Source organism: Streptomyces sp. NPDC051561, from assembly GCF_044454195.1.
GTDB lineage: Bacteria > Actinomycetota > Actinomycetes > Streptomycetales > Streptomycetaceae > Streptomyces.
In genome coordinates, this window is record NZ_JBITDM010000004.1 from 114,032 (window position 1) to 170,367 (window position 56,336).

Annotated in this window: 53 protein-coding genes (1 of these 53 cut by a window edge); 24 read left to right on the plus strand and 29 right to left on the minus strand. The window is 67.9% G+C overall.

Annotated elements, in window-relative coordinates:
- The 4 genes from ACIA73_RS11405 to ACIA73_RS11420 all read left to right on the plus strand — a co-directional run.
- Positions 1-67, plus strand: the end of a protein-coding gene (locus ACIA73_RS11405; RefSeq protein WP_399438170.1) for an alpha-ketoacid dehydrogenase subunit beta. It extends 914 nt beyond the left edge of the window; the window shows 67 of its 981 coding nt (coding positions 915-981); the start codon falls outside the window, past its left edge; its stop codon occupies positions 65-67.
- Between the two features lie 11 nt (positions 68-78).
- Positions 79-1,584, plus strand: a complete 1,506-nt coding sequence (locus ACIA73_RS11410; protein WP_399438171.1) for a dihydrolipoamide acetyltransferase family protein — start codon at positions 79-81, stop codon at positions 1,582-1,584.
- Positions 1,585-1,701: 117 nt separating this feature from the next.
- Positions 1,702-2,343, plus strand: a complete 642-nt coding sequence (locus ACIA73_RS11415; RefSeq protein ID WP_399438172.1) for a GntR family transcriptional regulator — start codon at positions 1,702-1,704, stop codon at positions 2,341-2,343.
- A complete protein-coding gene (locus ACIA73_RS11420; RefSeq protein WP_399438174.1) occupies positions 2,340-3,644 on the plus strand; it encodes a nitrate/nitrite transporter in 1,305 nt (434 codons plus the stop codon). Before ACIA73_RS11415 ends, ACIA73_RS11420 begins: the two co-directional genes overlap by 4 nt.
- Before the next feature lie 64 nt (positions 3,645-3,708).
- Here the strand turns inward: ACIA73_RS11420 and ACIA73_RS11425 are convergent, their stop codons facing one another.
- On the minus strand, positions 3,709-4,536 hold the full coding sequence (locus ACIA73_RS11425; protein ID WP_399438175.1) for a maleylpyruvate isomerase family mycothiol-dependent enzyme: 828 nt from the start codon (positions 4,534-4,536) through the stop codon (positions 3,709-3,711).
- Between the two features lie 225 nt (positions 4,537-4,761).
- Between ACIA73_RS11425 and ACIA73_RS11430 the strand changes: the two genes are divergently transcribed.
- Positions 4,762-5,559, plus strand: coding sequence for a carbon-nitrogen family hydrolase (locus tag ACIA73_RS11430; protein ID WP_399438176.1), 798 nt, complete (start codon positions 4,762-4,764; stop codon positions 5,557-5,559).
- Between the two features lie 107 nt (positions 5,560-5,666).
- On the opposite strand, the gene ACIA73_RS11435 is transcribed toward ACIA73_RS11430, so the two are convergent.
- The 7 genes from ACIA73_RS11435 to ACIA73_RS11465 form a co-directional block, all read right to left on the minus strand.
- A complete protein-coding gene (locus ACIA73_RS11435; protein ID WP_399438177.1) occupies positions 5,667-6,155 on the minus strand; it encodes an LURP-one-related/scramblase family protein in 489 nt (162 codons plus the stop codon).
- Between the two features lie 31 nt (positions 6,156-6,186).
- Positions 6,187-6,720 carry a GNAT family N-acetyltransferase gene (locus ACIA73_RS11440; RefSeq protein WP_399438178.1) on the minus strand — a complete coding sequence of 178 codons (534 nt, stop codon included), beginning with the start codon at positions 6,718-6,720 and terminating at the stop codon, positions 6,187-6,189.
- A gap of 8 nt (positions 6,721-6,728) precedes the next feature.
- The gene (locus ACIA73_RS11445; RefSeq protein ID WP_399438179.1) at positions 6,729-7,235 is read right to left on the minus strand and encodes a GNAT family N-acetyltransferase; all 507 of its coding nucleotides are present in this window, start codon (positions 7,233-7,235) and stop codon (positions 6,729-6,731) included.
- Between the two features lie 248 nt (positions 7,236-7,483).
- Entirely contained in the window at positions 7,484-8,305 is an 822-nt protein-coding gene (locus ACIA73_RS11450) for an ABC transporter permease (RefSeq protein ID WP_399438180.1), read from the minus strand.
- Positions 8,302-9,297, minus strand: a complete 996-nt coding sequence (locus tag ACIA73_RS11455; RefSeq protein WP_399438181.1) for an ATP-binding cassette domain-containing protein — start codon at positions 9,295-9,297, stop codon at positions 8,302-8,304. The genes ACIA73_RS11450 and ACIA73_RS11455 overlap by 4 nt, the downstream gene beginning before the upstream one ends.
- 197 nt (positions 9,298-9,494) lie before the next feature.
- Entirely contained in the window at positions 9,495-10,343 is an 849-nt protein-coding gene (locus tag ACIA73_RS11460) for a DUF4097 family beta strand repeat-containing protein (RefSeq protein ID WP_399438183.1), read from the minus strand.
- Between the two features lie 74 nt (positions 10,344-10,417).
- Positions 10,418-10,948 (minus strand): toxin-antitoxin system HicB family antitoxin, encoded by a 531-nt coding sequence (locus tag ACIA73_RS11465; protein ID WP_399438184.1) that lies wholly within the window; start codon positions 10,946-10,948, stop codon positions 10,418-10,420.
- Between the two features lie 183 nt (positions 10,949-11,131).
- Here ACIA73_RS11465 and ACIA73_RS11470 point away from each other — a divergent pair, with 183 nt between their 5' ends.
- On the plus strand, positions 11,132-12,928 hold the full coding sequence (locus ACIA73_RS11470; protein WP_399438185.1) for an NHL domain-containing thioredoxin family protein: 1,797 nt from the start codon (positions 11,132-11,134) through the stop codon (positions 12,926-12,928).
- A gap of 101 nt (positions 12,929-13,029) precedes the next feature.
- On the opposite strand, the gene ACIA73_RS11475 is transcribed toward ACIA73_RS11470, so the two are convergent.
- From ACIA73_RS11475 to ACIA73_RS11495, 5 genes are all read right to left on the minus strand, one after another.
- Complete coding sequence (locus ACIA73_RS11475; RefSeq protein ID WP_399438186.1) at positions 13,030-16,023, minus strand: AfsR/SARP family transcriptional regulator; 2,994 nt, start codon at positions 16,021-16,023, stop codon at positions 13,030-13,032.
- A 144-nt stretch (positions 16,024-16,167) separates the two neighbouring features.
- Entirely contained in the window at positions 16,168-16,392 is a 225-nt protein-coding gene (locus ACIA73_RS11480; RefSeq protein ID WP_399438187.1) for a DUF6458 family protein, read from the minus strand.
- A gap of 134 nt (positions 16,393-16,526) precedes the next feature.
- Positions 16,527-17,831, minus strand: coding sequence for a M18 family aminopeptidase (locus ACIA73_RS11485; protein ID WP_399438188.1), 1,305 nt, complete (start codon positions 17,829-17,831; stop codon positions 16,527-16,529).
- Positions 17,832-17,967: 136 nt separating this feature from the next.
- Complete coding sequence (locus ACIA73_RS11490) at positions 17,968-18,714, minus strand: hypothetical protein (RefSeq protein ID WP_399438189.1); 747 nt, start codon at positions 18,712-18,714, stop codon at positions 17,968-17,970.
- 160 nt (positions 18,715-18,874) lie between these two features.
- Positions 18,875-20,701, minus strand: coding sequence for an acyl-CoA dehydrogenase (locus tag ACIA73_RS11495; protein ID WP_399438190.1), 1,827 nt, complete (start codon positions 20,699-20,701; stop codon positions 18,875-18,877).
- Between the two features lie 131 nt (positions 20,702-20,832).
- Between ACIA73_RS11495 and ACIA73_RS11500 the strand changes: the two genes are divergently transcribed.
- The 4 genes from ACIA73_RS11500 (at position 20,833) to ACIA73_RS11515 (ending at position 23,164) form a co-directional block, all read left to right on the plus strand.
- On the plus strand, positions 20,833-21,327 hold the full coding sequence (locus ACIA73_RS11500; RefSeq protein ID WP_399438191.1) for an SseB family protein: 495 nt from the start codon (positions 20,833-20,835) through the stop codon (positions 21,325-21,327).
- Between the two features lie 141 nt (positions 21,328-21,468).
- On the plus strand, positions 21,469-21,708 hold the full coding sequence (locus tag ACIA73_RS11505) for a hypothetical protein (protein WP_399438192.1): 240 nt from the start codon (positions 21,469-21,471) through the stop codon (positions 21,706-21,708).
- 103 nt (positions 21,709-21,811) lie between these two features.
- Positions 21,812-22,765, plus strand: coding sequence for a pirin family protein (locus ACIA73_RS11510; RefSeq protein ID WP_399438193.1), 954 nt, complete (start codon positions 21,812-21,814; stop codon positions 22,763-22,765).
- A 165-nt stretch (positions 22,766-22,930) separates the two neighbouring features.
- Positions 22,931-23,164: a hypothetical protein gene (locus tag ACIA73_RS11515; protein WP_399438194.1), complete on the plus strand. Its 234-nt coding sequence runs from the start codon at positions 22,931-22,933 to the stop codon at positions 23,162-23,164.
- Here ACIA73_RS11515 and ACIA73_RS11520 read toward each other — a convergent pair.
- From ACIA73_RS11520 to ACIA73_RS11540, 5 genes are all read right to left on the minus strand, one after another.
- Positions 23,130-24,185 carry a hypothetical protein gene (locus tag ACIA73_RS11520; protein WP_399438195.1) on the minus strand — a complete coding sequence of 352 codons (1,056 nt, stop codon included), beginning with the start codon at positions 24,183-24,185 and terminating at the stop codon, positions 23,130-23,132. The two genes, ACIA73_RS11515 and ACIA73_RS11520, sit on opposite strands and share 35 nt — an antisense overlap.
- Entirely contained in the window at positions 24,182-28,567 is a 4,386-nt protein-coding gene (locus ACIA73_RS11525) for a hypothetical protein (protein ID WP_399438196.1), read from the minus strand. The genes ACIA73_RS11520 and ACIA73_RS11525 overlap by 4 nt, the downstream gene beginning before the upstream one ends.
- Positions 28,567-29,322, minus strand: coding sequence for a hypothetical protein (locus ACIA73_RS11530; RefSeq protein ID WP_399438197.1), 756 nt, complete (start codon positions 29,320-29,322; stop codon positions 28,567-28,569). The genes ACIA73_RS11525 and ACIA73_RS11530 overlap by 1 nt, the downstream gene beginning before the upstream one ends.
- Positions 29,319-30,794, minus strand: a complete 1,476-nt coding sequence (locus tag ACIA73_RS11535) for a hypothetical protein (protein ID WP_399438198.1) — start codon at positions 30,792-30,794, stop codon at positions 29,319-29,321. Before ACIA73_RS11535 ends, ACIA73_RS11530 begins: the two co-directional genes overlap by 4 nt.
- A 280-nt stretch (positions 30,795-31,074) precedes the next feature.
- Positions 31,075-31,569 (minus strand): hypothetical protein, encoded by a 495-nt coding sequence (locus ACIA73_RS11540; RefSeq protein WP_399438199.1) that lies wholly within the window; start codon positions 31,567-31,569, stop codon positions 31,075-31,077.
- 260 nt (positions 31,570-31,829) lie between these two features.
- On the opposite strand from ACIA73_RS11540, the gene ACIA73_RS11545 reads away from it, so the two are divergent.
- Complete coding sequence (locus tag ACIA73_RS11545) at positions 31,830-32,390, plus strand: hypothetical protein (RefSeq protein WP_399438200.1); 561 nt, start codon at positions 31,830-31,832, stop codon at positions 32,388-32,390.
- Between the two features lie 26 nt (positions 32,391-32,416).
- On the opposite strand, the gene ACIA73_RS11550 is transcribed toward ACIA73_RS11545, so the two are convergent.
- Positions 32,417-32,932 carry a hypothetical protein gene (locus tag ACIA73_RS11550; RefSeq protein WP_399438201.1) on the minus strand — a complete coding sequence of 172 codons (516 nt, stop codon included), beginning with the start codon at positions 32,930-32,932 and terminating at the stop codon, positions 32,417-32,419.
- A 346-nt stretch (positions 32,933-33,278) separates the two neighbouring features.
- On the opposite strand from ACIA73_RS11550, the gene ACIA73_RS11555 reads away from it, so the two are divergent.
- Together ACIA73_RS11555 and ACIA73_RS11560 are read left to right on the plus strand one after the other, a co-directional pair.
- Entirely contained in the window at positions 33,279-33,605 is a 327-nt protein-coding gene (locus tag ACIA73_RS11555; RefSeq protein ID WP_399438202.1) for a hypothetical protein, read from the plus strand.
- A 124-nt stretch (positions 33,606-33,729) separates the two neighbouring features.
- Positions 33,730-34,875 (plus strand): hypothetical protein, encoded by a 1,146-nt coding sequence (locus ACIA73_RS11560; protein ID WP_399438203.1) that lies wholly within the window; start codon positions 33,730-33,732, stop codon positions 34,873-34,875.
- Positions 34,876-35,013: 138 nt separating this feature from the next.
- Here the strand turns inward: ACIA73_RS11560 and ACIA73_RS11565 are convergent, their stop codons facing one another.
- Entirely contained in the window at positions 35,014-35,940 is a 927-nt protein-coding gene (locus tag ACIA73_RS11565; RefSeq protein ID WP_399438204.1) for an exonuclease domain-containing protein, read from the minus strand.
- A 444-nt stretch (positions 35,941-36,384) separates the two neighbouring features.
- On the opposite strand from ACIA73_RS11565, the gene ACIA73_RS11570 reads away from it, so the two are divergent.
- Complete coding sequence (locus ACIA73_RS11570) at positions 36,385-37,803, plus strand: hypothetical protein (protein WP_399438205.1); 1,419 nt, start codon at positions 36,385-36,387, stop codon at positions 37,801-37,803.
- A 52-nt stretch (positions 37,804-37,855) separates the two neighbouring features.
- Here the strand turns inward: ACIA73_RS11570 and ACIA73_RS11575 are convergent, their stop codons facing one another.
- From ACIA73_RS11575 to ACIA73_RS11585, 3 genes are all read right to left on the minus strand, one after another.
- Complete coding sequence (locus tag ACIA73_RS11575) at positions 37,856-38,608, minus strand: hypothetical protein (RefSeq protein ID WP_399438206.1); 753 nt, start codon at positions 38,606-38,608, stop codon at positions 37,856-37,858.
- A gap of 296 nt (positions 38,609-38,904) precedes the next feature.
- Positions 38,905-41,328 (minus strand): DEAD/DEAH box helicase, encoded by a 2,424-nt coding sequence (locus ACIA73_RS11580; protein ID WP_399438207.1) that lies wholly within the window; start codon positions 41,326-41,328, stop codon positions 38,905-38,907.
- Positions 41,325-42,917: a site-specific DNA-methyltransferase gene (locus ACIA73_RS11585; RefSeq protein ID WP_399438208.1), complete on the minus strand. Its 1,593-nt coding sequence runs from the start codon at positions 42,915-42,917 to the stop codon at positions 41,325-41,327. Before ACIA73_RS11585 ends, ACIA73_RS11580 begins: the two co-directional genes overlap by 4 nt.
- 245 nt (positions 42,918-43,162) lie before the next feature.
- On the opposite strand from ACIA73_RS11585, the gene ACIA73_RS11590 reads away from it, so the two are divergent.
- Entirely contained in the window at positions 43,163-43,726 is a 564-nt protein-coding gene (locus ACIA73_RS11590) for an HD domain-containing protein (RefSeq protein WP_399438209.1), read from the plus strand.
- On the opposite strand, the gene ACIA73_RS11595 is transcribed toward ACIA73_RS11590, so the two are convergent.
- Together ACIA73_RS11595 and ACIA73_RS11600 are read right to left on the minus strand one after the other, a co-directional pair.
- Positions 43,714-44,181, minus strand: coding sequence for an NUDIX hydrolase (locus ACIA73_RS11595; protein WP_399438210.1), 468 nt, complete (start codon positions 44,179-44,181; stop codon positions 43,714-43,716). The genes ACIA73_RS11590 and ACIA73_RS11595 overlap by 13 nt on opposite strands.
- A complete protein-coding gene (locus ACIA73_RS11600) occupies positions 44,168-44,941 on the minus strand; it encodes an XRE family transcriptional regulator (RefSeq protein WP_399438581.1) in 774 nt (257 codons plus the stop codon). Before ACIA73_RS11600 ends, ACIA73_RS11595 begins: the two co-directional genes overlap by 14 nt.
- A 94-nt stretch (positions 44,942-45,035) precedes the next feature.
- Between ACIA73_RS11600 and ACIA73_RS11605 the strand changes: the two genes are divergently transcribed.
- From ACIA73_RS11605 to ACIA73_RS11640, 8 genes are all read left to right on the plus strand, one after another.
- The gene (locus ACIA73_RS11605; RefSeq protein WP_399438211.1) at positions 45,036-45,728 is read left to right on the plus strand and encodes an HAD family hydrolase; all 693 of its coding nucleotides are present in this window, start codon (positions 45,036-45,038) and stop codon (positions 45,726-45,728) included.
- A 187-nt stretch (positions 45,729-45,915) separates the two neighbouring features.
- A complete protein-coding gene (locus tag ACIA73_RS11610; protein ID WP_399438212.1) occupies positions 45,916-46,467 on the plus strand; it encodes an adenylyl cyclase in 552 nt (183 codons plus the stop codon).
- Positions 46,468-46,862: 395 nt separating this feature from the next.
- Entirely contained in the window at positions 46,863-47,372 is a 510-nt protein-coding gene (locus ACIA73_RS11615; protein WP_399438213.1) for a nucleoside-diphosphate kinase, read from the plus strand.
- Positions 47,373-47,445: 73 nt separating this feature from the next.
- On the plus strand, positions 47,446-47,745 hold the full coding sequence (locus ACIA73_RS11620; protein WP_399438214.1) for a hypothetical protein: 300 nt from the start codon (positions 47,446-47,448) through the stop codon (positions 47,743-47,745).
- Between the two features lie 145 nt (positions 47,746-47,890).
- Complete coding sequence (locus ACIA73_RS11625; RefSeq protein ID WP_399438215.1) at positions 47,891-48,475, plus strand: CYTH domain-containing protein; 585 nt, start codon at positions 47,891-47,893, stop codon at positions 48,473-48,475.
- 37 nt (positions 48,476-48,512) lie between these two features.
- On the plus strand, positions 48,513-49,280 hold the full coding sequence (locus ACIA73_RS11630) for a hypothetical protein (RefSeq protein ID WP_399438217.1): 768 nt from the start codon (positions 48,513-48,515) through the stop codon (positions 49,278-49,280).
- Complete coding sequence (locus tag ACIA73_RS11635) at positions 49,280-50,674, plus strand: hypothetical protein (protein WP_399438218.1); 1,395 nt, start codon at positions 49,280-49,282, stop codon at positions 50,672-50,674. Before ACIA73_RS11630 ends, ACIA73_RS11635 begins: the two co-directional genes overlap by 1 nt.
- Before the next feature lie 20 nt (positions 50,675-50,694).
- Positions 50,695-51,438: a class I SAM-dependent methyltransferase gene (locus ACIA73_RS11640; RefSeq protein ID WP_399438220.1), complete on the plus strand. Its 744-nt coding sequence runs from the start codon at positions 50,695-50,697 to the stop codon at positions 51,436-51,438.
- 199 nt (positions 51,439-51,637) lie between these two features.
- Here the strand turns inward: ACIA73_RS11640 and ACIA73_RS11645 are convergent, their stop codons facing one another.
- Positions 51,638-51,943, minus strand: coding sequence for a hypothetical protein (locus tag ACIA73_RS11645; RefSeq protein WP_399438221.1), 306 nt, complete (start codon positions 51,941-51,943; stop codon positions 51,638-51,640).
- 467 nt (positions 51,944-52,410) lie between these two features.
- Here ACIA73_RS11645 and ACIA73_RS11650 point away from each other — a divergent pair, with 467 nt between their 5' ends.
- Positions 52,411-53,232, plus strand: a complete 822-nt coding sequence (locus tag ACIA73_RS11650; protein WP_399438222.1) for a DUF317 domain-containing protein — start codon at positions 52,411-52,413, stop codon at positions 53,230-53,232.
- Positions 53,233-53,389: 157 nt separating this feature from the next.
- On the opposite strand, the gene ACIA73_RS11655 is transcribed toward ACIA73_RS11650, so the two are convergent.
- The 3 genes from ACIA73_RS11655 to ACIA73_RS11665 form a co-directional block, all read right to left on the minus strand.
- Positions 53,390-53,779, minus strand: a complete 390-nt coding sequence (locus ACIA73_RS11655) for a hypothetical protein (RefSeq protein ID WP_399438223.1) — start codon at positions 53,777-53,779, stop codon at positions 53,390-53,392.
- A gap of 97 nt (positions 53,780-53,876) precedes the next feature.
- Entirely contained in the window at positions 53,877-55,571 is a 1,695-nt protein-coding gene (locus ACIA73_RS11660) for a relaxase/mobilization nuclease domain-containing protein (protein WP_399438224.1), read from the minus strand.
- Between the two features lie 4 nt (positions 55,572-55,575).
- Positions 55,576-55,962, minus strand: a complete 387-nt coding sequence (locus ACIA73_RS11665) for a plasmid mobilization relaxosome protein MobC (protein ID WP_399438225.1) — start codon at positions 55,960-55,962, stop codon at positions 55,576-55,578.
- Between the last annotated feature and the right edge of the window lie 374 nt (positions 55,963-56,336).

The following is a 56,336-nucleotide window of genomic DNA, read 5'->3' on the forward strand; positions in this document are numbered from 1 at the left end:
GGAGGAGGAGTACCTCCCCGGTCTGGACCGGGTACTCGACGCCGTCGACCGCTCGCTCGCGTACTAAGGGGCCGACCCATGACCACAGACATCGCTGCTCGCTACCGCGAGTTCAAGCTGCCCGACGTGGGCGAGGGCCTCACCGAGGCCGAGATCCTGAAGTGGTACGTCCAGCCCGGTGACACCGTCACCGACGGCCAGGTCGTGTGCGAGATCGAGACCGCGAAGGCGGCCGTCGAACTGCCCATCCCGTACGACGGTGTGGTGCACGAGCTGCGCTTCGAAGAGGGTGTGACGGTCGACGTCGGCACCCCGATCATCACGATCGACGTGGCACCGGGGACTCCCGCCGAGGCTCCGGCCGCGGCGGCTCCGGCTCCCGCGCCGGCCGCCGAAGAGGCCGCCGACGCGCCCAAGGGCCGTCAGCCGGTCCTGGTCGGGTACGGCGTCTCCGAGGCGTCCACCAAGCGGCGGGCCCGCAAGTCCGAGCAGCCCGCGCCCGAGAAGGCGGCCTACGCGGCCTCCGTGCAGGCGGAGTTGAACGGCACCTCGGTCGCCGCTCAGCCGGTCGCGCCCCAGCCGGTGGCCGCTCAGCCGGTCGCTGCTCAGCCGGTCACGCCTCAGCCCGTCGCCGGGGAGCGTCCGCTGGCCAAGCCGCCGGTGCGCAAACTGGCCAAGGACCTGGGGATCGATCTGGCGACGGTGACGCCGACGGGTCCGGGCGGGGTCGTGACGCGGGAGGACGTGCACGCGGCCGCTGCTCCGGCTCCGGTCGCTCCGACCGCTCCGTCCGTGGAGCCGGTTGTTTCACGTGAAACGGCCACCGTCGGCGATGTTTCACGTGAAACGGTGGGATCCGCCGGGGCACAGGTCCCGGCTGGCCCGCGCGAAACACGCATCCCGATCAAGGGTGTCCGCAAGGCGATCGCCTCCGCGATGGTGAACAGCGCGTTCACCGCCCCGCACGTCACCGAGTTCATCACGATCGACGTGACGCGCACCATGAAGCTCGTGGCGGAGCTCAAGGAGGACAAGGACATGGCGGGGGTGCGGGTCAACCCGCTGCTGCTCATCGCCAAGGCCCTCCTGGTCGCCATCAAGCGCAACCCGGCCGTCAACGCGGCCTGGGACGAGGCGAACCAGGAGATCGTGCAGAAGGAGTACGTGAACCTGGGCATCGCCGCGGCCACCCCGCGCGGTCTGATCGTCCCGAACATCAAGGACGCCCAGGCCAAGACCCTGCCCGAACTGGCTGCGGCGCTGGGTGAGTTGGTGTCCACCGCCCGCGAGGGCAAGACCTCGCCGGCCGCCATGCAGAACGGCACGGTGACTATCACCAACGTCGGCGTCTTCGGCGTCGACACCGGTACGCCGATCCTCAACCCGGGCGAGTCCGCGATCCTCGCGGTCGGTGCGATCAAGCTCCAGCCCTGGGTCCACAAGGGCAAGGTCAAGGCCCGCCAGGTCACCACCCTCGCGCTCTCCTTCGACCACCGCCTGGTCGACGGCGAGCTGGGCTCCAGGGTCCTCGCCGACACCGCGGCGATACTGGAACACCCCAAGCGCCTGATCACCTGGGCGTAGTCAGCCGCAGTAGTCAGCCGCAGTGGTCAGCCACAGCGGTCAGTCACATCGGAAGGGGCCCGTCCGCGATGCGGACGGGCCTTCTTCTTGTACCCCTGTTGTATCTATGCTGTGCGCATGCCTGCTGCACCCCCCGCCGCCGAACGTGTCTACGACCACATCAAGAGGGGCGTCCTCGATCGCAGTTACGAGGGCGGAACGCTCCTCACCGAGGGCCATCTCGCCGAAGCCGTGGGGGTGTCGCGCACCCCGGTCCGCGAGGCCCTGCTGCGTCTTGAGGTGGAAGGGCTGATCAAGCTCTACCCGAAGAAGGGCGCCCTGGTGCTGGCCGTCTCCGCGCAGGAGATCGCGGATGTGGTCGAGACCCGGTTGCTCGTCGAGGAGTTCGCCGTACGCAAGGCCGTACCGGCGTCGCCGCATCTGATCGCCCGCCTGGAGGGGCTGCTCGCCGAGCAGCAGCGGCGCGCGCTGGCCGGGGACCTTGCCGAGGTCGCCGTCACCGACCGCTGCTTCCACGCGGAGATCGTGCGCAACGCGGGCAACCAGATCCTGTCCCGGCTCTACGACCAGATGCGCGACCGGCAGCTGCGGATGGGCGTCGCCGTGATGGAGGCCCACCCGGACCGCATCGCGCTCAACATCACTGAGCACGCCGAGATGCTGGACGCCATCAGGGCCGGCGACGCGGATGCCGCGGCCGCCTGTGTGCACCGCCATGTAAGCCGGGTCAAGGTGCTGGTCAGGGGTGATGACCGGTGAGCAGGTCGGCAGCCAAGCGTCTGCACGGGGACCCTCCGGGAGGGCGCCGTGCCCTCGCCGTCTGGGGCGTCGGCGTCGCCGTCTACTTCGTCGCGGTCACCTTCCGCACCAGCCTGGGCGTCGCGGGGCTGGACGCCGCCGACCGCTTCGAGGTCAACGCCTCGGCGCTGTCCACCTTCTCGATACTCCAGCTGCTGGTGTACGCGGGCATGCAGATACCCGTCGGCCTGCTGGTCGACCGGCTCGGCACCAAGAAGGTGCTGCTGATCGGGGCGGTGCTGTTCACCGTGGGCCAGGTGGGTTTCGCGCTGTCGCCGACGTACGGCACCGCGCTCGCCTCGCGGGCACTGCTGGGCTGCGGCGACGCGATGACGTTCATCAGTGTGCTGCGGCTGGGCTCGCGGTGGTTCCCGGCCCGGCAGGGGCCGATGATCGCGCAGGTCGCGGCGCTGTTCGGGATGGCCGGGAACCTGGTGTCCACGCTGGTCATCGCGCGTTCCCTGCACGGGGTCGGGTGGACGGCGACGTTCCTGGGCAGTGCGGCGGCCGGGGTGGCCGTGCTGGTGCTGGTGCTCGTCTTCCTCAAGGACCACCCCGAGGGGTTCGCGCCGCCGCCCGCGCCGCGTGCCGGTCCGTCCTTCGTGCGGCAGCAGATCGCGGCGGCCTGGCGGGAGCCGGGGACGCGGCTGGGGATGTGGGTGCACTTCACCACGCAGTTCCCGGCGATGGTCTTCCTGCTGCTGTGGGGGATGCCGTTCCTGGTCGAGGCGCAGGGGATGTCGCGGGCCGCGGCCGGTGAGCTGTTGACGCTGGTGGTGCTGTCCAACATGGCGATCGGGCTGGTCTACGGGCAGGTGATCGCGCGGCACCATGCGGCGCGGGTGCCGTTGGCGCTGGGCACGGTCGGGGCGACGGCGGTGATGTGGGGCGCGGTGATCTCGTACCCCGGGGAGCATGTGCCGGGGTGGCTGCTGGTGGTGCTGTGCGTGGTGCTGGGGGCCTGTGGCCCGGCGTCGATGATCGGGTTCGACTTCGCACGGCCGGCCAATCCGCCGGAGCGGCAGGGGACGGCCTCGGGAATCGTGAACATGGGGGGCTTTGTCGCCTCCATGACCACGCTGTTCGCGGTGGGGGTGCTGCTCGACGCCACCGGGGACAACTACCGGATCGCGTTCGCCTCGGTGTTCGTCCTTGAGGCGGTGGGGCTGGTGCAGATCCTGCGGCTGCGGACCCGGACCGCCCGCCGGGAGCGGGACCACCTGGTGGCGAGCCGGGTGGAGGCGGTGCACGTACCGGCGTAACCGCCGCCCACGCCCCGGCCATCGGCGTAACCGCCGCCCACGCCCCGGCTGTCCGCTGTTTCCGCTACGGCGTGACCGCGAAGTTGCGCAGGATGGCGTCGGCCAGGTCCTGGTCGCCCTCGATCTTGATCTGGTCGGCGACCGCTCCGTACCGGACCCGGCCGCACGCCAGGCGGTAGAAGGTTTCCCAGTCCAGGGCGATGGTGACGAGCGGGCCGAGCGAGGGGGTGCCATCGATGGTGCCCCGGCCCTGGTCGTCGACGCGGACCGTGCGCAGGAACTCGACGGGGCCGTGGACGTCGAAGACGACGGCGGAGTTCGGGGGTGCGCCCGCGTCCTTGGCGACGACCTTGGGGAGTGCGCCGAGGAGGTGGTCGCGGGTGACGTAGGCGCCCGGGGAGTCCAGGTTGCCGGGCTGGTGGAAGGTGGTGCGCAGGTCCTGCTCGTGCACCCATACGTCGAAGGCCCGCAGCCGCAGCGCGAGTTCCAGGCTGAGCTGACGACCGCCGAGGGGGGAGCGGATCAGGGTCTCGGGGTCACGGGTCTCGTTCCGCAGCTGCCGGGCGCGGCGGATGATCGTGTACTCCAGCTCCGAGGTCATCTCCGGCGCCGTGTGGTGGCGGCGGACGTCGACCTGGACCTCCAGGTAGCGCGCGAGGTCGGTGGTGGGGTGGAAGAGGTCGCTGGGCAGCGTGTGTATCGGGCGGGGGTCGCCCAGCATCTCGCACTCCGAGCCGATGACATGGGAGACGAGGTCGCGCACCGACCAGCCGGGGCACGGCGTACGGCGGTTCCACTCGCCTTCGACGAGCGGCTTCACCAGCTCGGATATCGCCTCGATGGAGTGGGTCCAGGCGTCGGCGTTGGTCTGCAGGGCGGGATGGACGGTCACGGGACCCCTCGGGCGGTTCAGTGGCGGCGCGGGCAGTGCGGTGCGTGCTTGCACGGATGGTGGCGCGTCGGGTGGTGCGCGTCGGATGGTGCGTGTGTGTACGGCGGTGCATGCCGGGTAGCGGGCTCGAACGCTAAGTTACGCTGCCCGGAGGCACCCCGGCAGTGCTTTCGTGTGACGATCGTAGGCCCGTGTTGACGGCTCGAATGCCAGGACGGTGGTAGTGTGCGCGCCTCTCTCATCCAGATCGATGTAAATGATGAGGAATCGGTCAATTCCCGTAGGGAAAGGGTCGCTTCACTGGTGAGGGCCCAGGAGGATAGCGACCTCGTGGTGCTTCCTGAGCTGTGGCCTACCGGCGCTTGGGGCTACGAGGGCTTCGCCGGGGAGGCGGAGCCGCTGGAGGGCCCGACCTACGAGGTGATGGCGAAGGCCGCGCGGGACGCCGGGGTCTGGCTGCACGCGGGGTCGTTCGTGGAACGCGACCCGGAGGGCCCGCTGTTCAACACCTCGCTGGTCTTCTCGCCGGACGGTGCACTGGCCGCCGCGTACCGGAAGATCCACCGCTTCGGCTTCGACGAGGGCGAGGCCGTACTGATGGGCGCCGGGCGCGAGTTGGTCACCGTGCCCGCCGACGGACTGCGGCTGGGCCTGGCCACCTGCTACGACCTGCGCTTCCCCGAGCTCTTCCGGGGGCTCGTGGATGCCGGAGCGACCGCCTTCGTGATCCCCGCCGGGTGGCCTGCGCGGCGTCGCGAGCACTGGTCGCTGCTGGCCCGTGCGCGGGCCGTGGAGAACCAGGCGTACGTCCTGGCCTGCGGCACCGCGGGCACCCACGCCGGGGTCGAACAGGCCGGGTACAGCGTGGTGGTCGACCCGTGGGGCGAGGTGCTCGGCGAGGCGGGGTCGGGGGAGGAGGTCCTGGTGGTCGAGCTGGATCCGGCGCGGCCCGGGGCCACCCGCGAGCAGTTCCCGGTGCTGAAGGACCGGCTGCTGGGACTGGCGGAACCGCGCCGCCGATAGCCGCTGGGCCGGCGGAACCGCCGCCGGTAGCCGCTGGGGCGATGTTTCACGTGAAACAGGCGGACCTGTTTCGACCTGTTTCACGTGAAACGGACGATCGGCGGGAGTTAGTCCCTCTCCCCCTCCGCCATCCGGATCACACACACCGCGACCGCGATCATCAGCGGCGCGTCCGCGTCCTCCCGTACGACATTGACCGCATAGGTGTCCCGCACCCGGAACCACTTGCGCGAGATGTGCGCCAGCAGTTCGTCGTCGTACTCCACCGAGAACTCCCGGTCCAGCACCCGCCCGCTCACATCGAGTTCGGTGCCCTCGTTGAGGGTGACCCGGTAGTGGTTGCGGATCAGGGAGAGCCGCTTCTTGCGTACGGTCGCCAGGGTCTCCCCATCGCGCTCGATGGTCATGGCGTCGCGCAGGCTGAGCATCTTGGACTTGAGAGTGATCAGTACCCGCCCGCTCGGGTCCTTGAGCTCCAGGGTGTCGCGGAGCCGGAGCGCCTTGCCGTCGACGAGGAAGGCGTGCCGCCCGTTCTCGTCCTCGATCCAGTAGTCGTCGCCGATCGCGAAGAGTTTGTCGCGTACGAGATATTTCATGTCAGGACGGATACCCGTGCCGGACGGAATGTCACGCCTCGGTGGCTTCGCGGGCTTCCGTCCCCCGGGTCGGCGAACCGTGCCGTACGAAGGTGAGGCCGGTCTCTCCGCTGAAGTCCGCCCTGCCGGTCTCGGTGAAGCCGGTACGGGCGAGTACCGCGCGGGAGGCGGCGTTGTCCAGGGAGGTCCCGGCGTGCAGGGTGTGAATCCCGTACCGCTCGGCGGCCAGCGCGATCAGCTCGCGGACGGTGGCGGTGGCCAGGCCCCGGCCGGTCGCCTTCTCCGCGAGCCGGTAGCCGATCTCGGCGGACCCCTCGGTGGTGTCGAGGTCGACGAGGTTGAACCGGCCGAGCACCTCACCGTCCTCCGCCACCAGCACATGGAAGGCGATCTCCCCGGCCGCCTGCTCGGCCAGCAGCGCCGCCAGCCGTTCCGCGAACCCGGACTCCACGAAGAACGCGTCCCCCCGGTCGGTCACGGACGCGGCGAAGTACGCCCGGTTCTCACGCTCGAAGGCGAGCAGCGCGGGGCCGTGTCCGGCGCGCAGCGGTTGGAGTTCAGGCATTGGCGTGGTCAGCCGTTCTGTGCGGGGGTACGGAGACGGGTCAGCCCGGGCTCCAGGTTCTCGTCCGGCCAGGGCACCAGGCCCGCCTTCTCCAGGACCCGGATGGAGGCCGGGTTCTCCAGCGCCGCCTTCGCGCACACCGTGTGCACACCGGGCGCGGCCAGCGCGTGGGCGACCACGGCGTGGGCGGCCTCGGTGGCGTAACCCTGCCCCCAGTGCGACGGCGCGAGCCCGTAACCGAACTCGACCACGCCCTCCGCCGGCGGCCAGAACAGGCCGATGGCGCCGACCACTTGACCGCTCTCGCGCTCGACGATCTGCCGGTGGCCGTACGGTCCGAACCAGTCGGGATGGGTGGCGAAGAGCCCACCGAGGGCCTTGTCCCCCTCGGTGGGGAAGCCGGCCGTCCAGTGCGGCAGATGCTTCCCGTCCAGCACAGCGGCCAGCTCCTCCTGGGTCCAGGTGCGCAGCAGGAGGCGTTCGGTGGGCAGATCGGGCGAGGAAGCGTGGGTCACGTACGGACTCCTGATGACGGGTCGCGGCGCGGAGGTGGGCCGAGCGGAACCCTTGCAGAGCGGGCCCGCGGCGACAAGGCATTTGATGGAGCGGCCACGGCCTCGGCCCCGCACGGCGAGGTGCGGAAACACGGCGGCCGGCCCGGCACAGCGAGGTGCCGAAGCACGGCGGCCGGCCCCCGCGTTCGGCGAGGGCCGGTCACCTGCGTCTTCGACGTACTCAACCTGTCTGTCTCCTCGCTGCTTCTCTACTTGGCCGGGCGGTTGAAGGCGGCACGCGCCCACAGGTAGCCCACCAGGGAGAGGCCGACGCCCCAGGCCAGCGCGATCCAGCCGTTGTTGCCGATCGGGGTGCCCATCAGCAGGCCGCGCAGGGTCTCCGTCAGCGGGGTGAAGGGCTGGTACTCGGCGAACCAGCGCACTCCGGTCGGCATCGAGTCTGTGGTGACGATGGCGCTGCCGAGGAAGGGCAGGAAGGTGATCGGCATCGGGGCGTTGCTCGCGGTCTCCACGCTCTTGCTGGACAGGCCCATGGCCGCCGAGATCCAGGTCAGCGCGAAGGCCAGCAGGGTCAGCACCCCGAAGGCCGCCACCCACTCGACCACATTGGCGTTCGGCCGGAAGCCGCACAGCAGGGCCACCGCGAGCACCAGCACCAGGCTCAGCATGGTCTGGATGACGCCGCCGATGACATGTCCGGTGAGGACCGCGGCCCGCGAGATCGGCATCGTGCGGAAGCGGTTGATGATGCCCTCGGTCATGTCCATCGCCACCGAGATGGCAGTGGACAGCGAACCGGAGGCGATGGCCATCAGCAGGATGCCGGGGGCCACGTAGTCGATGTACTCACCGCCTCCGCCGATGCCGTTGCCCAGCGCGCCGCCGAAGACGAACACGAACAGCAGCAGCATCACGATCGGCATCGAGACCACCGAAATGGTCATCGACGGGTAGCGCTTGGCGCGCTTGAGGTTGCGGCCCAGCATGGTGAGCGAGTCGCGCAGGGCGTACGACTTGCCGGCGGCGGCCGGGGTGCGGGCGGTGGTCGGGGTGAGGGTGGCGGCGCTCATCGCACGGACTCCTTGGTCTGGGTGGGGACGGTGGCCTGCGCGGACCCGGCGCCCGGCTTGTTGCCGTTGCCGGTCAGGGTGAGGAAGACGTCGTCGAGGTCGGGGGTGTGCACGGTGAGGGCCGCCGCGTCGAGTGCGGCGCCGTCCAGCCGGTCGAGCACCGAACGCAGCGCGGGGATGGAACCGTCGCTGGGAATGTCGAGCGTGAGCGCCTCCGGGTCGGTGGTCACCGGACCCAGCTGCTGAGCCGCGAAAGCGAGTTGGTGTGCCTCATGGAAACGGAGCCTGATGTGCCCGCCGGGAATCAGTCGCTTGAGCTCCTCGGCCGTCCCCTCGGCGACGATCCGGCCGCCGTCGAGCACCGCGATCCGGTCCGCGAGCTGGTCCGCCTCCTCCAGGTACTGCGTGGTCAGGAAGATGGTGACGCCGTCGGCGACCAGTTCCCGGATCATCTCCCACATGGAACGGCGGCTGCGCGGGTCGAGGCCGGTGGTGGGCTCGTCCAGAAAGATGATGCGCGGGTCTCCGACCAGGGTCATCGCCAGGTCGAGCCGGCGGCGCATACCGCCGGAGTAGGTGGCGACGGTCTTGCGTCCGGCCTCCGTCAGGTCGAACCTCTGGAGGAGTTCGGTGGCGCGGCGGCGGCCTTCGCGGCGGCTGAGGTGGTGCAGGTTCGCCATCAGGATCAGGTTCTCCTCACCGGTGAGGAGGTTGTCGACGGCGGAGAACTGTCCGGTGACACCGATCGCGGACCGGATGGCTTCGTCCTCCCGGCCGAGGAGGTGCCCGGCGACGCGGGATTCGCCGTCGCTGGGGGCGATGAGGGTGGAGAGGATCTGCACGGTGGTGGTCTTCCCGGCGCCGTTCGGGCCGAGCAGGGCGAAGACCGTGCCCTGGGGGATGCTGAGGTCGATCCCGTCGAGGACGAGTTTGTCGCCGTAGGACTTGCGGAGGGCGACGGCGCTGAGGGCGAGGGCGGGCGAGGTGGGCATGGGCGGGGCCCTTCTGGGTGGGTGGCGTGTATGACGCAGCCAGGATTAATCATGTGCATGACAGGTCAGCTCATGTGCCCTTCCGGGCACTGGGGCGGAAGAAGGGGGAGGGGAGGGCGGGAGGAGGGGGTGGCCGCCTCCCGTCAGGTGCCGGGAGAGGGTGGCCGCCTCCCGTCAGGTGCCGTCGGTCGACCTCGTCAGCCTCGTGCCCGGCGTACTTCGATGTTTCCCCAGCGGGTCCTGGCGCGGACCTCGACCGTCTCCTTGGAATCCTCGGGGTCCGGCGCGTCCGACGAGGTCAGCGCGTTGTGGACGTGGCCGCGTTCCGAGCTGACGTCCAGCCAGGCGGCCGTACCGTTGCGGACACCGACCTCGATCGCACCGTACGACGTCTCCAGCTGGACCTTGCCGCGCACCACTTCGGTGACCCGCAGCGCACCGTGCGCGGTGGTCGCCGTGACCGAGCCCTCCGCGCGCTCGACCAGGATGTCGCCGTACGAGCCGTTGACCCGCAGGTCGCCGGTGACCGTGCCGACGGTGGTCGCGCCGTGCGAGTTCTTCAGGGTGGCGGGGCCGTCGACGGTGCCCACACGCAGGTGGCCGGAGCTGGTGGTGAGTTCGGCGGCGCCCTGGGCGTGGTCCACCGTGATGCTGCCGTGCGCCACATCCAGGAAGACCGGACCGGTCACCTCCAGATGCGCGTCACCCGTCGAGGACTTCATCCGGACCTCACCGAGCCGGCCCTCGCCACGTACCTCGGTCCAGGAGCCGTTCACCTCGACCCGTGAACCCGAGGGCAGTTCGACCACGATGTCGATCGTCCCGGTCCGCCCGAGCAGCCCCAGCTTGGGCGCCTTGATGGTCAGTGCGCCGCCGGTGTAGCTGACCCGGGTCTGCTTGGCGGTCCGCACGTCGACGTCCTTCTTCGGGTCGCGCGGGATCACCTCGACGACCGTGTCCCCCCGGCCGCTCGCGATGAACCGGATCGAGCCGGCCGGCACATGGGCCACGGTGGAGATCGCTTCGGGAGTATCGAAAGTAGGCATGGCTGTCCCGTCCTCTTGGGTCCTCTGGATGTTTTCGCTGGTGGGAGCGGTGTTGCGGAAGTGGAAGGCGGTGCTCAGCGCACCCAGCCGGTGAAGCTCCGGCCGCTGTTCATGGCCCGCTGTTCGGCACGGGGCGGAGCGCCCGCCCCCGAGTCCACGGCCGCCGAGACCGCCCGGACCAGCCACGCGTTGACCGAGAGTCCCTCGCGGTTGGCCGCCTCCTCCGCGCGGTTCTTGAGGTGGGCGGGCAGCCGCAGGTTGATCCGCGCGGTGGCACCGTCCCCCTCGTCCACGGACGTCGGAGCCGATGCCGCCGGGGCCTGTGCGGTGGCCGCCCCCGGCTGCTCGAAGACCTCACCGCCGGACGGCAGCGACACCACGAAGTCCGGGTCCAGGCCCCGCAGCCGTACGTCGACCGAACCGGGTGCCAGCTCCCGGGTGACCTCCGCCATCGCATCGGAGAGGGCGTTGAGCAGGGTGAGCCTGGCCGCCGAATCCAGCGGAGCGGTGAGCCGCTCGGCCAGCTCCCGGGCTTCGTCCCCACCGGCTTCGGCGGCCACCGCGAGTTCGCGGCGAAGTGTGTCTACATACGGCGTGAGGTCCATGACGCCATCATGGCACCATCGTGGTGCCATAGCAAGCCCCAATGTGGCTCACCTTGGCGTCACCTGGCGCCAGCGCCCTCGCCTTGCCCCCACCAGAACCCCCTGACCTGCACTTTCACCCTCACTCTCAGGTTTCATGAGCCGTTGACCCACCTTTGGCTCAGCAGTGGCACCCTTGGTGCCATGACTGCCTCCTCCCCGTCCACCCCCGCCCCCCGCCGCGCCCGTGTCCGCGCCCCCGAGCTGATCGGCAAGGGCGGCTGGCTCAACACCGGAGGCAAAGAGCTGACCCTCGCCGACTTCCGGGGCCGCATCCTCATCCTGGATTTCTGGACCTTCTGCTGCATCAACTGCCTCCACGTCCTCGATGAACTCCGTGAGCTGGAGCAGCGCCACAGCGACACCACCGTGATCGTCGGTGTCCACTCGCCGAAGTTCGTGCACGAGGCCGAGCATCAGGCCGTGGTCGATGCCGTTGAGCGCTATCAGGTGCACCACCCGGTCCTCGACGACCCCGAGCTGGCCACCTGGAAGCAGTACGCCGTGCGGGCCTGGCCGACGCTGGTCGTCATCGACCCGGAGGGTTACGTCGTCGCCCAGCACGCCGGTGAGGGGCACGCCCACGCCATCGAGCGACTGGTCGGCGAGCTGGAGGCGGAGCACGAGGCGAAGGGGACGCTGCGTCGCGGGCACGGTCCGTACGTCGAGCCGGAGCCGGTCGCCACCGACCTCCGCTTCCCGGGCAAGGTGATCGCGCTCCCGGGCAGCGGCAACCTCCTGGTCTCCGACACCACCCGCGACCAGCTCGTGGAGCTCGCCCCCGACGGCGAGAGCGTGCTGCGCCGCATCGACGGCGACTTCAACGAGCCGCAGGGGCTGGCGCTGCTCCCCGACGGCCGGATCGTCGTCGCCGACACGGTGAACCACCAGCTCAAGTCGTACGACCCGGCCACCGGCGGCATCACCGTCCTGGCCGGCACCGGGAAGCAGTGGTGGCAGGGCGAGCCCACCTCCGGCGCGGCACTGGACGTCTCGCTCTCCTCGCCGTGGGACGTGGCGTGGTGGCGTGGCGAGGTGTGGATCGCGATGGCCGGGGTGCACCAGCTGTGGGCGTACGACCCGGAGTCGGGCACCGTCAGGGTCGCGGCCGGTACCACCAATGAAGGGCTGGTCGACGGGCCGGCCGCCGAGGCCTGGTTCGCCCAGCCGTCCGGGCTCGCCGCCACCGAGGACCGCCTCTGGGTGGCCGACTCGGAGAACTCCGCGCTGCGCTGGGTGGACACCGAGGACGTGGTGCACACCGCCGCCGGTACCGGTCTCTTCGACTTCGGGCACCGCGACGGGGACGCCGGACAGGCACTGCTCCAGCACCCGCTGGGCGTCACCGCGCTGCCCGACGGGTCGGTCGCCGTCAGCGACACGTACAACCACGCCCTGCGCCGCTACGAGCCGGTCGGCGGCCAGGTCACCACTCTGGCAACGGACTTGCGTGAGCCGAGCGACGCCGTACTGGTCGGCGAGGACATCGTGGTGGTGGAGTCGGCGCGCCACCGGCTGACCCGGCTGCGGTTGCCGGACGAGGCGGTACGGGTGGAGGCCGTCGCGCACCGCACCCAGCGTGCCGCCACCGAAGTCGCCCCGGGGAAGCTCCGGCTGGAGGTGGTCTTCCAGGCGCCGACCGGCCAGAAGCTGGACACCCGCTACGGGCCCTCGACCCGGCTGCTGGTCTCGGCCACACCGCCCGAGCTGCTCGCGGACGGGGAGGGCACGGGCACCGACCTGGCCCGCGAGCTGACGCTGAACCCCGAGCTCGGCGAGGGTGTGCTGCATGTTTCGGCGATGGCCGCTTCCTGCGACGACGACCCGGCGAACGAGTACCCGGCCTGCCATGTCCACCAGCAGGACTGGGGCGTTCCGCTGCGTCTGGTGGCGGGCGGCGAGTCCCGGCTGGCGCTGGTACTGGCGGGGCTGGACGGTTAGAGCCCGTTTCCAAGGGTGTGGTCCCGGGGGCGGCGGGGCCGGCGCCCGAGGGCGGTGGTGGCGCCAGGGACGGGGGGCACGACCTCGTGCCCCCCTTCGCCTCATGGTCGCGCGGCCGCCTCCGCCGAGGCCCGCTCGTACCGTGCCTCGTACGCCGTGTCCCCGGTGAGCCGCCACAGCACCCCGAGCGCACGGCACGCACCCTCGTGATATCCGGCCAACTCGGCGTTGTCGGCGGCCAGTTCAAGCAGCTCCAGCCCCTCCTCCACGCGCCCCAACTGCGTCAGCGACTCACCCTGTGCGGTCTGCAACAGCATCTTGCGGATCAGTGCGGCGTCGGCGGAACCGAGCGCCAGTCCGTCCAGCGAGTGCTGTAGCGCGGCCTCGGGTTCACCGGCGCTCAGGCAGTGCTCGGCCAGCGTCTGGAGGGCCAGCATCTCGGTCTGTCCGTCGCCGCCCTGCCGGGCGAGCGCGGCCGCACGTACGCAGCCCTCGCGCGCCAAATCGCTGTCGCCACATGACTGTTGGGCGTGCGAGAGGTTGATCCAGCCGATCGCCTCGTCGACCGGGTCGCCTGCCCTGGCGGCCAGCCGCGGAGCCAACTCCAGGTGTGGGTAGGCCTCTTCGGGCCGGCCCTCCTCCAGCAGCACCCACCCGAGCAGCGCCCGCACCCGCGACTGGGCGTCCGGGTCGTCGACGGTCTCGGCTGCCTCCAGCGCCTGCTCCAGCACCGGCGCCCACCGCTCCCGGACCCGCCACAGCACGTACGGCCACTGCAGAATCCCGAGCCGCCACACCAGCTCCGGCCGACGTGCCGCCTGCGCCGCCGCCATCGCCCCGGCCAGCGCCTCGCGTTCCGCCTCGTACCACTCGATGGCCTCCGCCCGGCTGGTGAACTCCCTTACCGCAGAGGGCTTCTGTACGTCGTCGGGGAGTGTGCAGCACGGGCGGCTGCCGGGCTCGGCGACCGCGTTGGCGGCGAGTTCGGTGTGCAGGTAGTGGCCGATCAGGCGGGCCAGCGCGGCGGAGCCCCGGTCGGCTTCCGCCGAGGTGGCGAGCTCTCTGGCGTACAGCCTGACCAGGTCGTGCAGGGCGAACCGCCCGGGTCCCGATTCCTGTACGAGATGGGCGGCGGCCAGCTGGTCCAGGGCCGCGCCCGCCTCGCTGGGGGATATCCCGGCGAGCGCTCCGGCGGCGTAACGGTCGAAGGTCTTGCCGGTGTGCGCGCCCAGGCTGCGGAACACCTGCTGGGCGCTGCCACGCAACTGCTGCACGCTGAGGCCGAGTTCGGCGGCGACACCACGGTCCTCGACCGCGAGCAGCGCCAACCTTCGCTGTTCGTCGGCGAGTTCGGTGCTGTGCCGTTCCAGTGTCCAGTCCGGGTGGGTGGCGAGGCGGGCGGCCGTGATGCGCAGGGCGAGCGGCAGGCCGTCGCAGAGCCCGGCCAGTCTGCGCGCCGCTTCGGGTTCGGCGGCGACCCGGGCGGGGCCGAGCACCCCGGCGAGCAGTGCGGTGGAGTCGTCGGGGCCGAGCACGGTGAGCGGCACCGGCCGGGCCAGATCGCCCGCGATCAGTCCGTCGAGCCGGTTCCTGCTGGTCACGACGGTGACGCACTCGTCTCCCGCCGGCAGCAGCGGCCGTACCTGCTCGGAGCTGCGCGCGTTGTCGAGTACGACGAGGAGCCGGCGCTCGGCGGTGAGCCGCCGGTACAGTGCGGCGGCGACCGCCGGGGTCTCCGGCATGGCGCGCCCGCTCACCCCCAGGGCGGCCAGGAACTCCCGTATGACATCGGTCGGTTCGGGATCCGCGAGCTCGTCGAAGCCGTGCAGGTCGGCGAAGAGCCGCCCGTCCGGGAAGTCCACCCGCCGCAGATGCGCCCAGCGCAGTGCGAGCGCCGTCTTGCCCACCCCGGGCGGCCCGGTGACCAGCGCGATCGGCGCCTCACCGCCGCCGGCGGCCACCCCGAGGGCGTCCAGTTCATCGCGCCGCCCGAGGAAACCTCGGGGGTTGCGGGGCAGCAACTCCGGGACGGTGTAGGGGATATGGGCGGTGGCGGGGTCCGGGGGCGGGTCGGAGAGGAGGGGTGCGGGAGGCGTTGGGGTGGGAAGGGCGATGCTCGGCGCTTCGGTGGTGGTGGAGAGTTCCGGCGTACGTCGCTGAGGTCCTCGTTGCTCGGGCGCGCGGGAATCCGGAGCGGCGGCGGCAGGACTTACGCGGCCGGCGGGTGCCCCGGCGGCGAGGAGGGCGGCGGCGGCCGTGCCGGACGTATCGACACCGGAGCCGGAGCCGGAGCCGGAGCCGGAGCTGGAGCTGGAACCGAAACCGGAACCCGAGCCCGAAGCGGAACCAGACCCCCCGTCCCCCTGAAGAATCACCCCGTACGCGTCCTGCAGCGCCCGCCCCGGATCCACACCCAGCTCGTCCGCCAGCAGCCGTCGTGTCCGGTGGTACCAGTCCAGCGCGTCCGACTGCCGGCCCGCCCGGTACAGCGCCAGCATCAGCGCGGCCGCCAGGGTCTCGCGCATCGGGTGCGCGACGGCCTCGGTGCGCAGTACCGCCGCCGCACGGCCGTGTTCGCCCAGCTCGCCGTATGCGTCGGCCAGGTTCTCGACCGTGACGAGCCGGGTCTCCTCCAGGGCGTGGGCGGCGGCCTCCAGGGGTTCGGAGGAAACCGTTCCGGTGAGTGCCGGGCCGCGCCACAGTGCCAGCGCCTCGCGCAGCATCAACACCGCGTCGGCGGGCTGCCGTTGGTGCTTCGCGAGCTGGACGAGTTCCTCGAAGCGGTGCGCGTCGAGCAGGGACTCCGACATCTGGAGGACGTAGGCCCGGCCCCGGGTGGCGAGCTCGACCCCGTACGCCGCGGCCTCGCCGTCGTTGAGCAGCGCCCGTAGTCGTGAGACATGGCCCTGGACGACGGTTCTGGCGTGCGCGGGCGGGGCCACGTCCCAGATGGTGTCGATGAGCTGGTCGACGGGGACGGCCGTGTTGGGGCGCAGCAGCAGCGCGGCCAGCACGCTGCGTCGTTTTGCCGGGCCCAGCGGAAGCTCTCCGGCTTCGGTGGCGACGGACACCGCTCCGAGCAACCGGAATTCCACTGGCGCCTCCCCTGCGAACCCTGTGAACCCTGTGAATTCGAGCAGTTTACCGGGGGAGGAGACGCCGTCAGAAGGTGATGGCCGCCCTGGCGGAAAGGTGCCTGGGGGGTGCGCCAGGCGGAACGATGCCTGGCGGAAAAGTGACTACTCGTAGTGGCGGTAGCGCTCTTCGGTGACGCCGGGGGCGCCCGGAGCGCCTATGCCCCTGCGGCGCTTGAGGATGCTGGTGAAGACCACGATGCCGATGACACCGACCAGCATCATGATCACCCCGACCAGGTCGAGGTTGACGCTCTTCATTTCCCAGTCCGTGGCGAAGGTCAGGATGGCCCCCACCGCGACGAGGACGATGCAGCCGCCCAAGCCCATTTCAGCTCGCCTCCGAAGATGATCGCTTGTGACCGTTCCGGCCCTTTGTGTGTACGGGGCGCGTACCCGGGGCCGGAACAGCCATGCGCGCAGCCGGAGTTCAGCACTCCGGCAGCGTCCTCCGGCAGTGGAGCTCAGCCCTCCAGGAACGCCGTCAGCGCGTTCGCCAGCAGATACGGGTCCTGGGCGCCGCACAGCTCACGCGCGCTGTGCATGGAGAGGATCGCGACGCCGATGTCGACGGTGTGGATGCCGTGCCGGGCGGCCGTGATCGGGCCGATCGTCGTGCCGCAGGGCATCGCGTTGTTGGACACGAAGGTCTGCCACGGGACCCCGGCTTTCTCGCAGGCGGCGGCGAACACCGCGCGGCCGTTGCCGTCGGTGGCGTACCGCTGGTTCACGTTGACCTTGAGGATGGGGCCGCCGTTGGCGCGGGGGTGGTGCGTGGGGTCGTGGCGCTCCGCGTAGTTGGGGTGCACGGCGTGGCCGGTGTCGGAGGAGAGACAGATCGCGCCGGCGAAGGCGCGGCTCCTGTCCTCGACGGTGCCGCCGCGGGCGTGGACCGAACGTTCCAGCACGTTGCCGAGCAGCGGGCCGTCCGCGCCGGTGTCGGACTGCGAACCGTTCTCCTCGTGGTCGAAGGCGGCGAGCACCGGGATGTACGGCAGGTCGATGTCACCGGCGGCGTCGGCGGACGCCACGGCGGCGAGGGCGGCCACGCAGGCGTGCACGGACAGCAGGTTGTCCATCCGCGGGCCCGCGACCAGCTCCTGGTCGCGCCCCAGGTAGGCGGGCGGCTCGACGGCGTGCGGCATCAGGTCCCAGCCGAGTACGTCCTCGGGGTCGAGGCCGGCCTCCTGGGCGACGTACGCGATCAGGTCGCCCTCGTGCACCTCGCCCAGGCCCCAGATGGGCTGCATGTGGCGCTGCTTGTCGAGCTTGAGGCCGTCGTTGGCGCCACGGTCGAGGTGGATGGCGAGCTGGGGCACGCGCAGCAGCGGGCGGTCGATGTTCACGAGGCGGTGCGAGCCGTCGCGCAGCGTCAGCCGGCCGGCCAGGCCGAGGTCGCGGTCGAGCCAGGTGTTGAGCAGGGTCCCGCCGTAGACCTCTACGGCGACCTGGCGCCAGCCCTCGTTGCCGGTGTCGGGCAGCGGCTTCACCCGCAGGTTCGGGGAGTCGGTGTGCCCGCCGATGATCCGGAAGGGGGTGTGCGCCTCGGCGCCCTCCGGTACGTACCAGGCGACGATCGCGCCCCCGCGCAGCACGTACTTGCCACCCGTCGACGCATCCCAGGCATCGGTCTCGGCCACCTGCCGGAAGCCGACCTTCTCCAGCCGCTCGGCGGCGGCGGCAACGGCGTGGTAGGGCGAGGGCCCGGCCGCGAGGAAGGACATCAGGTCGTCGGTGTGGCCACGATCGAATCGGGCAGCGGTGCTCATGCCTTTCAGGGTAACTAGGGGTGACGTGACGGAGGGCGGCGGAGCGGGGTCCGCCCGCCCCGTCAGCCCGCCCCGTCAGCCCGCTCCGTCAGCCCGGCCGGGCGGCGGAGACCGCTCGGCGGTGCGGGCCGGGTCCCTAGAGCGGGCGTTCGAAGCGGCGGCGGAGGGGCATTCTCCGGTCGCCTCTTGCCACTCGGGGCAGCATCTGGGGGGTGCCCTGGGCGCGTTGGGCCTGACGTCTGCGGCCTGCGCAGAAGATGCATTCCTCGCCGGGTGGGGCGTCGGGGTCGACCGGGGCTCCGGGGTGCTGCGCGCAGCCCGAGGCGTTGCGGGGGCGGGAGAGTTCCCTGGCCAGGAGGAAGGCGTGGTGGAGGGCCTGGGCGAGGGTGGCGAACTCCTCCGGCTTGGAGGAGGTGCCCAGGTCGAAGGAACGCTCGTTGACGAGGTCGAACTGGGACTTCAGGGCGGCCAGGGTGGCGCGCGGGGCGGAGCCGTCCGGCAGGCGGGGGAGGTCGTCGGCGGGGCTGGGTGCGCTGCGCTCGGTGAGGCGGCGGCGGTGGTTGCACAGGAGGCAGCGGCCCCAGCCGTCGGGCGCGGCCGGGTCGACCGCCCCATCGGGATGGTCCGTGCAGCCGGTGACGTTGCGCGCCGGGGCGAGGTCGGATGCGGTGCGGTACGCCCCGTACAGCGAGTCGGCGACGGGTTCGTACTCGGCGGGGTGGGCGCCGTCGTACATCTCCTTCACCAGGTCGCTGGCCGAGCCGAGCCTGCTGCGCAGCTCCTGGAGTGCGTACGGCAGCCCGGTGGGGACGGAGTACCCCTTCTTGCCCCGGTCGCCGCCCTGCCCGGCCTGTCCGCCCTGCGAAGAGTTCTGTCCAGCCATACGCCCCAGCGTCGCACGCCCCACTGACAGCCTCACTGAAAGCCCCACTGACAACGGGCCGGGTCGATCCCCCGGTGAGGAGGATCGACCCGGCCCGCGGAAGACTGCGGAAGGCAGCGGGAAGCCGGCAGAAAGCCCGTAACCGACCAGCAGGCAGCTGCTAGAACGCGGCCTCGTCCAGCTCCATCAGCGAGTTGTCCACAACCTCGGCCTTGGCCCGCTCGATGCTCACGCCCGGCAGCACGTTCGCGGCGAAGTACTTCGCCGCCGCGATCTTGCCGGTGTAGAAGGGGACGTCCTTCGCGGAGGCGGTCGCCAGCTTCTCGGCGGCCACGGCGGCACCGCGCAGCAGCAGGTAGCCGACCACGACGTCGCCCGAGGCCATCAGCAGACGGGTCGTGTTCAGACCCACCTTGTAGATGGACTTGACGTCCTTCTCGGTGCCCGCGAGGTCCGTCAGCATGGCGCCGACGATGGCCTCCAGGTCCACGGCCGCCTTGGCGAGCTGCTCGCGCGCACCGGCCAGCTCCTCGCCGCCCGTGCCCACCGCGAGGAACTTCTTGATCTCCTCGGCGAGCTGGTTGAGCGCCGCGCCCTGGTTGCGGACGATCTTCCGGAAGAAGAAGTCCTGACCCTGGATGGCCGTGGTGCCCTCGTAGAGGGTGTCGATCTTGGCGTCCCGGATGTACTGCTCGATCGGGTACTCCTGGAGGTACCCGGAGCCACCGAAGGTCTGCAGCGACTGCGCGAGCTGCTCGTACGACTTCTCGGAGCCGTAGCCCTTCACGATCGGGAGCAGCAGGTCGTTGAGCGCGATCTCCGCCTTGGCGTCCTCACCGGCCGCCTCCTTGACCGCGATCTCGTCCTGCACGCAGGCCGTGTGCAGCACCAGCGCGCGCATGCCCTCGGAGTACGCCTTCTGCTCCATGAGCGCGCGGCGGACGTCCGGGTGGTGCGTGATGGTGACCTTGGGCGCGGCCTTGTCCATGAAGTTGGCCAGGTCGGTGCCCTGGACGCGCTCCTTGGCGTACTCAAGGGCGTTCAGGTAACCGGTCGACAGCGTCGCGATGGCCTTCGTGCCGACCATCATCCGGGCGAACTCGATGATCATGAACATCTGGCGGATGCCGTCGTGCTTGTCGCCGATCAGCCAGCCCTTGGCGGGGTGCTGGTCGCCGAAGGTCATCTCGCAGGTGTTGGACGCCTTGAGGCCCATCTTGTGCTCGACGTTGGTCGCGTAGGCGCCGTTGCGCTCGCCCAGCTCGCCGGTCTCCCAGTCGAAGTTGTACTTCGGTACGAGGAAGAGGGAGAGGCCCTTGGTGCCGGGACCGGCACCCTCGGGGCGCGCGAGGACGTAGTGAAGGATGTTCTCCGACATGTCGTGCTCACCGGACGTGATGAAGCGCTTCACGCCCTCGATGTGCCAGGAGCCGTCCTCCTGCTGGATCGCCTTGGTGCGGCCGGCGCCGACGTCCGAACCGGCGTCCGGCTCGGTCAGCACCATCGTCGAGCCCCACTGCTTCTCGACGGCGATCTGCGCGACCTTCTTCTGCGCGTCGTTGCCCTCCTCGTGCAGGATGCCGGCGAACGCCGGGCCCGAGGAGTACATCCAGACGGCCGGGTTGGCGCCGAGCAGCAGCTCCGCGTACGCCCAGATCAGCGAGCGCGGGGAGGTCGTGCCGCCGATCTCCTCCGGCAGGCCCAGGCGCCAGTACTCGGAGTCCATGAAGGCCTGGTAGCTCTTCTTGAAGGACGCCGGGACGGGCGCGGTGTTGGTGGCCGGGTCGAAGACCGGCGGGTTGCGGTCGGCGTCCTCGAAGGAGGCGGCGAGGTCGTCCTCCGCGAGGCGCTTGACCTCGTCCAGGATCGACTTTGCGGTCTCGACGTCCATCTCCGCGAACGGGCCGGTGCCGTACAGCTTGTCGCGACCGAGCACCTCGAAGAGGTTGAACTCGATGTCCCGGAGATTCGACTTGTAGTGCCCCATGGCGACGGCTCCGTATAACTCGGGGAGGCAGGATCCTCGTACAAATACCAGCAAGTAGCTACCAGCATGCTACCCGTCGGTAATAAGCCGCAACCCCATGCGCCCAGATGTGGGCTACTACTCTTTCCCGCATGTATGGCTACGAGCAGAATCCGGGCGCCCAGCAGGGTTACGCCCCGCCCGGTGGGGCCCAGCAGGGTTACGCCCCGCCGCAGCCGCCGCCCCAGCAGCAGGCGTACGCGGAGCAGCCGCTGTACCCCGAGCCGTCGCCGCCGTCGCTGGCCGACGGGGTGCGCGCCTTCACCACCGGGACGCTGTCCGCCGAGGACTTCCAGCAGATCTTCGCCTCGTCGAAGGTCTACTGCCCGCGCGGGGACGGCCCCGGCTTCCTGGCGCTGCACAACACCCAGCACCCGGTGATCCCCATGTTCACCACGCTCAAGGAGCTGCGGAAGTACGCGGGCAAGGAGTCCAAGTACTTCGTGATCACGGGCGCCGAGGTGATCGACCTCCTGCCGACCGGGTACGGCTTCGTGCTCGACATGGAGGGCCAGCACCGGATGGTGTTCGACGCGAAGGCGGTCGAGCAGATGGTCGACTTCGCGATGCGCCGGATGTACGGCTGAGGCCGGATGCGCCGCTTCCGCCGGGCGTACGGCTGAGGCCTGCCGCGGCCCGCTGACGGCGCGGGAATGGAACTCGCCTTGCAGGACGTTCAGGGTTCAACTAAGTTGAATGTTGAACATCCCGCCTGGAGGTGGACCGAAATGCCCGCAATCACCGTCGAGAACCCGTTGACCCTCCCCAAGGTCGCCGCGCCCACGGACGCGACCGCGCGTCCCGTGCTGGCCGTCACCACGGCGCCGACCGGCTTCGAGGGCGAGGGCTTCCCGGTACGCCGTGCCTTCGCGGGCATCAACTACCAGCACCTCGACCCGTTCATCATGATGGACCAGATGGGCGAGGTGGAGTACGAGGCCGGAGAGCCCAAGGATTCTCTCGGTTGAGGGGGTACTCCCGCTACCCCGCACGCGTACTGATCTCAGCTGTTCCGCTGAAACCCGCTGAACCGCGTAACCACCCCGCCCTGACCTCGCCGAAGGAGTCGTCATGCCTGCTGTGACGGTAGAGAACCCGCTCGTCCTGCCCCGCGTCGCCGCCCCCGCTGACGCCCAGTCGCGCCGCGTCCTGCACGTGGCCACCGCCCCCAGCGGCTTCGAAGGGGAAGGCTTCCCGGTCCGCCGCGCCTTCGCCGGCCTCAATTACGAGTACCTCGACCCCTTCATCATGATGGATCAGATGGGAGAGGTGGACTACGAAGCCGGCGAGCCGAAGGGGACCCCTTGGCACCCGCACCGCGGCTTCGAGACGGTCACCTACATCATCGACGGCACCTTCATCCACCGTGACTCCCACGGCGGCGGCGGAACCATCACCAACGGCGACACCCAGTGGATGACCGCCGGCTCCGGCCTTCTGCACATCGAGACCCCGCCGGAGGAGCTGGTCATGTCCGGCGGCCTCTTCCACGGCCTGCAGCTCTGGGTGAACCTCCCCGCCAAGGCGAAGATGACCGACCCCCGCTACCAGGACATCCGCGGCGGCAGCGTCAAGCTGCTGACGTCCGCTGACGGCGGCGCGCTCCTGCGAGTCATCGCGGGCGAGCTCGACGGCCACGAGGGCCCCGGCGTCACGCACACGCCCATCACGATGATCCACGCCTCGGTGAACCCGGGCGCCGAGATCACACTCCCCTGGCGCTCGGACTTCAACGCCCTCGCCTACGGACTCGCGGGACAGGGCTTCGCCGGCGCGGAGAAGCGTCCCTTCGGCATGGGCCAGTCGGTCGTCTTCGGCGATGGCGACTCGGTGACCATCCGCGCCGCCGAGACGCAGGACTCCCGCAGCTCCAGCTTCGACGTGGTCCTCCTGGGCGGACTGCCGATCCGTGAGCCGATGGCCCACTACGGCCCGTTCGTGATGAACAGCCACGCCGAACTGACCCAGGCATTCGACGACTTCCAGGCGGGACGGCTGGGGACAATCCCGGCTGACGCCGTCTGATACGTCTCCGAACGTCAGAGGACCCGTCTCCCTGGAGGCGGGTCCTCTGTTCTTTCGGTTAATGAGCCGCGACTGAACCGATGATCCCCTTCGTCCTGCGGTCGAGGGCAGGCGGGGTCGTGCGTGCAGCATGACCTGGGAAACAGGCTGCCGACTGGTGATCCCGTGCCTAGACTTCTCGGCCTGCACGACATGCCGGGCTGTCTCGAGGGGGCTGTGGCCGACCTGAAGTTGTTCTCTGTCGAGGGCGAGTGCGCTCGCGAACTCCGCAGTCAGCAGGTGCTGGTGGAGCGGGACCTGCAGAGGATGATCGAGCGCAACATGGAGACCCTGCTCGGTGTGCGCTTCCTCGCGTCGGAGTTCTCTACCGGGGACCAACACGGCGGGCGCATCGACTGAGCACATCGAGTCGTAGCGCCTCCTGGGGAATCATGCGGTCGGCCAAAAGTACGTCTCGAGCTCGGGCGCGAACGCTGGGCGGGAGCCAGGCAGTGAGCTTGCGGGCATCGGCTGGCCGTACCCGACGGCCAGCGCGGGAGGGCTGGTCGAGCAGCAGCTCCCACAGGCGTATTGCCGCCCCTGCCTGCACGCCGACGCCCTCTGAGACCGTGCAGGCCGCTGCTGCAATCTCAAGCCCAGCGGTGTCCAAGTCACCGAGGTAGTCGAGGTGGGTGACCTGGAACGGCAGGGTGGTGAGAGATTCCAGGGGCGCGGTGTTGCGGCCCTGTACCCAGGCGACCGCGGCCCACAGCGGGGTGACGTCGGACCGGAGCAGTTGGAGGAGGGTCCGGAAGGTGGCGTGGTTCTCGACGCAGACGATGGGGCTCGGTTTGCTCAGGATGGCGGCGGTCGGCTCCCAGACGAGCGGCGTTGGCAGGCGTTTACATCGTAAGAGTTCGAAGGTAATGCGACCCTCCCCCCACAGTGTGGCCCCACCGCGCGGTGGTGTGTGATCGAACGCCTTCTCGTCACCGACGAGTTGGTATGCACGTTCGGTGGCGGCGGCTACAGGGACCTTGCCGCCGTCGGTACGGCGAAGCCACTCGTTCACCGCGAGCAGCAGGCGCCTCTGGTAAGCCGAGAGCCGCAGGCCGGTTGCCCAGGTGAGCTCGCGGCGCAGGGGGCTGGTGATGGGGAGAAGCTTGTCCGTGAAGCGTACGGGCGTCGCGAGCGTCACCGTCTTGGGTAGAGTGGCCCGCCCTCGCCGGACCGTGACGGTACTGGCGGCGGACCACACACCCTTGCGCTCACCTCGGCGAATGACGTCGTGCACGAGATCCGGGAGGGCGACTGTGTCGGCGTGCTTGGTCAAGGACTGGACCGCGGTGGCTACGTCGTCGGCGTGCCGACGACCGCCGCGCTGGTCAGGGTCAAGAAGAACGAGGAGGGCACTGAAATCGATCTCGTCTGCGGTGCTCATTCTCCGAGCACCCTCATGACATCCCGCTGAAGGACATCAAGGTCGACAATGTCGCGTTCTCCATCGTCGATCACCATGACCCCCTCGCGGGAGGACGGACGCAGCCGCCGGCCCAGGGTGATGATGCGGTCGAACATCGACAGTGCCCCCTTGTCCTTCGGCGCTGCGGTGAACAACAGCTGCAGCTCCATCTTGTCGGCGGCTCGCCGCATGGTGCGGATGAACTGATCAGCGGAGGCTTGGCCAAAGGGGTTGTCCAGCCAGAGCCAGCCGATCGAGGACACATCGCCCATCGAGCGGACCTTGGTCATCGCCGCGTACAGCAGAACGGCTGCGGTGACGCGCTGTCCTCCGGAGAAGTTCTTCAGCTCGGAGACGTCGACCCGATCGAGCCGAAGGTCGGTGTGTGGCTTGAGGAGCTTGACCCGGAACGGTGCGTCGACGAGTGCGCGTACCGCGGCGAATAGCAGCGCTTCCGGACTGGACGTGCTGGCGCCCGGCCTGAGCAGGGCGTGGATGACCCGCACGATCCGGTCGACAGCGATGGACTCGTCGGTCGGCACCTTCTCGTGTTCGATGAGGACGAAGTGACGTTGGGACCATTCGCCCAGTCCTTCGGGCAGCCGGGACTGCTGCTGGTACGCACGTAGTCTCGTGAGCACCTTGGCTGCTTGCAGGTGCAGGATGCGGGCGCTGTTGAGGACGTTCTGTTCGTGGCGGTCGAGATCGTCGTGCAGCGACACAACGCACTGTTCCAGCTGTCCGGAGAGGTGGTCCGCCTCTGACGGGAGACGTTCGTCGGCGCGCAGTCGGGAGACTAGTTCGACAACGTGCGGGCCTGCCGTCTCCTCGACAGTGCGGGCCAGGCTCCCGTGGGCGCAGGCGCGCACCTGTCCGAGGGACTGACGCTGGGTTGCTTCGCTGTCCGCCAGCGCCTCCTGGCAGGTGCGAACTTGATCCGTAGCGTCGCTGATGTGCGCGGTCAGTGCCGTGATGTCGTCGGAACGCCGCCCGGTCAGGGTGGGGTCGGCCAAGTAGCGCAGATTGCTCACCATCGCGGTCACAAGGACCATGGCCTGGTCTGCTGCGCTGACCGCATCTTTCGCGAAATTGGCTAGCTGCTCCTCGGAGCGCTGGGCATCCAGAGCCTCGCCTGTCACTTGATCAAGCTGCCCGGCGAACCGCTCGGTGGCATCGGACGAGCTGACCTCACTAGCCGGGGGAACTCCTTCGATATCGGGAGACGTACGGTCGGAGCGATCAGCAATCCACCGCTGGTGCTCGTCGCGGGCGGTCTCGGCGGCCTGCTGAGCTTTCGCGTGGTCTTCCCGTGCTCGGGCCTCGTGTTGTTTGGCCCGCTCCGTGGCCGCGTTGAGGGCCACAGAATGACGGGCGTCGTCCGTATCCGCCAGCTTCTCGGCTACACGGCGAAGTTTGTGGTCAGCATCAAGCTTTGCGCCGAGGTCCGCCAACTTCTGCCGGGTCTCCTCGATGCTGTCCAGGAGACTCTGGTCGGCGACCGCATGGCGCAGAGCCTCCTGGACGCCTACCAGTCGAGCCACGATGGTGGAGGGTTCCTCGGTAGGGACAGGACCTTCACTGGTCGCCGCGAGTTTGGCAGCGCGAAGTTCTTCGGCGGCGTCATCCCGGCAGCGTCGCGCTGCCTGTTTCTGGTTATCGGCTTCTGTGACCGCGTCGGTGAGCTGGGGCATGCGGTCTTTGAGGGCGCTGATGCGTCGGCCAGTCTCGGCAATGGATGTTTGCAGCCCTGGCAGCTGCCGACGGGCATCGGACAGTCGCGCGGCCGTTCTGATGAGCGGGGTCAGGAGCCTGCGCTTCTCTGCTACTTCCTCAATGCCGTGCTGCGCCTCGTCCCGCTCTCGGTACTGGTGCTCCTTGGCACGCGCAAGGTCCCGGAGCGCGACTTCTGCAACCTGTTGAGCCGCTTCCGCATGCACTATCCGGTCCTGAGCTGTTCGGACCTGTGCGGCCAGACCTGGACGAGGATCGTCTGGCAGTTCTTGCCATAGGCGGGCCAGCGCGGCCAGCACGTCGCGGGCGTCCGTCGCCCGATTGACCGCTTCTTGACAGCGCCGGTCGGCCTCATCCATTACGTCGGTGGCGGCTGCGACCATTGCGCCCGCCACTTCCCGGTCGAAGGTCCCCGGGTGGGGCAGCAGCACCTGCGCGTACGTTCCATCGCTTGCCGAGGCGTCGCTGTTTGCAGCGGCAGCTTCCGGATCAAGCACGGCTCCGATCCAGATGGCGGTGTCGACCTCGACGTCGCACACTGCCTGCAAGGCACTCTCAAGCGAGTCCGGACGTAAGAGGACGATGCCGGAAGCGATCTCGGGGCGGGCCATCGCGAAGGAGGACGCGGCCTCAGCGGACATGGTGTCTGCCAGCCATCGCCAACCTGGCCACGCCGGCGCTTCGGCGTTCGTACAGCGCTCGGCCAGTTCCTCGATGAGTGACGCCCCCGGAAGCAGACCGTCGCTCCCCACCGATTCGAGAGTGCGGCGGGCATGTCCCGCGGTAGCTCGGGCCGCAACTGCTTCAGAGTCGGCGGACTCCGCACGACACTTGAGGGCCTCGGCCAACGACAAACGTGCATCCCACACTTCGATCGCTGTGTCCCCTATGACGGCACTCAGACGGTCGTCGTGCGTCAAGGCGTGGACCCAGTCGCTGATCTCGCGTCGGCGGCGCTCGGCAGCGTCAGCATCGGCCCGCGCGGCATCCGCTTCCCGGCGGGCCGTGTTGACCGCAACCTGTGCGGCCGTAGCGTGGCGATCGATCTCCTTCAGTTCTTTGTCTGCCGCCTGCCGCCGCTTGCGTGCGGTGGCCGCCTTCTCCGCCCACGCAGCCTCCTCCGTCTCTGGCGAAGTACTTTCGGGGAGTAGTCCCACAGCGATCGCAGCCGCGATATCCCGCTCGGCCTCATCAATCTGCGTCTCGGTCTGGCGAATCCGCTCGGCTGACGTGGCCTGATCCGCTACAGCGGCTCGCAGGCTGTTCTCCGCTTTCGTCACCGCACTAACCGCACGGTTGTGCTGGCGCCCAGCGGTCTTGAGTTCCTCGGCGGCGGTGTCACGGCGGGCAGTCAGGAGGCGGGCCAAGGAGTGTCGATGTCGTTGCTCGTCGGCGTGGAGTTCGGAAGTCTCCTTCTCCACAGCTTCAAGTTGTTCAGTCAGCCCGGCGAGACGGGCGGTGGCCCGGCGCCCTTGAAGCACAATGGGAACCAGCTCCCACGCGGCCAGGGTGTGCACGGCTCGGTTACGAGCGGCATGTAGCTTTCCTGCGAGGGCCTTGGCGTTTTCGGCACGAAGCTCGGCGCCGCGCACCTGCATGCGTAACCGGTGGGCTTGCGCTCTGCGTGCAGTCGCCGCGGCGTCCTTACGGCGCTGTTCATGTACCTGGTGTTCAGCTGCGGCCGTCGTCTTGTCCTCGCCTAGGCCGCTGAGCGTGGCGTCTGCGTCGGCGACGACGCAGGCTGCATTCGTCTGGGCCACGGCTACTTCCGCACGATGGCCGACGACTTCCTGGTGGGCGATTGCCAGGCGCTGCAGCGGCTTGATGGTGCGCTCCCACAAGGCCAGCTCGTTCACCCACCGTGGTCGCGCCTTGGCGTTCGCGCGCAGTACGTCGATGCTCTTGCTGATCTGCCCCACGGTCCTCGGCGGAACCGTCGCACCGACGAGCCAGAGGACGAAGCCGTCCGAGTCCGGGAAGCGCATCACCTGGTCGACGCCGCCTTCGGACTCGTTCATCTCCGCCTGGAACCGCGACTGCTCCAGATCGATGTCGGCTGCGCCAAGCCACGTGAGCCAGTCCTCCTGATGGTCCGACGGCGGGTGGGGCGGCAGCACCCCGCCATCTGGCAACAACTCACGTACAGACTTGGTGAATTGAGCATGCGTAGTACGCCGACCGAGAGTGGTTCGGAACGGAAGGTCGGCGATCGTCGGGCCGGAGTCGTAGGTGATCCACCCGTAGAACTCACGCTGCAGTTTGCGGGGGTTCTTCAGGTCCTGGATGCCTCCGTCGGTCCAGTGGGCGACCATGCCCATCACGACGCGCTGCAGTTCGCCACCGATGACACGGGTAGCTTGCTCGACCACATGGCACACGTCGCCAGAACGCACCAGCTTGGCCAGCGACCGGTCCGAGTCACCTCGGATGAACGCGCGGGCATGCGGCAGGTAGAGCCCGAAACGGAGTGCGGTGATGGTCGTCTTGCCCGTGCCATTGTCGGCCCAGAGCGCCGCGTGCTCGGTGGCTTCGTAGGGGTCGGACCAGTTGATGTCGAGTCCCTCCAGCCGCGCTTCGGGGAAGCCGGCACCGCTCAGGTAGGTGCGCTCCAGGCGCCAGCTCGTACGCATCACACGCCCTCCCCGGAGCCCTCATTGGCGAGGAACGCGACGGGGGCAGGAGATGCGACGAGCGTTTGCCGTACGAGTGGGCCACCGCTCGCCGCGACAAGCGCGCGGTACCGGTCGGTGGATCGCCACACCTTGAGGTCAGGGCGGGGCGGAGACACGGAGGTATCTGTCACGAGCAGGCTGAATTCACCCAGCATGGCAAGGACGTCCTCACACATCCGCACCGTGCAGTTCCGCTTGAGTCGCCCACCATCGGTTTCGGCGGCCTGCTTGCGCCGCGCATACGCGCCCCACACCGGACCGAGTTCCTCGCCGGTGGATGCCTCGCCTGCACCGGCTGTGAGGGCCTGCTCTCGGATGAGACGGTCCACATCCACGGCAGTGACCCGCCGGGTTCCTGGCTCCCCGACCGCTCGTGCGGTTGGGTAGCACCAGGCGGCGACGCCGGCCAGAGCAAGTCCGTAGATCAGCCGATCGGCAGCTTCGTCCTGGACGCGCAGCCACGGGCTGGTGTCGGTGACCGCCAGCGGCGAGTCGGGTTCGGCGATCAGCACGGGCCCGGTGGAACGGTCCGACCCTTGAACCCACAGGCCAAGCGCGCGCAGGTACTCGTCGACGAGTGATCGAAAATCCGGGTCGGTGTGGTAACGATCGAGCAGGGCGCCGTACTCGTCGAGCCGGGCTGGGGAGGCCGTGGGCGTGAGCGCGTACCTCAGTAGTAGGCCCGCGTCGCGGGCGTCGTCGCGGGCCGTCATGGGGTGCTGGCCTTCCGGTGGACGAGGAGATCGGGGACGTTCAGTTCCGGCAGAAGGCCCCGGATGCCGTCGTCAGTGGCCCACCACTCGTCGTGCGGATCAGGCCGGTTGTCGGGGCGCCACAGCATCAGCGCGTCGAGTGTGAGAAGCAGGCGCAGCCGCCTGCGGGCGGTGTCACGGTTGCCGCCAGCGAGGTCGGTCAGCTCGGCCACGATCGCGGCATCGGTGCGGGTGACCAGGGTGTCGGCGTCAGCGAGGAGTTCCGTCAGCCGGGCCTTCATCCCTGGGGCGATGCGACAGGTCCGCAGCACATGGGCCACGCAGTGGAACTGCTCAGGGAATTGCTCGTATACGCCGTCGTCTTCCAGCGGCTCGTCAGTCTCGATGCCGGCCTCGTCCGCAGCACGGCGGCGTGGTGGCAGGACGAGACGATCAGCCAGTGCGGTCACGTCCAAGAGCATCGCCGGGTCAGGCGGGGACAGAGAGCCACCGGGGGGCAGGTTCCTGTCGCGGAGGAGAGCCAGCAGTACATCAGTAGTCGGGTTGATCTCGCCGATACGAGCAGCAGCGAATGCTTGTGCGGCCTGCGCGTCGCGCCACTTTGGTGGTGCCGCGATCACTTCCGTGTGTAGCGCGGCCAAGGTCTCGATCGCTTGGTCGAGGCTGGAGATCGCCGCAGATAACTGGCGTATGGCCAGAGGGTCATGCTCCTCCGACGTATTCGTCCGCAGGCTCTCCAGATGCCGGTGCAGCGTGCCATCTACACTGATTCGCTGGTCTAAGTGCCGTTCTGCAGCATGGAGTTCTGGCCGCAGCGTGTTCAAATAGTCGACTCGTGTGACATCTCGCTCTGCTTCGGCGATCAGACGCCGCACATTGGCCGCGTAGGTCCGCGACAGTGTCAGGGCGTCCTGGGCGGAGTCGACCGCCGCGTCTAGCCGTCCGCTGTCGACCTGCGCCCGCAGGACCGCGATGACGGCCTCGTGCTCGTCTTCCAGCGATCGGTTCGTTGCGATGAGCAGCAGTGCGACTGCTGCGTTGTCCACGTTGACAAGCAGCGTGCTCCCATCCGCGGCCAGCGTCTCGAAGAGGATTCGCACCTGCTGAGAGTTCGTCTGCCAGTCGGCATCGGGATCTGCGTATTTGACGTCGAAGTAGGGCGTGGGCTCGTCATGCCGCAGCAAGTGGTCGAGGACGTGCCGCGCGACGTACGCGTGTTCCTGAGCCGAGCGATGTGGCGCCATGGCGTGGGCTACGTGTGTCATCTCGGCAAGAACGGTGGTCCGTGGAGTGCCGAGGCTGCCCCCGAGGCCCGACGACAGGGCGACGGTGTCGACGCAGAACTGGATCAGGGCGATGAAGTCGTATGACGGCCATTCGACGCTCGAGGCGTTGTGGGTTCGGCCCAGATGCATGGCGAAGATCGGAGACAGATGGGCGAGGGCCCGGCGCCGGCGCGCTGCAGTACCCACCAGTGCAGAAGTGCCTCCAGAGCCGACCATCCCCTCGCTCCCCTCGCTCCCCTCGCGCAGCCGCGCGGCCTCCGCCGCGTCGGGCCGAGAGCGGTCCTCCTACCCTGGTACCACCGGCCCGTGCCGCTGGCAAGCGAGGCATCGAACTCCGCTCCTCCCGCCCACCTACCCCCTCGTTTGACTCGGTCTCCCTGCTGGCACCGGAGTGCGGAGGCGTTCCAGTCCTCCTCGCACGCTCCGGTGCAAGCAGTAAGCGCCTGGTCGCTCGAAACCACGTGAGCTACACGCGTGCAGGAACGCCCGCCAAACCGTCATCCCCGCCGTCGCCGTCGTCTCCATTCCTTTTGCGGTCACGCGCGTCGTCAAGACTGTCGAGCGTTCCGCGCAGAGCCTCAGCAAGGCTGCCTGCGGTCTCCGCCCCTGCGGAGAGGCCGGGAAGTCCTTCGATACGCAGCGCGGATGGGGTCTGCGCCACCGAGTAGCCGAGTTCTTGCAGAATGCCGGTCAGCGCGTGGTGGATATACACGCGTGCGGCGCGATGGAGGAGCCCCGCACGTCCGTCAGCCAAGCCCTCGACCTGCTCGCGTGCTGCCGCACTGCGCGCGCTCGTGGAGACGAACCATTCGATGGAGGCGGCCCTGGTGCCCGCGGACGTAACCAGAATGCCCGTCGCTTTGGTTCGGTCATCGGTGTCGGCGACAGGCAGGCCCATGCCGCCGAACAGCGTCTCCAGCTCCGTGGAGATCTCATTGCCATCGTGGCGATGTGCGGTCATGGGCGGACGCTACGCGCCCCCGACGCCGGCCTGCCTGTGTGAGCGAAGACTCACCGTTGACGGCCGAAGGCGACCGCTGGCCGGAACCGGCTGGCAGGATCTGTGCGAGAAACAACCGAAACTGCTATTACGCGCTCTCTCGGCACCGAACCCAAGGCGCTCAGGACCCCGTCCGCCGTGGTCCGATGAAGGCAGCGCAAAGCTGGGCCAATTTCGACGTTCGGTCAACTCTTCAAGGGATGAGTCGCTAGCGTCGGAAGATGGAGAGCAATCCTCCCAACCCCCGTGATGACAAAACTTCGTTGGATCTATCGATCCATCTCGACGGCAAGACCGCAGCGATGGTCCGCCGTATCGCCGCCATCAAGGAACGGCCGCACGAAGAGATCGTGGCCGAGTGCGTCCGCGATGAACTCGGCCACAAGATGCACGACGCAATGTACGCGAACGCCGCCGAATACGCCGTCGGCCTCGATGGGTTGGCCAGACAGCTCGCGGAAGTAGTCCGTGATCTCGGGGCACTGCCATCCCGGGACGCCGCGAGGATCGTGGCATTGGTGGACGCGGCAAAGCTGTGCCCTCTGCCGGCTGAGCTGGGCGAACGTATCCTCCAGCAGCTCACCGCCCTGTGGGAGGGACGGATCACTGAGTACGGCAAGCGCCGCGACGGAACCTTCGGGCCGGTCGACGATACCGACCTGGGCGTGCGAGTCACTCCCGAGCAATGGGATGCCTGCGCACGTATTGGCGCTCCCGACAGCCTGGCTGCTGGGGCACGGAAGGCCCTTGCGTTCGGCATCGAGGCACTCGACCAGCGCTGATGGAGGAGCAAGACGACGAGCATGCCCTATGCGCCTAGAGGCGAGCGGATCTGGTCTGACCAGACTCCATAGGCCCGCTCGACGTGCAAGGCCGCGACGTACCAGTTCAGGTCGGTCCCGGCCGCGGCGTCGCGGTTGCGGCCGAAGAGGTGGGTGTTGTCGATGCAGGAATGGGCTTTGCCGAGTGCGAAGGCCACTTCCAACCACGGGATCTTCAAGCCCCCGCATTCGCGTATGTCCTCGCCCAGGGCCTGGAGGGAGTAGCGCAGCGAGCGCTCGTCTGGGACGGCGAAGTCGAGCTGGGGCACGGTCGGGTCGATCGTCGTGCGGCCCCACTGATTGATGCGGCTGGCAATCTGCCGCTGCGAGACGCGACACGGAGGGACAGAGAACAGGCCCTCGCCAGACTCGTCCGACGGCGGGACCGACGCGAGAGCCGGGGCGTCGGGGGTGGTGGTGAGGAGCCCGGCCTGTTCGAGCAAGCGGGCCATGGGAACGCAGGTGTCCTCGACGTGGTGAAAGGGGCCCTTCTCAGGCGTCATGGGCACCGGACCCTATGGCTGCTCCAGACTCACGATGGAAGGATTTCAGCCAACCACGCTCCGCCATCCTCACCGGCTCACGTACGGCTCGCGCTCGTCCAGTGACGACGGCTCCTGAGACGCAGTTCGACCGGATACAAGCCCCTGCGTCACCGGCAATCGGTAGGGTCCCAGCGCATGAACGACGAGGCTTCCCCCTTACGCCGCAAGCCCTTAAAACCCAAGCCTCTGGCGGAGGAAGTGCGACACCTTCTGGGCCAGTATCGGGCTCCTCGGATCGGACACCGATGAGCGATCCCGTGCCCACGGAATCGTCATCACTGGCGCCGAAGGCGATGCCGTTTTCGTGGAGTGGTTCACCTCCCGCACCCTGCGGGAGTCCGCCGCCATCGAACAACGTGAGGCCATCTGCCAGGGCCCTGCCGACCTCCTGCACCGCGACGGCCGCCATTACCTGCACCGCACGATAGCTACTGCCCTACGCGAGCACGGCGACATGAAGACCGACGTACTCGCAGACCAAGGCGTGCTGGTCAAGCGAATGCCCGACGTGGCGATACTCGAACAAGACACGGCTGACCGCCCACGTGCCCTGGGCGAGGTGCTGGCCGAGCCGCCGTCCCCGCTGAGGGGTTTCCTCATCTCGGAGGAGGACGAGGACAAAAACCAGTGACGTCGGATGTGCTTCTGCCCGGCACTCTCGGAGCGGGATGTCAGTGGCATCCAGTATGAATTGGTGCGGAAAAGATCATTGATGATCGTCGCGGATTCGAAGCTTCAAAGGGGTGGGTGGACAAGTGACCGATCAGCCGGTGTTCGTCCTGGGTGAGGGCCTGCAGACTCTGGAACCGGCCGGGTTCGAGACGGAGGCGGAGTTCCAAGAACTCCTCGCACGGCATCCTCGCGTTCTGGACTTCGGTTCGCTCACTGATGGTCAGCCACTGCGACTGGTTCTGGTGGCACGGGAGATGGGGGTGCCAACGAGTGCAGAGACCGGCCGAACCTTCTCGCTGGATCACCTGTTCGTCGATGCCGATGGTGTGCCGACGCTGGTAGAGGTCAAGCGTGCCAGTGATACCCGCATACGCCGGGAAGTCGTGGGCCAGATGCTCGACTATGCCGCGAACGGCGCGCGTTACTGGCCGGCCGCGCTGCTGCAGCGCACCTTCGAGGAAACCTGCACGCTGGACGGCAGGTCCTTGGACCAGGCATATGGGGACCTCCTCGGCGATCAGTCCCCGGAGGACTTCTGGACGACGGTCGAGGAGCGGTTGGCGGCTGGGCAGATGCGACTGCTCTTCGTCGCCGACCGCATTCCGCTGGAGCTGAGGGCGATCGTAGAGTTCCTCAACCGGCAGATGCGGCAGACCGACGTGTACGCAGTTGAGCTGACGCAGTATCGAGGCGGCGGTGACCTGCGCGTCCTCGTGCCGCGCATCCACGGCGAGGTCGCTACGGCGGCGAAATCTCCCTCCGGCCGTCGCAGCAGTCAACGGACCACCCGGGCGGACATGGAGACGGCCATGCGAGATCGACTGGCTCCGGACCTGCACGCTGCGGCGACAGCACTGCTGGATCACGCGGCAACCAAGGGCCGACCGGAGGGCGGCACAGCCAAGTACCCCAGCATGTCCGTCTACTACCCCGTAGGAGATCGGCAGGTCCCGGTCTGGACACTGTCGCTGTACGACAGTGGAAAGACTGAACTCGCCTTCAGCTTCGGGTCGATCACCCACCACCTTGGCCACGACGGAACCTCGGCCTTCGCGGAGGCTCTCCCGCGCGCCGGCGATCTGAAGACGAAGCTGGTGACGCAACGCGAGAAGGGCTACAAGGGGTGGCCGTCGGTGTCCCTGGCTGATCTGACCGCCGAGCCCGGAGCAGTAGGACGCGTTCTCGCGGCGGTGGAACAGCTCATGGACAGCCAGGACTCCTCTACCTGACCAGCTGGCGGCTCAGCGGACTGGGCAATGCGGCTACGGATGGCGCTACACAGGGACAGCAGTCGACACCAGCCCGAGGTAGCCCGCCGGGCGCCCGCCGATGGCCACCGACCCTGTGCTCGAGCACGCGTGGACGCCTCAGCTGAGTAGGCGCCGCAGGAACTCGTCTTCGTCCAGGACCTCGATGTCCTGGCCGGCGTCCAGCAGCGACTGTGCCTTCTTGGCCTTGCCGCTCAGGGTGTCGCCGGGCTTGAGCTGTGTCTGGGAGGCGGAGATGAGGATGGTGGTCTTCTTGGTGACGTTCTCCGCGGGTTGTGCGCCGACCTCGGCGAGCTTATGGAACGCCTCGTCCCTGGTCATGGAGGTCAGCTTCCCGGTCAGGCAGACCGTCGCTCCGTACAAGGCTCCGTCCGGATCGGCGTCGGGGTTGGCTCCGGGCAGAGGTTCGCGTGCCCCTGTGCCGTGGCCCCGGTACTGACTGCCCAGCCACTCGCCCGTGGGTGCCATCCACCCCCATCGGATCTGGTGCCCGTTGAGCAAGTCATCGAGCGATGTCATTTCCGCGGCCCGCATTGCGGCGAGCATGACCTCGGCAGCGGCCGTCGCGTCTGCGCTCGCGTCGTGATGGTCGGTGAAGGCGATGCCTGCGGCGTCCGCGCAGAAGGGGAGGCTGTAGGTGAGGAGCTTCCAGGTGCGGCGGGCCACGACCTGCGAGCAGGTGTAGCGGAGCTCGGGCCACTTGATGCCTTCGGCGTCGCTGGCGGACCGAATGACGCTCATGTCGAATCCAGCATTGTGGGCCACCAGTGGGAGTCCATCAGCGAACGCTGCGATGTCCGCGAGCACTGTCGTCCATCCCGGGGCTCCTGTCACGTCGGCTGGGGCGATGCCGTGGAGAGCAACGTTGAACGGATTGAAGTGATCCAGCCCGGCAGGCGGCCGAATCAGCGTGCCCCAGGTGTCGGCTACGTGGCCGCCGACGACCTTGGTCATCCCGACGGCACAGGGGCTTCCCCTGTGCTCGTTCGCGGTCTCGAAGTCGATGGCCACCCATGAAGAAGACATGCCACCAGGCTTTCCGGCGGTTGATCTGGCGGCAAGAGCCGTACGTCCCTATGACGTGAACCTTTCGTAGATCAGGCTCGGAAGGGACGGCCGGCACTCGGTGGCGTGACGTCTCCGCGTCGACGCTGTCGAGCTTGTATGTCCGCTCGGTGCCACGGCTGCGCAATGCTGGAGACCATCGATGAGCAGCGGGGGTGGAGGGCCTGCAAGATCGTGACAGTGGGTGCCGCTCCATGCCACTGAATCTTGTTTCCCCATTTCAGCGCCTTACGCTCCTCACCTGGCCTGCCACCCAATCCACCCTGTGCCACCCCGTCCGCTCACGCAGCGCTCACGCAGAACGCCGTCCGGCAACCCTTCATCTGCGGGCTCCCCCGTGCGTTCGGAGACGACCACCCGTACGAGTCATTGCACCTGGCTCGCCCTCCAAGGTGAGCTGTTGCCATGCATCGCTGGTCTCTCCTGAACGAACGACAACTCGGCCTGCTCGGCCGACTCGCGGACAGCAAGAAGTCCCAAGAACCCTGGGACCCCGGTGCGTGGCGCACCGCCTACGCGCTGCGCGATCGCGGGTTGGTCACGATCAAGCGGAGCGGGGGTGAGGCGGACGTACGGGTCACGGAGGCGGGCACCTTCTACATCCGGCACGGCCATCACCCGGACGACCCCGCACACGCTGGGGAGAAGGAAATCACCAAGAGCAAAGGGGCAGGTAACCCCCGAGCCGTGTCCTACGCCAACAGACCAGTCGCGCTCGCCCGTCAGAGCAAAGCGAAGGACCTCATCGAACGACTCCTCGTCGAAAAACGCGTAACCGTCACCGAGCCCGACGAGGCCACAGTGACGGAGTGGCGGCGCGTGATCGACTACGCGAAGCGCCACGACCTCCTACCTGCAGGCCACCGCGTCGAGAGCCTCCGCATGTGGAATCGCGATCTGCAGATCTCTCTGGTCGAGGGGCCACACCCCAACTCGCTGAGAAGGAGGCCGGACGAGGCCCCACCCGTCGACGTCCCCACTCGATTGCGCTCCCCACATCCGGTCGTCACCGCCTTGAGGGACGACGACGGCCGGCTCGTCATGCCCGCCCCACTCCGCAATCGATCGTTGCTAATCCTCCAGGGCCTCGCCTCCGAAGCAGTACGTCGCGGATACACGGTGAAGAGCCATGACGTTGCCGCCCGCCATCGCAGCCGCGCCTACTCGTACAACGGACGGCACTACCCCTCCAGCTACTCCCGCCGTGAGGGTGAACTGGACCTGGTCGTGAACGGCCACACCTACACCGTCACCATCCAGCAGGAGTCCCCACAGTCCACCGACCAGGAGCGCTCCAAGAACCTCGTCATCGAACTCGGCTACAGCCGATCGAAACGGCAGTCCCGCTGGGCAGACCGCAAGCGCTGGACACTGGAGGACATTCTGGGGGCCGTTCTCCGGGAAATCGAAACTCGCGCCGTAGAGGACGCCCAGCGGAAGGCGGACGAGGAACGAGCCAAGGCCGATCGCGAGGTCCGTTGGCGGGCGGCCATGGAGATGGCGAGGGAGCAAGCCGCTCAGGCCCAGTTCGCCGAGGTGCTCCGTTCGGAGGCACGTCAGTGGCAGGACGCATCACTGCTGAGCGAGTACTGCAATGCACTGGAACGTCGACTAGAGGCAGCGAGCGAAGCGGACGAGGCAACGGTGTCCTCGACGCGACAGTGGCTCGCGTGGGTGCGCCGTTACGTTCAAAGCCTCAACCCGCTAACCCGCCTCCCCTCCATGCCCACCGCTCGCGAAGCGAAGCCCGAGGAGCTGGCGCCCTACCTGAACGGCTGGAGTCCCCATGGCCCCGAGGCACACCGCGGCTGGGGGACTCGATAGCCAGTCCCTGCCTCGTTCTGTCCGCTCACGCAATCTCGGCCCCTGCCCGATGTCAGGAGTCGGAATTGAGCTGCTTCTGCATCTCCTCGACACGACGCCGCGTTGCCGCTGCTTTGCGCTCCTCTCGGCGGAGCTTCTCCTGCACGGCAGCCAACTCCGCCGCTATGCGCTCTCGATCGGCCGCCGCACGTTCCACTCGGACGGTCTCGCCGCTGTACGCAGGGCCCACGCGAAGGCTCTGCGCGACTCCGCGGCGCTCGCCGCACTCCGGACAGTCGGCGACACCGATAGAGACGCGGTCGTGCTCGCGGTGCTGGGTGTATTGCGCAACGTGGTCACACGTCAGAGTCAGGTCCCAAGTGTCCAGATCCTTCTTACGCTCCTCCTCCGAGGGCAAGGTGGCGCAGAAGTTCGCAAGCCTTCCGAGAGTTTGGGGGCTCAGCGGTGCCGGTGGACAGCAGTTGAAGCAGTGCGTGACCCGAGACCCGCTATAGCTCCAGCGTGAGCTCTTGCAGTTCGGATGCTTCTCTTTGAAGCGCGCTTCAGCGGCGTCGTACTCCCGCCGCTGCTCCTCGGACAGCTTCATCAGCGGAGGCCAATTCCCCAAGCTGTCATGCATCGGCTCTCCACAGCCTCTACAGGGTTCGCCAGCCACGACCTCTTCCCAGGTCAGGCGCATCCCTTCTCGCGCCCATCTCTCGCGTCGCTCCCTGTCCTGCCGGTCTTCTTCCTCAGATGCAAGAGCCTTCTGCCTGGCACGTGCGGCGGCACGTTGCTGGCGCTGTTCCTCGGTCAGTTTGGCCATGGTTCCCCTCCAAACGTGGGCGCCCCGTCGTCGTCCAAGTCCACGACGTCATCTTGCTACGATCCGTAGCTGGATACGCCCAAGTTGCACTCTCAGCAGGAATTCTGGCCAAGGCAGACCAGCTGCGCTCACTGCCGAGCGGTTCCGTCCATGCCTTCGGGCCTGCAAGGTCGTGGCGGATGGCGCCGGACGGTGCCACCAGATCCAGTTTCCTCCGATCGGAGGAAACTGGATCTGGGCTCCATGGCGCCGAGGGCGCCCTCTTACCGCCCAGCCTGTTCACACAGCAGATCTGATCATTCCGGCTTGGCAAGCGCGATAAGTGACTCCCACGACCCTCTGGCATCCTTAATGATCTTCTCGGTTGCGAAGATGTACCGCCACGTGCCGAACTCGCCGTAGTCTCGGACGAAGCGGGCCCAATCCTCGGCAGCTCGCCGCTTCTCAAGCACCTCGGGATCGTTCGCCCGGTCGTTGGATTTGCCCTCCACGACCCAGTAGGTTCCCTCGGTATCGATGACGATGAAGTCCGGGTAGTACTTCTTCCCGTTGTCCCTCTCAATCCAAAGGGGGCCTGGGTCGTAGTTCCGTAGCCACCACTGCACGCTGGAACTCGCGTCAAACAGGTGCGCCATGGCGTACTCAGTGCTGCCAGCGTCGAAGGAGGCAACCGGTTCGACTGAGTGCTCCCAGCCCTCGTACCAAAGGTCCTTACGGAAATCCGCCCACTTACTGACGACGTTCGAGGGCATGGGCGGCGGGGGCACGGTCGGGAGGTCTACCGGGCGAAAGGCATACGTAGGCTGAAGTTTGCGCGTGTCGTAGGCAGTCTTGACCAACTTGCCAAGAGCGGTGGCTGCCTGAGCGGCGCGCAGTTCACCCCACTCGTGCTCCTGGTCTTCCGCAGTCACGCCGGCGCCAGCCAAGAACTCACGGACAACGCGCTCGGCCGCTCGGGATTCGGCAAACGTCTCCTCCACGTACCCGCTGTTCCAGATCCGCCCAAAGAGGTCGTCACGGAGCCCGGAAATAGAGATGAACTTCTGCGTGGCGTCAACCGATTCGGCTGCCGTCACGAACGTGCCCACCTTGCTGTCCAGACCGCGCTGGGCGTCGACCGCCTGCCGTACCAAAGGGACCTTGAACTCATGCTTGTACGCGGCGCCCTCGGAACGCGCGGCTGCGTTATCGATGTAACTGAAGGAGAAACGAACGGGAAGAATCTCCCGCTCACGCCTGGGAAAACGGATGGTGGGCGCACCGGGAACCTTTGCCCGGAGCGTTGCGACAGCTTCCTTGTCGCGCATACCTTGGGCGATGACGGCGTCCATCGACTCGACGTGCATCAATGGCGAGCCGTCCACCAGGTCGTCGCCGATAACACGCGGGCGGGACGTGAAGGTAAGGATCTGCTGCTCGTCACCACTGCTCGGTTGGTCCGCGACAGGCGCTGGTTGCGGACGGTCCTTGTCCAGGTCACCGCCTTCAGCGGGCAGAACCTGCTGTAGCAGCGCATCCTTATTGGCCAGCAACTGCCGGTAGGACTCGTGGGCTACGAGGTCGACTGTGTCCACCATGGGGGTACCAACCCGCCGCCCGTAGGGCAACCGCAGTCCGCGGCCGAGGACCTGCTCCGTCAGGGTCTCCGATGCAAGTGCCCGCAGTCCGACGATTACCCCAATGTTCTTGACGTCCCAGCCTTCCTTCAGCTTGTTCACCGAGACCACGACGCGCACTGGCGAATCGGCCTCTTCCACCGCGTCCAGGGCCCGCAGTGCGGTGTCGCTCGACTGCGAGGTGATGGTGAGGACCTGACCCTCGTCGGGAAACATGTCATCGGCTGTCAGCCTGTCCGCGACGCGCTCGGCGTCAGGGATGTCGCGGCACACCACGAACAGGACAGGATGCACGGGGGTCCTACCCTGCGCTTCTGCCCATGCAGTCCACGCAGCGTCCTTTATCCGCAACAAGTGGCAGGCGTCGGCAAGAACCGTGCTCTCGTCCTTCCGACCATCCGGTCGATAGACGATCACGGGGATTTTCACAAAGCCGTCGGCAATGGCCTCGGCAAGGGAGTACTGGAAGATCGGCTTGACACCCGGTGCGGGCGTTGCGGTGAGTCCCACAACTGCCCGTGCACCCAGGTCCTCGATGGCTTGGTTGAACGACTTCGCCTTCGAGCTGTAGACGTGGTGCTCGTCCGCGATGACTACGAGGTCCTCTACCTGCTGAAGGTGCTGGTAGAGGCCGGTGCCAATGAACTCGTCCCGGGCCCGCACCTTCCTGGACGTCTTGTCGCTGGGGCGGATCAACTGCTGCACATTAAAGACGAACAGCTTCGTGACCGTGTCGTCGTGCAGGGCGTCCCCCACCTGCCCCCGGGAGAAGTTCTCCGAGGTGATCACCAAGGGCTCGGTATCACTGCCGTACACAAACTTCGCATGCCCAGGCGTGAAGTTGTCGACCGTCTTGTCCTGGATCGTCGTCCCTGGCGTGACAACCAGGATGTTTCGAACTCCCTGCGTAGCCAGGTAATCCACCAGGCCGGCAAGGATGTACGTCTTGCCGACACCCGTCGCCAGGTCGCACACCACTTCGCGGCCGTCTCCGTCCGCGATCGCCTCGGCAACCGCACGGACGGCCGACGCATTTGGTGCTCGAAGGTCCATCCTCGCCGCGATGTCGTCCACAAGCGAGGCGTCGTAATCGATCCAGGTCATCGCACAGCCTTCCCGCGACGCACCAGATCGCGAGGCGCCTTCAGCACCTTGGACCCTCGGCTCAGCTCCACCACGAGACTCTCAGCTTCGGGCGTGACGCCCCTGCCGACAATCACTACGCGTTCCCCCTCATTCAAATGCCCAATAACGCCTCGTGCCACGACCTCGTCCACGACGCCGTCGACGACGGCCAGCCGAGCACGTCCCTTCATGCCGCAGAACGGCCCATCGTCGTCGCTGTCATACCTGAAGCCCAGTTGCGCCGCCACGACTGCTGCAAAGCCTTCACCCTTGGCCCAATCTGCGAGGAAGACGCGACCATCGACGATCTCGAACGCGGATGGTGCGACCTTGAGGCTCCTGAAGCCGCCTCCGCCTTCCCATCCAACGGTCTTGGTGACGCCTCCCGGGTCATCGCCAGCGACGACCTTTTCCAAACGAGGGTGAGTGAAGGTCTCAGCCGTCTCCTCGAGGATCTCGGCAGTTACCCAGCGGCGTCCCATCTTGTGCGCTACCGCAGCGGTCGTGCCTGAACCGGCGAACACGTCGACTACAACGTCGCCCGGGGCAGTCGCGATCTGAATCACGCGCTTCAAGAGGGCCTCAGGCTTCGGCGTCGAAAAGATCCGCGACCGATCGAAAAGTTTGGTCACCTCACCCTTCGCCTGGCGATTGTCGCCGACCTCGTCGTGCGTCCAGAAAGTGGTAGGCACTAGACCACCCAGTTCCGACTGGAATCGCTTCCGAAACGGGAAGGTGCGACCAGTCTTGCCCCACCAGAGACGGTCGTCTGCACGCAGGGCATCGAAGGTGTCTCGCGAGCACGACCACCAACGGTTGCCTCGCGGGGAAAACACCTCGCCGTGCGGACCGACCACTTCATAGCGACCGTCCTCATATGCGTGGGAGGCCGTGAGGTCCGACCTGCGCCAGGGCCCACGAGGGTCGTTATCCGGGTTCCAGAACTCCTTGTCGCTCAGCTCGGTGCGATCGATCTTATTGAGCACAAGATCGCTCTTGGAGCGGGCATAGACGAGGAGGTAGTCATGAACCGAGGAGAGATGCTGGGCGGAATTGTTACGCGCGTGAATCTTCTGCCAGACAACAGTCCCGACAAAGTTGCCACGTCCAAAAACCTCGTCCATGAGAACGCGGCAATACGCCATCTCGGCATCATCCAGATGCACCCAGACAGATCCGCCAGGGGCCAGAAGGTCTCGGATAAGCACGAGTCGGTCACGCATCATCGTGAGCCAAACGGAGTGCTCGAGCGCGTCGTCGTAGTGCTGGAAAGCCTGGCCCGTGTTGAACGGCGGGTCAATATATACGAGCTTTACCTTGCCACGGTATTGATCACCGTATTCCGGGTTGCGGACGAGAGCCTGCAGGGCGTCATAGCTGTCGCCCTGAATAAGGAGGTTGTCCGCTGCCGTGCCGGTGATATCACCGACCTTGCCGGTCTCCTGCAGTAGTCGGACTTCTGTAACTCGCGGGTCCTGCCGTGAAACCCACTCGTATCCGCCGTCCGCCGTGTTCCGCAGGGCCTCATCCCTGCCGACCCACGACAGGGTCAGGCGTCCACTCGTCACCCGCGACCACTCCCATGCACCTCGATCGGTCCGCGATTTAAACGCAGACCACAACACTCACTGCAAAGGTACCGGCCACCGCCGACAGCGACGAGCGGTTGCGAGTTGTCGGTGCTGCGATTCTGCAAGTGGTCACTTTCCGGCACAGACAGTGTCCTGCGCCTCGCAGTCCCTACCGCTTCGGCGCCCCGCTCCCTCGTATCAGCGATGCTTGCGGGCACTGCACCCCGGGCAGACAGCAGGGCATGGGTGATCTGATCGTTGAATGGGCGAAACGGCTGGCGGAAGCCGAGCTCAGCACCCCGCTGCCGCGGCGGTGGGCACATACACAGGGAGTGGGCGACCGCGCGGCTGAGGTGCGTCAGATTCTCGGCTTGGATGCCAGCCTGCTTATCGCTGCTGCCACCCTCCACGACGTTGGGTACGCACCCCGGCTGGCCGTAACAGGGTTCCATCCCCTGGACGGAGCACGGTTCCTTCGGGACGAGCACGGGGCCGACGAGCGGTTGGTGCAGCTGGTCGCGAACCACTCATTCGCGCTGCTGGAGGCTGAGGAGCGGGGGCTGCAAGATGAACTCATGAGCGAGTTCCCCTTGTTGGACGATTCGCTACTCGTGGACGCGCTCGTGTACTGCGACATGACGACCACACCCGACGGGGACCGGACCACCGCCGAGGACCGGGTGGCGGAGATCGTGGGCCGCTACGGGGCAGACAGCATCGTCGGACGCTTCATCCGGCGGGCCTCGCCCGAGATCTTCGGGGCCGTGGGGCGCGTGGAGGCGGTGCTGGCAGCTCAGCCCAGGTAGGGATACGTGCCGGCGAGGTAGTCACCGATCTGCTGGCGCATGCTGGCGTGGATGTCGTACTCATCGAGGTCCGCGGGCAGGACGAAGCGGACGTCGTCAGCCTCGTCGTTGATCGTCGGTTCGCCGCCCACGGGGCGGCCGATGTAGGCGTTCTCGTACTGCTGCCGGATCTCACCGTCGGTGTAGGCCACGATGTGGTGGGGGTTGGTGTACACCCCGAGGAAGCCGGTGATCTCGGCGACGATGCCGGTCTCTTCCAGGCATTCGCGTATCGCGCACTGGGCGGCCGTCTCGCCGATGTCCTGTGCTCCCCCGGGCAGGGCCCATTGGCCCGTATCGCGGCGGCGCTGGAGCAGGATGGCTCCGTTGTCGTCGACGACGAGCAGGTTGCTGGCCGGGATGAGGGTATTCGCCTTCGGCGCGGCGGGGTCGTTGTAGTACTCAGTCCTGCCCATGTGCGGCGGTCCCCTCCTGGTCGGGAGTCCAGGGCCTGGAGGCGGCCCAGACGGCTTCGAAGCTCTGAGCGTAGTTCTCGAACCACCCTGTGCTGTCACCTCTCTTGAGGTGGAGCAGGGGGTTCGCGCTGGCCGGCTGTCCCCAGACGTGCGGGTTGATCAGCAGGTTGTCGTCGTAGCGGAACATCGACGTGTACAGGGTGGTGTCGTGGAGGCGGACCTCGCACCCCGCCGTGGGAAGCAGCGGGCGGTAGTACGTGAGGGAGGCTCGGACCTTGGCGGCGAGGGTGTCGCCGATGCCCTCCTCCCGGCCTCGGATGGAGACGGCCTGGCCCGCGGGGTCGCCGAAGCACAGGCGGACGCGGACGCCGTCCGACGCGCGCTCGCCGAGCATCTTCGCGACGTGCGGGTTGGACTGGGCGAAGAACGTTCCGGAGAAGACGAGCACGTTGATCTGTTCCTTGGCCTCTTGGAGGAGCGTCAGCCAAGTCTCACGGGGCACGCTGGCGCGGTTCTGGTAGGTGCCGATGAGCTCGTCGTCGACGACGGGAGTCGGCTTCGGCGCGCGTTGCTGCGGCGTCGGCCAGAGGAAGGATTCATCCATCCGTAAGTACTGGGCGGCTCGGAATCGGTGGCGTGGGTGGGGAAGCCGTCCGCCGAGCCAGCGGCCGACGGTCTTGGGGTCCACCTCACAGACCTCGGCAAGCGACTCGGGCGAGACGCCGCGCTGCGCGAGTACGGAGTGCAGTCGCTCGTTCACACTCGTCATCCAAGCGGAGGCGAGAGGTGCCGGGCAAGGACGTTTGGGAACGTTCTCGTGCGAGGCAACGAGGACGGGTACCTACGCTGGCGCCATGGAGCTCATTGTTCTGTGGGACATCGACCACACGCTCATCGAGAACGCCGGGGTGAGCAAGGAGATCTATGCCGCCGCGTTCTCCTCGTTGGCCGGCCGCCCTCCGAGTGGGCCGGCGCCGACAGAGGGGAGGACCGATCGCCTGATCATGCGCGAGATGCTTGCGCAGCATGGGATGCGCGTACCTGAGTGGCCCGTTGTCGAGGCTGCGCTGGTCACGGCAGGTGAGGGGCGGGAGCAGGACCTGCGGCAGCGGGGAACCGCCTTGCCTGGGGTCCACGACGCCCTCGTGGCGGCCTCTGAGCACGCTGGCTGGGTCTCCTCGGTGCTGACGGGGAACATCGCGCCCAACGCCCGCGTGAAGCTGTCCGCCTTCGGCCTCGATCCGCTGCTGGACCTGGCCGTCGGCGCCTACGGTGCTGACGCCGACCAGAGGCCCGACCTCGTCGCTGTCGCGCGTGAGCGGGCCCTCCGCCTGCGGGACGTGCCGGAGGGTGCTCCGGTGGTTCTGGTCGGCGATACCCCCAGGGACGTCGAAGCCGCCCTGGCAACCGGGTCCCACGTCATCGCGGTCGCCTCGGGGATTCACAGCGCGGACGAACTCGCCGCCGCCGGCGCTTCCACGGTGCTGCCGGATCTCGCGGACACGAGGCGCGTGCTCTCCCTGCTGGAGGGCTTTGCGCGCCGCTGAAAACGTCCCAGGACGTCCTCGCGAGCGTCCTCATACGCGGTGATGCGGTCCCCGTGGGCTCGGCCACTATCGGAGCTCGAACAGGGGCTACCTGCCGGAGGGTCTAACCAGACCCCGGAGGGACGTGCTCCGCACGGAGTGGCCGTCCGAAGGCCCCTGTGTCACCGCCGCTATGGAAGAGGGAACGATGAAGCGCGAGTACGAGGTGAAGTTCCTGGATGTCGACGCGGCCGGGCTGCAAGTCGAGCTGTCCCGGCTGAGTGCGGTGCAGGTACTTCCCAGGACATTGATCACCCGCAAGTTCTTCGAGGGGCGCGTACTCAGGGACGGGGCCTCGCTCCGGTTGCGTAACGAGGGGACGAGGTCCGCTCTCGTGCTCAGGCAGGGTGTGGATGGTGGCGAGGAGATCGCGACGGAGGTGGGCGACCTTCGCGCCGCGTCCAAGGTCTTGTGTCACCTCGGGCTCCACGAGTCCCGGTACCAGGAGAACTACCGCGAAGGGTGGGTTCTGGGGGAGGTCGCCTTCGTCTTCGAGATCTGGCCCGACCTCCCTCCCTTCGTCGCGGTCAAGGGGCCCGACGAGGCGACGGTCCGCCAGGCCGCCGCGTTGCTCGGTCTCGACCTCGACGACGCTCGCTCTGGTGGCGTCCACGACATCTACAGGTCGGAGGCCGGGCGCAACATCCTGGTCGAGCCCACGCTCCTCTTCGCTGACGCCGTACCCGCCCAGGGCAACTGATCGGGTGCCTGGGCAATGTTCCAGCGAGCCGCCGAGAGCACCGTCCTTCTGCCCGCAGGGCACCCGTCCTCGTGAAGCCTCAGCAACTTTGGGAGCGGTTCAGATGGGCCCCCGGCAGTTGTTTCCGATGTGAGCGGCTCGGCGTTCCGGTCGCTGATATCGGAACCATTGTCGTGGGCGACATCGAGGTGGAGATCCACGCGTGCCAGAAGTGTGTCTTCCGCCTGGAACAGCTGCACTGGGGCCTTGTGGAACGTCAGTCCTGGCCACGTGGCCGGTAACCCTCTCCGGGCCCAACTGGCAGGCACAGAAGGGTGTTCCGCCGCCGGTAACCTCAGGCGAGCGGGTCGCTGAGCGTCCCGCCACATGGCTTGCCTGAACGTGAAAGGGAATCGATGGCCCAGGATCAGGAAAACACCGTGGAGCGCACTCTCGTCCTCCTCAAGCCCGACGCGTTGGTCCGCGGATTCGCAGGGAAGATCATCGCCCGATTCGATGACGCGGCACTGAAGATCGTCGGCATCAAGATGAAGCAGATGGACGCCGATTTCACCCGGCGCCACTACTTCGACCTGGAGGAGCGGCTCGGTGCTGAGGTCTACAACCTGACCTCCACCTTCATGCAGCAGGGCCCGGTCATCGCGCTCGTGCTGGAGGGCTTCGACGCCGTCGCCACCGTACGCAAGATCGTCGGAAGCACGTACCCGAACGAAGCCCCCGCAGGCACGATCCGCGGTGACTTCTCGCACTACAGCCGGAGCGCCAGCGCCGCGGCGGGCAAGGCCGTCGCGAACCTGGTGCACGCCTCGGGCAACAAGGCCGAGGCCGATCAGGAAGTGGACCTCTGGTTCGACAAGGACGAACTCCACGACTACCGCACCCTCGCGGAGATCTTCACCTACTGAGCAAGACCGATGTCACCTTTCGCCCGTCGACGCGTTGAACACCCCCTGGCACCGAGACAAGAAGGAAAACGCCATGACCAACCCGACCCGCGTCGCCACCGTCCACGAGCTGGAGACCATCTTCCAGAACGAGCTGGCCACCGACCGGTGGGCCGCGACGGAGACGGCGTTCGCGCTCGCGATCCGCGCTCGCGACACCGGTGACTGGGAGAAGTCCCGCGAGTGGGTGGCCCAGTGCCTGACACTGCTGGCCGGCTTCCCGGACGAGACCGAGGACCAGGTCGCCACCAAGCGCGTCTCCGTCGGCGGTGTACCGCTGCCGAACTACCTGCACGAGGGCGTCGTACGTGACCGCTTCGGCGAGCTCGCCTGACGCTCTCAACTCCGGGCGGTGCGGCGCACATGCACGTACCGCACCGCCCGGACATTGATCCACCACACACCGCACTGAACCGAGCCAGCCCCGCTTTGCCTGGCTCGGGCGGATCACCCATGCCCAATTCCGTAAGGGAGCCACTGTGGCCATCGAGATCGAGATGCGCGCCCGCTTCGAGAAGGAAGCGCACGAGCAGCTGCTCGCACGCCTGACGCGGGAGGCCGAAGACCTCGGCTGCGACGACAAGAACATCTACTTCTACGTGTTGCCCGATCAGCTGCTCAAGGTCACGGACAACACGGCCGCTGGCTCCGCGAAGATCACGCTCAAGGCCAGCAAGATCGGCCAGGGGGCTGCCTTCCCGGAAACCGAGTTCGCCATCGGCCGCGAGGACGTACCGGCGGCGGTGCGGATCTTCAACGCTCTCGGCTTCGAGGAGTCCATGCACCAGGCGTTCAACCAGCGCCATAACTTCCGCTTCCGCGGCGTCGAGATCGCCGTGAAGTGGAGCGAAGCCTGGGGACACCACGCCGAGTTCGAGGTGCTGCTGGACGAGGAAGCGAGCGCCCTGGCGCAGGACGAGGCCGAGGGCCGCATCCGCGCGGTCGCCGAAGAGCTGGGCGTGCACCTCATGACCGAGCACGAGTTGGCCGAGTTCACGGCAGCCTTCGAGGCCGCCGAGCAGGAGCGCAAGGAGCAGGCGGCCGAGACCGCGTCTGCCAGCTAGGAATCCGCTGTCGTAGACCACCAAGGAGGTGGGCCCGATGAGCACGACCTCGCCGGCCGACAGTCTGGTCGAGCTGGCTGCCCACAAGCAGCTGCCGCACCACCAGTACACCGATTCAGTCACCGTGCGCTGGATCGCCGCGAACCGGCCGGACTTCTCGGACGGCCCGCCTCCTCCACTGCGGGAAACCTCGCAGACGCTGTTGCCCCGGACCGCCCTCCCCGCCGCCTGGTTCGCCGAAGCGGAATGCCTGGAGTCCCTCCATGGGATCCGGCACGCCATGCGCACGGCTGCCCTGGCCGCTCTGCTCGCAGAGGCAGTCGACCTCGGCGACGACGACACCTCCACGCTGGTCCTCGCCGCAGCCGTGCACGACTGCCGTCGCCTGCACGACAAAGACGACCCCGGTCACGGCGCCCGTGCCGCTATCTGGCTCACGGACAACGCCGACACCGTCTGGGATCACTTCGGGCTCATTGCGGCGCCCCAGAGGATCGATGCCGCAGCTACCGCGGTGCGGCTGCACAACGTCCCGTACGGCGCCTTCACCGAGGACGATCACTCCGACCACGCCCGCACCGAAGCCGTCTGCGACCTCCTCAAAGCCGCTGACGCCCTGGACCGCTACCGGCTGCCGAAGCTCACATGGTGGCCCGATCCCACTCAGTTACGGGTCGACGCATTCAACGCCTTACGCCCAACGGCCTTCGATCTCGTCGTTCACTCCGAGAACGCCTGGCTGACGGGCGTGAGCGGCGAGGAGGCCGTCCTGGGCGGGCTCGCACGCCTGGGGCTGACCCGCTGATGGACTTCCTGGACGCGTACGAGCAGTGGGCCGACGCCCACGCCTTCTTCGACACGACGCTGATCCCCAGCCCTGTGGACAACCGCGACCCGCTCGCGGAGCAGACCACTGCCTGGGAGAACCGACTGGTCACCGAATCCCCGAACGGCCACCTTCTCCGGGACAACTCCCTCTTCCGCGCGCTGAGCGGTGACGGCAAACTGCACCTGCTGCATGTCACCCACGCCCTGGAGGAGATCAGCGACCACGGATCCCTCTACCCGTCCGGGGGCTGCCTGGTGGGCAGCGTCTACTGCGCGCCCCTCGCCTCGACCGGTCGCGGATACCGGATGCACAACCTCGCGGAGTACATCCTCACCAAAGAGGCCCCGGCCTTTGTGGCCAAGGCCGGCGCCCCCAAGCGCGTCCCGACGCCGCTGATCTTCGAGATCAACCTGCCGCCCCAGGCGTACCGCGGACTGGCCGGAGTGGACTACCTCCGTCTGGGATCGATCCACCTCCAGATCTACAGCCGCCTGGAATACCTGCTCTCCAAGGCCGAACGGCACCAACTGCGCGAGACCGTCGTCAGCCGAATCAAGAACTCCGCAGCCTTCCTCGCTCTGGCGGCAGCCATCGCCTACCAGGGCGCTACCGTCCAGCCGGATGCCTTCTTGCGGCTGCTGGACGAGGCGATACCCCGGCTGCCGATCCTCGGGTACGTCTACTTTGAGGCGCTGTCGGAATACCTGATGCTGCACTCCACCACGCCGCAAACGAGAGAACGGGCCGAGCTCGGCGAGTTCGACAACTGGCTCTACAAGGACATGCTGTTCGCCACGTTCCCGCGCATGGCGGGCAAGTTCGACCTGGCGAAGTTCCGGCTCTCGCCGGACGAGCTGGACACGCTGCTGTCCCGGATCGACCCCGGCCTCGACGCGGTCCACGCGCGCGCCTATCTCACCGAGAGGGTCAGCCACCTCGTCGCGGCCCGGCTGTTCACGCCGGGCCAAGTCCCTGAAGCCTGGCACCACACGCGCTGGGAATTCGACAGCCTGTCCACCCAGCTCGGCCCGCTCCTCGGGCACCTGATCCACCGCGAGTTACGGACCTTCGGCCGGTACCCGGACTTCTACTTCTACTTCGACCAGCACAAGGCACTCCAGGCGTGGAACTACTGGAACCACATGGACATCATCGCGCCCTTCAACGGCACGATCCCCAAGGGCGAGATCGGCATCAACCCCGCGTACCCCGACCTCGACTACCGGGTCTGGCGAGCCGAACAGGACGACTCCGGTCGGCTCCACCCTGCCGAAGAACTCGGGCTGACCATCGCCCCGCGCCTCGTCGACATCAAGTACACGCTCATGCGCAACAACCAATGGTCCGACCCCACACCTGCCCCAGCCTGAAGCGAGAGGAACCGAAGCTGATGACTCAGCCCAGCACGGCCACCACCGCCGTCGACCACCTCGGCGAGCAGATCGCCACCGTCCTCGCCGACCCGGCCACCACCCACGGGCTCGCCCGCACGCTCCGGGCAGCGGCCAAGGAGATCGAGCTCAACCGGTACCACCAGGCCAGCCAGCGAGCGTGGCCCGACGGACGCGTCGACGTGCCCGTGAGGAAGGTCCAGATAGGCGGCGGCTCCCACCGCATCAGCGGCTTCTTCAACATCGACGCCGTACCGCCGGCCGACCTCCTCTGGGACGTCCGAGAGGGGCTCCCCCTCCACGACGTCAGCGTGGACCTGCTCTTCTCGGAACACTTCCTGGAGCACATCGACTACCCGCGGTCGGCCAAGCACTACGCCCGAGAGGCCCACCGCGTGCTCGCTTCCGGTGGCCAGCTGATCACGGGAGTGCCGGATGCGGCCTTCGTGCTCGGCCAGTACCCCACCAGCCCTGGCCAGGCACGGGAGATGATCTCTCGCTGGTACGCCAAGCGGGATTGCCGAGAGGACATCAACACCTACCTCGACCTGATCAACTACGTCTTCCGCGACCAGGACGATGACCCCACCTACAGCCCGCACTACTGGGCGTACGACCTTGAAAAGCTCACCCAGCTCTTTGGCGAGGCCGGATTCGCCTCCGTCGAGCCCTGGGACTTCGATCCCTCGCTGGCGAACCCAAAGCGCGAGTGGGCGAGCGTCTACGTAATCGCGACCAAGTAGAGGAACTCTCCAGTGGGGCGCGCCTCCCGGGAACGCGTCGTACACCGCGGTGGTCGGGAACGCTCTTCGAGTGGCCTGTCGCCGCCGCCTGACGTGCATCCCCCTCTTTCATGGAACGCCCGATCATTACGTATGGCGGCGGTCGGCAGCCGTCCTCCGTCGGAGGGCGCTCGCGGTCACAAACCATGCTCTGGTTGTCCTACAAGTGGTCGAGGGGTTCGGCGGCGTACGTCCCGTCGCCGAGCGGGGCGTCGGTCAACTCGAAGCGGCGCGAGAGGCTGCCGATCCGGTGGGTGATGACGCTGCCGGTCGCCCGGGTGGTCTCGTAGTGCAGAGGAGCGCCGTCGGCGCCGGTGGTGCCCAGAAGACTGAAGCGGCGCAAGACGCTGGGAGGTGCCGGGGTGGTCCGACGCCGTCGGTAGAGCCAGCCGGCTGCGGCGGCGAGACCGGTGACGAGCAGGCCGACTGCGGTCGGGATCAGGAACTTGTCGAACAGCGCGTACATGGCGGCATCACTCCTGCGAGGCGGGTAGAGCCCGCCGTGGTGACGAGCCGCGCCGACAGTGCCGCAGGCGGGGGTTAGCTGCGCAAGCCCCATTCATCCGGCCTCTCCATCCAGGAAGTTGGGAACGGTCGGCGGCTCGTCGTCCAGCGCATTCGGTACGCCCCCTCCCAGGCGGGACGGGGCGAGTGTCCGTAGTGGGCGAAGGCGGCGCGAAAGACGGCTGCAAAACGACTGGCCCAATGTCGAGGGACAGCAGTTCGCCGCGGGCAGACAGGAAAGATCGGCAAAGGACTGGCTATGCGGGGCAAGGGATGTCAACGTAAACGACCTGGTCAGAGCATCTTCAGGTCAGGTGTCCGCAGCACGGCAGCTCGTTCGGCGACAGCAGCTCGTCGCCGCTTATGCCGTTGCGTTCTTCGGCGTTCGGCCCCTTCCCAACGACGGCCTGAAGATCTCCCTTCGTGCCCTTGGAGGCGCTCCTGCATCCCCATTTCCCGTTTGATCCGTCCCCTGCAACCGGCGTATCTCCCGCGTACTGGGTCGGCCCCCGCCACCTGGCCGGCGACGACGGCCGCCTCTACGACGCCGTCGCGGACCGCCTTTCCGGCTTGGGCTGGACGAGCCTGGCGGTCGTCCGAGGGCGGCGCGAGCCCGACGAAATGCCGGAAGACCATCAGGTGCTGCGCAGCACCGTGCTCTACCTCAGCCGCGACGCCCTTCGGTGGGCTCAGTGGGTCCTGGCGGACGAGCCGTTTCATCTCGGTGAGCTACCGGTCGCGTGGCAGGTTTCGGCGCGTACGGACGAGACGAGTCCCCTCGCGGACTGGTCTGCCTACTTCACCCCGGGCGTTCCGGGTGAGGCCGTCGCCGACTTCCTCGCGGCGCTTGATGCGTGCGACCGGCCCACCGTCGACTCCGCAGGTACCGAGGCGGTTCTGAATGCGGCCACCGCTCACGGATGGTTCCGCGATGCCGACCAACCGCGGGCGGCGGCGATGCATCCCACGTTCACGGGCCGACTCGGCCTCGCGGAGGTTCCGTCCCTCATCCAGGACGGCAACCCTTGTGCTCTCACGGCCGAGGCGGATGATCCGGGGGTGAGGGGCTGGCAGGCGTGGGCTCAAGCTCGTGAAGGTGCCCCGTATCTGTGGGCCGCGTCGTTCAGCGCGAGCGTGCCGCACGACCTCGTTGCTGCGTTCACCTCCTCGCTGACCTCGACGGCACCGGTGCTGCGTCGGGTGCTGCCGGAGAGCACAAGGGACCGGCTCCTGTGCGCCCCTGCCGGCTGAGCTGAGGTCTGATCTATGAAGCCGGGTCCCCTGAAGGCGGACTCGGCGTTGCGCCGTTTTGGCACTTGAGCTGGTGTGCCGCAGGCCCGGCCGGTGTTTCCGGTCGGGCCTGCGGCATGCGTGGGGCCAGGGCTCACGTGGGTGGGCGCGTGGCCGGTCAGTCCTGTGCGTGCCCGGTGAGCTCGTCGAATGCGGCGTCGGTGCTGAAGATCTCGGCCAGGCGCTCGAACTCCGCGTAGTCCTCGTCGGTCATGAGGTCGTAGACGCTGCCAGGGAAGTCATCGGGCATTCGGGATGCGTACTTCATGTACAGGCTGACGATTGCCTTTTGCGTCACGTGGCGTTCGCTCATCCAGTCGCCTTCCGGCTGTGTGAGCGCGACTGCGATGTCTATCTCCGCCGGGGTGCAGGTGGCGAGCAAGTGGTACTCGGCGGAACTGAAGGGACGCCCGTCCCAGTGGTACGGGTGATTGGGTTCGCCGCGGCGGGAGATGTCCACGTCGGTGAGGAGCACGATGGCGCGGGGGCGTATGTCGGTCTGGGTCATACAGGAGGTCCTTCCGGAGGGGGTGAGGCGTTAACTCTCCGGACGATCGCCGGTTTGGCGAACCGGTGATCGTCGGTTACATTCCGCCGCTTGTTGCTCAGCGCCGTTGAGCCTGTGAGCGCTGCGGGGGAGGAGTCGCGGCCGTCGAATGGGCTGGGAAAGCGGGCTGTCGCGCGGCGCCTCGGGCCCTGGCTGCCTGGGCCCGCGGGTTGGGTGTGCGACGTTGACCGAGGCGACGGATGCGCCAGGTCAGCGCGCGGGCTGGGTTGTGGGCGTCTTCGAGGGTGCGCTGGCCCAGGGCCTGGCTGAGGATGCTGGCCGCGTTGTGCCCTGCTGCTTCTGCCTCGGCCAAGACGGTGGCGAGCGCGTCCCAGGCGGGGTCGTCGAGGATGCGTTCGGCGTAGTCCGGCACTGCCTGCCGTAGGTGGTGAGCGAGGCGCTGCTGTGTCTGCCGGGCGGGGGCGCGTCGCGCGAGGCCGGCCAGGACTGGCTCGGCGACCTGTCCGTAGGCGGCCCGCAAGTGGAGGAGGGCCCGCTCGGCAGCCTCTTCCTGCTGGGCGTTCTGGCGGGTGCGGTGCCAGTGGGCGGCGAACGCCACCGCAGTGAAGACGGCGTCCAAGAGCATGGCGAAACCGGCACCGTCCTTGTCCTGGGGGTGGTCACGCCAGATGGCCTGGACACTGCGACGCAGGACTCGGGTGCTGTCGAGGTCGGCGGTGATGCGGGAGCGGGTGGCGCGTTCGAAGAGGATGGCGGCCTGTTGTAGGTCGGCCCTGGCGGAGGCCGGCGCGACGATGGGCAGCAGGTCGAGTGCTGCGCCGAGAGCGACCAGCTGCCCTTGGGCGACGTGGTCGTCGTCGGCGGAGAGGTGGCGGGGGATGCGTTCGGTGGCGGCGGTGGCTTGGTGCCACGGGTTGCCCGGCCGTGCGGCGACCGGTTCGGGGTCGGCGGTGGTGAGACGTTCGCGGATCCTGGGCAGGGAGAGGTCGGGGGACAGCGTGGATCCTGCGAACCAGACGGGTTCGCCGTTCTCGTTGGTGTCACCGGGCAGAGCGAAGTTGCAGCCGAGTGCGTCGCCGGAAGGACCACGTTTGAGGCGCACGCTCACACCGGTCGCCTCCAGCAGGGCGAAGAACTCCGCCTCGCTGTGCGCGGCGGCGACCGCCCTGCGCACACGTACGCGGAGGACTTCGCGGGCCGTGGTGTCCCGGCCCAGCCGCTTGGCCTTGAAGTGTTCCTTGCTGGTGGGGCGCTTGGCCGCGGTCCCATCGCCCGCTTTCAACCGCCTGAGCCCGTAGTCGATTTCGATCTGACGGGCTTCCTTCTGCACGGCCCGTTTGTCGTGGTTGCGTTGAGGGCGGCGGCCGTCCTGGCGCACCAGGGTGGCGGCGATGTGGATGTGGTCGTCCGCGTGACGTACGGCCACCCATCGACAGGCTTGTTCGTCGCCGTCGGAGGCGAGGCCGGCGGCGGCCACGATCCTGCGGGCGACCTCTGCCCATTGGGCGTCCGTGAGGACCGGGTCCTCGGGGGCGGCGCGGACGGGGCAGTGCCAGAAGGTGGTTTGCGGTGCGAGGTCACCCAACATCCGGACGGGCTGGTCGAGCTGTGCGGCGAGCTGCTTCTCCACCTCTTTTGGGTCGCGGTGCGGGCTGCGGCCAGGGTCGGGGGCGAAGTCGTTCCAGGATGCCACCAGGTGCGGATCGACGTGCTCGTTCGCCCGCCCCTCGCCGAAGAGGTAGCGGATCAGTCCGCGAGTACCACCCTGACCAAGGATGATCTTGGGTATCACGGGCTCACCGCCCTTCCATCACCCGTGCAACGGCATCGTCCAGCGATTCCACGGATGCCTCAACGCGGTGGAGGATCCGTAGGACGGTGTCGGCTGCGGGCATGTCTCCGTCCTTGTTCAGGTGTCCGGTGAGCTGGTTGAGGTTGTTGCCGACCCATCCGAGCTGCCCGTTCGCGGCGAGCAGCGCTTTTACGGTGGCGCGGTAGTCGGCCACGGCGGCAGTGGGGTCTTCGGCGCGTGCGGCGGCCAGCGAGCTCTCGGCGACGTAACCGCCGGGTGTCATCTGGCCTCCGGCGGCAGCGTGTTGGACGAGGTCGAACTCGTGGTCGTTGTAGCGAGGATGGACGCGGCGCTCGCGCAGCTGGCGGTCACGGAGTCGACGGCGCGGCACGGGCTCGCACGCGACGGACGACGAGGTGCTGGTCCCTCCCTCGGTCGGCACCCCCGGGCCGACCGATTCCGGTGCCGCCCCGGTGCCGGAAGCCTCCGCCCCCTGTGGGGTGAAGGCCGGGTAAGGACTCCTTACCCGACAACTTGCTGGCATTGGGGCTGGAGTGGCGGCCATCTGCTGCTGGGACGTGGGGTTTCCGTCGTGCGAGTCGTGCATGGGGGATCCGTTTCGGAAGATGGTGGGGAGAATGCAGTAGTCCGGGGGCGACGGGGTTTGCCGCTCATGACCTGGAAGGGGGACGGTCTCCGACTGCACGGCTAGGCCGTTCTGATGCCGCCGCCGCTGATGCCGTAGCCATTGGGACTGACCTCCTT

Excerpts from the sequence above, each read along its gene's own strand:
- ACIA73_RS11410 (WP_399438171.1), top strand. The coding sequence starts at position 79 with ATGACCACAGACATCGCTGCTCGCTACCGCGAGTTCAAGCTGCCCGAC.
- ACIA73_RS11415 (WP_399438172.1), top strand. The coding sequence starts at position 1,702 with ATGCCTGCTGCACCCCCCGCCGCCGAACGTGTCTACGACCACATCAAG.
- ACIA73_RS11435 (WP_399438177.1), bottom strand. The coding sequence starts at position 6,155 with ATGAAATATCTCGTACGCGACAAACTCTTCGCGATCGGCGACGACTAC.
- ACIA73_RS11440 (WP_399438178.1), bottom strand. The coding sequence starts at position 6,720 with ATGCCTGAACTCCAACCGCTGCGCGCCGGACACGGCCCCGCGCTGCTC.
- ACIA73_RS11450 (WP_399438180.1), bottom strand. The coding sequence starts at position 8,305 with ATGAGCGCCGCCACCCTCACCCCGACCACCGCCCGCACCCCGGCCGCC.
- ACIA73_RS11455 (WP_399438181.1), bottom strand. The coding sequence starts at position 9,297 with ATGCCCACCTCGCCCGCCCTCGCCCTCAGCGCCGTCGCCCTCCGCAAG.
- ACIA73_RS11460 (WP_399438183.1), bottom strand. The coding sequence starts at position 10,343 with ATGCCTACTTTCGATACTCCCGAAGCGATCTCCACCGTGGCCCATGTG.
- ACIA73_RS11465 (WP_399438184.1), bottom strand. The coding sequence starts at position 10,948 with ATGGACCTCACGCCGTATGTAGACACACTTCGCCGCGAACTCGCGGTG.
- ACIA73_RS11470 (WP_399438185.1), top strand. The coding sequence starts at position 11,132 with ATGACTGCCTCCTCCCCGTCCACCCCCGCCCCCCGCCGCGCCCGTGTC.
- ACIA73_RS11480 (WP_399438187.1), bottom strand. The coding sequence starts at position 16,392 with ATGGGCTTGGGCGGCTGCATCGTCCTCGTCGCGGTGGGGGCCATCCTG.
- ACIA73_RS11485 (WP_399438188.1), bottom strand. The coding sequence starts at position 17,831 with ATGAGCACCGCTGCCCGATTCGATCGTGGCCACACCGACGACCTGATG.
- ACIA73_RS11490 (WP_399438189.1), bottom strand. The coding sequence starts at position 18,714 with ATGGCTGGACAGAACTCTTCGCAGGGCGGACAGGCCGGGCAGGGCGGC.
- ACIA73_RS11495 (WP_399438190.1), bottom strand. The coding sequence starts at position 20,701 with ATGGGGCACTACAAGTCGAATCTCCGGGACATCGAGTTCAACCTCTTC.
- ACIA73_RS11500 (WP_399438191.1), top strand. The coding sequence starts at position 20,833 with ATGTATGGCTACGAGCAGAATCCGGGCGCCCAGCAGGGTTACGCCCCG.
- ACIA73_RS11505 (WP_399438192.1), top strand. The coding sequence starts at position 21,469 with ATGCCCGCAATCACCGTCGAGAACCCGTTGACCCTCCCCAAGGTCGCC.
- ACIA73_RS11510 (WP_399438193.1), top strand. The coding sequence starts at position 21,812 with ATGCCTGCTGTGACGGTAGAGAACCCGCTCGTCCTGCCCCGCGTCGCC.
- ACIA73_RS11520 (WP_399438195.1), bottom strand. The coding sequence starts at position 24,185 with ATGAGCACCGCAGACGAGATCGATTTCAGTGCCCTCCTCGTTCTTCTT.
- ACIA73_RS11525 (WP_399438196.1), bottom strand. The coding sequence starts at position 28,567 with ATGCGTACGAGCTGGCGCCTGGAGCGCACCTACCTGAGCGGTGCCGGC.
- ACIA73_RS11530 (WP_399438197.1), bottom strand. The coding sequence starts at position 29,322 with ATGACGGCCCGCGACGACGCCCGCGACGCGGGCCTACTACTGAGGTAC.
- ACIA73_RS11540 (WP_399438199.1), bottom strand. The coding sequence starts at position 31,569 with ATGACCGCACATCGCCACGATGGCAATGAGATCTCCACGGAGCTGGAG.
- ACIA73_RS11545 (WP_399438200.1), top strand. The coding sequence starts at position 31,830 with ATGGAGAGCAATCCTCCCAACCCCCGTGATGACAAAACTTCGTTGGAT.
- ACIA73_RS11550 (WP_399438201.1), bottom strand. The coding sequence starts at position 32,932 with ATGACGCCTGAGAAGGGCCCCTTTCACCACGTCGAGGACACCTGCGTT.
- ACIA73_RS11565 (WP_399438204.1), bottom strand. The coding sequence starts at position 35,940 with ATGTCTTCTTCATGGGTGGCCATCGACTTCGAGACCGCGAACGAGCAC.
- ACIA73_RS11570 (WP_399438205.1), top strand. The coding sequence starts at position 36,385 with ATGCATCGCTGGTCTCTCCTGAACGAACGACAACTCGGCCTGCTCGGC.
- ACIA73_RS11575 (WP_399438206.1), bottom strand. The coding sequence starts at position 38,608 with ATGGCCAAACTGACCGAGGAACAGCGCCAGCAACGTGCCGCCGCACGT.
- ACIA73_RS11580 (WP_399438207.1), bottom strand. The coding sequence starts at position 41,328 with ATGACCTGGATCGATTACGACGCCTCGCTTGTGGACGACATCGCGGCG.
- ACIA73_RS11590 (WP_399438209.1), top strand. The coding sequence starts at position 43,163 with ATGGGTGATCTGATCGTTGAATGGGCGAAACGGCTGGCGGAAGCCGAG.
- ACIA73_RS11595 (WP_399438210.1), bottom strand. The coding sequence starts at position 44,181 with ATGGGCAGGACTGAGTACTACAACGACCCCGCCGCGCCGAAGGCGAAT.
- ACIA73_RS11605 (WP_399438211.1), top strand. The coding sequence starts at position 45,036 with ATGGAGCTCATTGTTCTGTGGGACATCGACCACACGCTCATCGAGAAC.
- ACIA73_RS11610 (WP_399438212.1), top strand. The coding sequence starts at position 45,916 with ATGAAGCGCGAGTACGAGGTGAAGTTCCTGGATGTCGACGCGGCCGGG.
- ACIA73_RS11615 (WP_399438213.1), top strand. The coding sequence starts at position 46,863 with ATGGCCCAGGATCAGGAAAACACCGTGGAGCGCACTCTCGTCCTCCTC.
- ACIA73_RS11620 (WP_399438214.1), top strand. The coding sequence starts at position 47,446 with ATGACCAACCCGACCCGCGTCGCCACCGTCCACGAGCTGGAGACCATC.
- ACIA73_RS11630 (WP_399438217.1), top strand. The coding sequence starts at position 48,513 with ATGAGCACGACCTCGCCGGCCGACAGTCTGGTCGAGCTGGCTGCCCAC.
- ACIA73_RS11635 (WP_399438218.1), top strand. The coding sequence starts at position 49,280 with ATGGACTTCCTGGACGCGTACGAGCAGTGGGCCGACGCCCACGCCTTC.
- ACIA73_RS11640 (WP_399438220.1), top strand. The coding sequence starts at position 50,695 with ATGACTCAGCCCAGCACGGCCACCACCGCCGTCGACCACCTCGGCGAG.
- ACIA73_RS11645 (WP_399438221.1), bottom strand. The coding sequence starts at position 51,943 with ATGTACGCGCTGTTCGACAAGTTCCTGATCCCGACCGCAGTCGGCCTG.
- ACIA73_RS11655 (WP_399438223.1), bottom strand. The coding sequence starts at position 53,779 with ATGACCCAGACCGACATACGCCCCCGCGCCATCGTGCTCCTCACCGAC.